The organism is Streptococcus sp. DD12, from assembly GCF_001578885.1.
Lineage (GTDB): Bacteria > Bacillota > Bacilli > Lactobacillales > Streptococcaceae > Streptococcus.
The window spans coordinates 1249170-1306840 of record NZ_KQ969495.1 but is presented as its reverse complement, the minus strand read 5'-3'; the positions used below and the strand labels follow the sequence as shown (position 1 = coordinate 1306840).

Annotated in this window: 52 protein-coding genes, 3 tRNA genes, 2 pseudogenes and 1 other annotated feature (2 of these 58 cut by a window edge); of the genes and pseudogenes, 29 read left to right on the top strand and 28 right to left on the bottom strand. The window is 41.2% G+C overall.

Annotation, left to right across the window (positions count from 1 at the left end; genetic code table 11):
- From ftsH to STRDD12_RS06055, 15 genes are all read right to left on the bottom strand, one after another.
- Positions 1-1634: the 5' portion of an ATP-dependent zinc metalloprotease FtsH gene (gene ftsH, locus STRDD12_RS06120; protein ID WP_066916138.1), read on the bottom strand. Its footprint begins 358 nt before the window's first position; only the first 1634 of its 1992 coding nucleotides appear in the window; it begins with the start codon at positions 1632-1634; the stop codon falls past the left edge of the window.
- 12 nt (positions 1635-1646) lie between these two features.
- Entirely contained in the window at positions 1647-2189 is a 543-nt protein-coding gene (gene hpt / locus STRDD12_RS06115) for a hypoxanthine phosphoribosyltransferase (RefSeq protein WP_066916257.1), read from the bottom strand.
- Between the two features lie 8 nt (positions 2190-2197).
- Positions 2198-3427 (bottom strand): tRNA lysidine(34) synthetase TilS, encoded by a 1230-nt coding sequence (gene tilS / locus STRDD12_RS06110; RefSeq protein ID WP_082753069.1) that lies wholly within the window; start codon positions 3425-3427, stop codon positions 2198-2200.
- A gap of 26 nt (positions 3428-3453) precedes the next feature.
- Positions 3454-4719, bottom strand: a complete 1266-nt coding sequence (locus STRDD12_RS06105) for a serine hydrolase (protein ID WP_066916136.1) — start codon at positions 4717-4719, stop codon at positions 3454-3456.
- Positions 4716-4853, bottom strand: a complete 138-nt coding sequence (locus STRDD12_RS08520) for an SP_0009 family protein (RefSeq protein ID WP_197456653.1) — start codon at positions 4851-4853, stop codon at positions 4716-4718. The genes STRDD12_RS06105 and STRDD12_RS08520 overlap by 4 nt, the downstream gene beginning before the upstream one ends.
- Before the next feature lie 2 nt (positions 4854-4855).
- Positions 4856-5227, bottom strand: coding sequence for an FtsB family cell division protein (locus tag STRDD12_RS06100; RefSeq protein WP_066916134.1), 372 nt, complete (start codon positions 5225-5227; stop codon positions 4856-4858).
- The gene (locus tag STRDD12_RS06095; RefSeq protein WP_066916132.1) at positions 5220-5486 is read right to left on the bottom strand and encodes an RNA-binding S4 domain-containing protein; all 267 of its coding nucleotides are present in this window, start codon (positions 5484-5486) and stop codon (positions 5220-5222) included. The genes STRDD12_RS06100 and STRDD12_RS06095 overlap by 8 nt, the downstream gene beginning before the upstream one ends.
- A gap of 57 nt (positions 5487-5543) precedes the next feature.
- The gene (gene mfd, locus STRDD12_RS06090) at positions 5544-9035 is read right to left on the bottom strand and encodes a transcription-repair coupling factor (RefSeq protein WP_066916130.1); all 3492 of its coding nucleotides are present in this window, start codon (positions 9033-9035) and stop codon (positions 5544-5546) included.
- Positions 9032-9601: an aminoacyl-tRNA hydrolase gene (gene pth, locus STRDD12_RS06085; protein ID WP_066916128.1), complete on the bottom strand. Its 570-nt coding sequence runs from the start codon at positions 9599-9601 to the stop codon at positions 9032-9034. The genes mfd and pth overlap by 4 nt, the downstream gene beginning before the upstream one ends.
- Positions 9602-9685: 84 nt before the next feature.
- Positions 9686-10801, bottom strand: a complete 1116-nt coding sequence (ychF, locus tag STRDD12_RS06080; protein WP_066916127.1) for a redox-regulated ATPase YchF — start codon at positions 10799-10801, stop codon at positions 9686-9688.
- A gap of 133 nt (positions 10802-10934) precedes the next feature.
- Positions 10935-11144: a DUF951 domain-containing protein gene (locus tag STRDD12_RS06075; protein ID WP_066916255.1), complete on the bottom strand. Its 210-nt coding sequence runs from the start codon at positions 11142-11144 to the stop codon at positions 10935-10937.
- Positions 11145-11214: 70 nt separating this feature from the next.
- The gene (gene dnaN / locus STRDD12_RS06070) at positions 11215-12354 is read right to left on the bottom strand and encodes a DNA polymerase III subunit beta (protein WP_066916125.1); all 1140 of its coding nucleotides are present in this window, start codon (positions 12352-12354) and stop codon (positions 11215-11217) included.
- A gap of 162 nt (positions 12355-12516) precedes the next feature.
- Positions 12517-13929, bottom strand: coding sequence for a chromosomal replication initiator protein DnaA (gene dnaA / locus STRDD12_RS06065; RefSeq protein ID WP_066916123.1), 1413 nt, complete (start codon positions 13927-13929; stop codon positions 12517-12519).
- 214 nt (positions 13930-14143) lie between these two features.
- On the bottom strand, positions 14144-14929 hold the full coding sequence (locus STRDD12_RS06060) for a ParB/RepB/Spo0J family partition protein (protein WP_066916121.1): 786 nt from the start codon (positions 14927-14929) through the stop codon (positions 14144-14146).
- An 81-nt stretch (positions 14930-15010) separates the two neighbouring features.
- A complete protein-coding gene (locus STRDD12_RS06055; protein WP_066916119.1) occupies positions 15011-16258 on the bottom strand; it encodes a S1C family serine protease in 1248 nt (415 codons plus the stop codon).
- Between the two features lie 93 nt (positions 16259-16351).
- Here STRDD12_RS06055 and rlmH point away from each other — a divergent pair, with 93 nt between their 5' ends.
- Both rlmH and STRDD12_RS06045 read left to right on the top strand, forming a co-directional pair.
- Positions 16352-16831: a 23S rRNA (pseudouridine(1915)-N(3))-methyltransferase RlmH gene (gene rlmH, locus STRDD12_RS06050; protein WP_066916253.1), complete on the top strand. Its 480-nt coding sequence runs from the start codon at positions 16352-16354 to the stop codon at positions 16829-16831.
- A gap of 11 nt (positions 16832-16842) precedes the next feature.
- Complete coding sequence (locus STRDD12_RS06045) at positions 16843-17547, top strand: YoaK family protein (protein WP_066916117.1); 705 nt, start codon at positions 16843-16845, stop codon at positions 17545-17547.
- An 81-nt stretch (positions 17548-17628) separates the two neighbouring features.
- Here the strand turns inward: STRDD12_RS06045 and STRDD12_RS06040 are convergent.
- A tRNA-Arg gene (locus STRDD12_RS06040) sits at positions 17629-17702 on the bottom strand.
- A gap of 99 nt (positions 17703-17801) precedes the next feature.
- On the opposite strand from STRDD12_RS06040, the gene STRDD12_RS06035 reads away from it, so the two are divergent.
- Both STRDD12_RS06035 and STRDD12_RS06030 read left to right on the top strand, forming a co-directional pair.
- A tRNA-Glu gene (locus STRDD12_RS06035) sits at positions 17802-17873 on the top strand.
- A 5-nt stretch (positions 17874-17878) separates the two neighbouring features.
- Positions 17879-17952 (top strand) — tRNA-Asn (locus tag STRDD12_RS06030).
- 34 nt (positions 17953-17986) lie between these two features.
- Here STRDD12_RS06030 and STRDD12_RS06025 read toward each other — a convergent pair.
- Both STRDD12_RS06025 and STRDD12_RS06020 read right to left on the bottom strand, forming a co-directional pair.
- The gene (locus tag STRDD12_RS06025) at positions 17987-20593 is read right to left on the bottom strand and encodes a YfhO family protein (protein WP_066916251.1); all 2607 of its coding nucleotides are present in this window, start codon (positions 20591-20593) and stop codon (positions 17987-17989) included.
- 17 nt (positions 20594-20610) lie between these two features.
- Positions 20611-22230 (bottom strand): ATP-binding cassette domain-containing protein, encoded by a 1620-nt coding sequence (locus STRDD12_RS06020; RefSeq protein ID WP_066916115.1) that lies wholly within the window; start codon positions 22228-22230, stop codon positions 20611-20613.
- Between the two features lie 122 nt (positions 22231-22352).
- Positions 22353-22574: a binding site (T-box leader), on the top strand.
- An 80-nt stretch (positions 22575-22654) separates the two neighbouring features.
- On the opposite strand from STRDD12_RS06020, the gene trpS reads away from it, so the two are divergent.
- The gene (gene trpS / locus STRDD12_RS06015; RefSeq protein ID WP_066916113.1) at positions 22655-23680 is read left to right on the top strand and encodes a tryptophan--tRNA ligase; all 1026 of its coding nucleotides are present in this window, start codon (positions 22655-22657) and stop codon (positions 23678-23680) included.
- A 165-nt stretch (positions 23681-23845) separates the two neighbouring features.
- Positions 23846-25327 (top strand): IMP dehydrogenase, encoded by a 1482-nt coding sequence (gene guaB, locus STRDD12_RS06010; RefSeq protein WP_066916111.1) that lies wholly within the window; start codon positions 23846-23848, stop codon positions 25325-25327.
- A gap of 26 nt (positions 25328-25353) precedes the next feature.
- Here guaB and recF read toward each other — a convergent pair whose 3' ends face one another.
- Positions 25354-26448: a DNA replication/repair protein RecF gene (recF, locus tag STRDD12_RS06005; protein ID WP_066916109.1), complete on the bottom strand. Its 1095-nt coding sequence runs from the start codon at positions 26446-26448 to the stop codon at positions 25354-25356.
- A gap of 2 nt (positions 26449-26450) precedes the next feature.
- Positions 26451-26819 carry an RNA-binding S4 domain-containing protein gene (locus tag STRDD12_RS06000; protein WP_066916107.1) on the bottom strand — a complete coding sequence of 123 codons (369 nt, stop codon included), beginning with the start codon at positions 26817-26819 and terminating at the stop codon, positions 26451-26453.
- A gap of 127 nt (positions 26820-26946) precedes the next feature.
- On the opposite strand from STRDD12_RS06000, the gene pgsA reads away from it, so the two are divergent.
- The 14 genes and pseudogenes from pgsA (at position 26947) to rpsD (ending at position 40440) form a co-directional block, all read left to right on the top strand.
- The gene (pgsA, locus tag STRDD12_RS05995; RefSeq protein ID WP_066916105.1) at positions 26947-27489 is read left to right on the top strand and encodes a CDP-diacylglycerol--glycerol-3-phosphate 3-phosphatidyltransferase; all 543 of its coding nucleotides are present in this window, start codon (positions 26947-26949) and stop codon (positions 27487-27489) included.
- A gap of 11 nt (positions 27490-27500) precedes the next feature.
- A complete protein-coding gene (locus STRDD12_RS05990) occupies positions 27501-28331 on the top strand; it encodes an energy-coupling factor transporter ATPase (protein ID WP_066916103.1) in 831 nt (276 codons plus the stop codon).
- Complete coding sequence (locus STRDD12_RS05985; RefSeq protein WP_066916101.1) at positions 28307-29149, top strand: energy-coupling factor transporter ATPase; 843 nt, start codon at positions 28307-28309, stop codon at positions 29147-29149. The genes STRDD12_RS05990 and STRDD12_RS05985 overlap by 25 nt, the downstream gene beginning before the upstream one ends.
- Positions 29142-29936 (top strand): energy-coupling factor transporter transmembrane component T family protein, encoded by a 795-nt coding sequence (locus STRDD12_RS05980; protein WP_066916099.1) that lies wholly within the window; start codon positions 29142-29144, stop codon positions 29934-29936. Before STRDD12_RS05985 ends, STRDD12_RS05980 begins: the two co-directional genes overlap by 8 nt.
- A 124-nt stretch (positions 29937-30060) precedes the next feature.
- On the top strand, positions 30061-30594 hold the full coding sequence (locus STRDD12_RS05975) for an aggregation-promoting factor (protein ID WP_066916097.1): 534 nt from the start codon (positions 30061-30063) through the stop codon (positions 30592-30594).
- A 294-nt stretch (positions 30595-30888) separates the two neighbouring features.
- Entirely contained in the window at positions 30889-31419 is a 531-nt protein-coding gene (locus STRDD12_RS05970; RefSeq protein WP_156471448.1) for a transglycosylase SLT domain-containing protein, read from the top strand.
- 244 nt (positions 31420-31663) lie between these two features.
- Entirely contained in the window at positions 31664-32785 is a 1122-nt protein-coding gene (mnmA, locus tag STRDD12_RS05965; RefSeq protein ID WP_066916095.1) for a tRNA 2-thiouridine(34) synthase MnmA, read from the top strand.
- A 17-nt stretch (positions 32786-32802) separates the two neighbouring features.
- A complete protein-coding gene (locus STRDD12_RS05960) occupies positions 32803-33411 on the top strand; it encodes a MarC family protein (protein ID WP_066916093.1) in 609 nt (202 codons plus the stop codon).
- A 150-nt stretch (positions 33412-33561) separates the two neighbouring features.
- On the top strand, positions 33562-35457 hold the full coding sequence (mnmG, locus tag STRDD12_RS05955; RefSeq protein WP_066916091.1) for a tRNA uridine-5-carboxymethylaminomethyl(34) synthesis enzyme MnmG: 1896 nt from the start codon (positions 33562-33564) through the stop codon (positions 35455-35457).
- A 67-nt stretch (positions 35458-35524) separates the two neighbouring features.
- A pseudogene (locus STRDD12_RS05950) lies at positions 35525-37521 on the top strand (DHH family phosphoesterase).
- Positions 37522-37971: pseudogene (gene rplI / locus STRDD12_RS05945) on the top strand (50S ribosomal protein L9); the annotation flags it as partial.
- An 11-nt stretch (positions 37972-37982) separates the two neighbouring features.
- Positions 37983-39353, top strand: coding sequence for a replicative DNA helicase (gene dnaB, locus STRDD12_RS05940; protein ID WP_066916087.1), 1371 nt, complete (start codon positions 37983-37985; stop codon positions 39351-39353).
- Between the two features lie 10 nt (positions 39354-39363).
- On the top strand, positions 39364-39636 hold the full coding sequence (locus STRDD12_RS05935; protein WP_066916085.1) for a Veg family protein: 273 nt from the start codon (positions 39364-39366) through the stop codon (positions 39634-39636).
- A gap of 192 nt (positions 39637-39828) precedes the next feature.
- The gene (rpsD, locus tag STRDD12_RS05930; RefSeq protein WP_066916083.1) at positions 39829-40440 is read left to right on the top strand and encodes a 30S ribosomal protein S4; all 612 of its coding nucleotides are present in this window, start codon (positions 39829-39831) and stop codon (positions 40438-40440) included.
- A gap of 42 nt (positions 40441-40482) precedes the next feature.
- Here rpsD and STRDD12_RS05925 read toward each other — a convergent pair whose 3' ends face one another.
- Positions 40483-41025 carry a TetR/AcrR family transcriptional regulator gene (locus tag STRDD12_RS05925; RefSeq protein WP_066916081.1) on the bottom strand — a complete coding sequence of 181 codons (543 nt, stop codon included), beginning with the start codon at positions 41023-41025 and terminating at the stop codon, positions 40483-40485.
- A gap of 137 nt (positions 41026-41162) precedes the next feature.
- Here STRDD12_RS05925 and STRDD12_RS05920 point away from each other — a divergent pair, with 137 nt between their 5' ends.
- The gene (locus STRDD12_RS05920) at positions 41163-43502 is read left to right on the top strand and encodes a YhgE/Pip domain-containing protein (protein ID WP_066916079.1); all 2340 of its coding nucleotides are present in this window, start codon (positions 41163-41165) and stop codon (positions 43500-43502) included.
- Positions 43503-43623: 121 nt separating this feature from the next.
- On the opposite strand, the gene STRDD12_RS05915 is transcribed toward STRDD12_RS05920, so the two are convergent.
- Complete coding sequence (locus tag STRDD12_RS05915; RefSeq protein ID WP_066916077.1) at positions 43624-44259, bottom strand: DUF421 domain-containing protein; 636 nt, start codon at positions 44257-44259, stop codon at positions 43624-43626.
- Positions 44260-44261: 2 nt separating this feature from the next.
- Positions 44262-44711: a DUF3290 domain-containing protein gene (locus STRDD12_RS05910; protein ID WP_066916075.1), complete on the bottom strand. Its 450-nt coding sequence runs from the start codon at positions 44709-44711 to the stop codon at positions 44262-44264.
- A 368-nt stretch (positions 44712-45079) separates the two neighbouring features.
- Here STRDD12_RS05910 and STRDD12_RS08450 point away from each other — a divergent pair, with 368 nt between their 5' ends.
- Complete coding sequence (locus tag STRDD12_RS08450; RefSeq protein ID WP_231853447.1) at positions 45080-46009, top strand: ribonuclease D; 930 nt, start codon at positions 45080-45082, stop codon at positions 46007-46009.
- Between the two features lie 130 nt (positions 46010-46139).
- Here the strand turns inward: STRDD12_RS08450 and rpmG are convergent, their stop codons facing one another.
- Both rpmG and rpmF read right to left on the bottom strand, forming a co-directional pair.
- On the bottom strand, positions 46140-46289 hold the full coding sequence (gene rpmG, locus STRDD12_RS08105) for a 50S ribosomal protein L33 (RefSeq protein ID WP_082753068.1): 150 nt from the start codon (positions 46287-46289) through the stop codon (positions 46140-46142).
- Positions 46290-46305: 16 nt separating this feature from the next.
- A complete protein-coding gene (rpmF, locus tag STRDD12_RS05900; protein WP_066916073.1) occupies positions 46306-46488 on the bottom strand; it encodes a 50S ribosomal protein L32 in 183 nt (60 codons plus the stop codon).
- A gap of 192 nt (positions 46489-46680) precedes the next feature.
- Between rpmF and hisS the strand changes: the two genes are divergently transcribed.
- From hisS to STRDD12_RS05880, 4 genes are read left to right on the top strand one after another with little or no spacing between them, the layout of a single operon-like run.
- Positions 46681-47970: a histidine--tRNA ligase gene (gene hisS, locus STRDD12_RS05895; protein ID WP_066916071.1), complete on the top strand. Its 1290-nt coding sequence runs from the start codon at positions 46681-46683 to the stop codon at positions 47968-47970.
- A gap of 15 nt (positions 47971-47985) precedes the next feature.
- Positions 47986-49737 carry an aspartate--tRNA ligase gene (aspS, locus tag STRDD12_RS05890; RefSeq protein ID WP_066916069.1) on the top strand — a complete coding sequence of 584 codons (1752 nt, stop codon included), beginning with the start codon at positions 47986-47988 and terminating at the stop codon, positions 49735-49737.
- Entirely contained in the window at positions 49727-50668 is a 942-nt protein-coding gene (locus STRDD12_RS05885; RefSeq protein WP_066916067.1) for a YitT family protein, read from the top strand. Before aspS ends, STRDD12_RS05885 begins: the two co-directional genes overlap by 11 nt.
- A gap of 12 nt (positions 50669-50680) precedes the next feature.
- Positions 50681-51586, top strand: coding sequence for a YitT family protein (locus tag STRDD12_RS05880; RefSeq protein ID WP_066916065.1), 906 nt, complete (start codon positions 50681-50683; stop codon positions 51584-51586).
- A 22-nt stretch (positions 51587-51608) separates the two neighbouring features.
- Here STRDD12_RS05880 and argS read toward each other — a convergent pair whose 3' ends face one another.
- Positions 51609-53300: an arginine--tRNA ligase gene (gene argS, locus STRDD12_RS05875; protein WP_066916063.1), complete on the bottom strand. Its 1692-nt coding sequence runs from the start codon at positions 53298-53300 to the stop codon at positions 51609-51611.
- 144 nt (positions 53301-53444) lie between these two features.
- Between argS and argR the strand changes: the two genes are divergently transcribed.
- The 3 genes from argR to mutS are packed head-to-tail and all read left to right on the top strand — an operon-like array spanning position 53445 to position 56763.
- The gene (argR, locus tag STRDD12_RS05870; protein ID WP_066916061.1) at positions 53445-53885 is read left to right on the top strand and encodes an arginine repressor; all 441 of its coding nucleotides are present in this window, start codon (positions 53445-53447) and stop codon (positions 53883-53885) included.
- The gene (locus STRDD12_RS05865) at positions 53882-54226 is read left to right on the top strand and encodes a YlbF family regulator (protein ID WP_197456652.1); all 345 of its coding nucleotides are present in this window, start codon (positions 53882-53884) and stop codon (positions 54224-54226) included. The genes argR and STRDD12_RS05865 overlap by 4 nt, the downstream gene beginning before the upstream one ends.
- The gene (gene mutS, locus STRDD12_RS05860; RefSeq protein ID WP_066916059.1) at positions 54223-56763 is read left to right on the top strand and encodes a DNA mismatch repair protein MutS; all 2541 of its coding nucleotides are present in this window, start codon (positions 54223-54225) and stop codon (positions 56761-56763) included. The genes STRDD12_RS05865 and mutS overlap by 4 nt, the downstream gene beginning before the upstream one ends.
- A gap of 90 nt (positions 56764-56853) precedes the next feature.
- Here mutS and STRDD12_RS05855 read toward each other — a convergent pair whose 3' ends face one another.
- Both STRDD12_RS05855 and STRDD12_RS05850 read right to left on the bottom strand, forming a co-directional pair.
- Positions 56854-57513 (bottom strand): ABC transporter ATP-binding protein, encoded by a 660-nt coding sequence (locus tag STRDD12_RS05855; RefSeq protein WP_066916057.1) that lies wholly within the window; start codon positions 57511-57513, stop codon positions 56854-56856.
- A gap of 15 nt (positions 57514-57528) precedes the next feature.
- On the bottom strand, positions 57529-57671 hold the 3' portion of the coding sequence (locus STRDD12_RS05850; RefSeq protein ID WP_066916055.1) for an ABC transporter permease. The gene runs 1360 nt beyond the window's last position; only the last 143 of its 1503 coding nucleotides appear in the window; its start codon lies beyond the right edge, outside the window; it ends in the stop codon at positions 57529-57531.

Sequence of the window (57671 nt, the reverse complement as noted above, 5' to 3'; positions counted from 1 at the left end):
CCGTATTCTGTGACCATGCTTCGAGCCATTTGTGTCGCCTGTTCAAAGTCATTTGAAGCGCCTGTTGTCTGAGCATTGAAGATAATCTCTTCAGCCACACGTCCACCCATCAAGCCGGCTAATTGTTCTTTCATATCGTCCTTGGATAAGAGATTTTGATCTTCTTTAGGCAAGGCAATCATATAACCACCAGCACGACCACGTGGAACAATAGTTACTTTATGTACCACACGTGCATTCGAAAGCACTAAACCGACAATTGTATGACCAGCTTCATGATAAGCGACCATCTGACGTTCCTTTTCAGAAACTGTTTTATCTTCTTTAGATGGACCTGCAATAACACGATCTTCCGCTTCATCGACGTCAGAAGCGTCAATCACTTTCTTATTGCGACGTGCAGCAACTAGAGCAGCCTCATTTAAGACATTTTCCAAATCTGCACCAACAAAGCCTGGTGTTTGTTGCGCAACAACTTTCAAATCAACATCACTTGCTAATGGTTTGTTACGGGCATGGACACGTAGGATAGCTTCACGGCCTTTGACATCCGGTCTACCAACCAAGACTTTCCGGTCAAAACGACCTGGACGGAGAAGTGCCGGGTCCAACACATCACTACGGTTAGTGGCCGCAATTACAATAACGCCTTCTGTCCCCTCAAAACCATCCATCTCAATTAAGAGCTGATTGAGGGTTTGTTCGCGTTCATCATTACCGCCACCCATTCCGGTACCACGACGACGACCAACAGCATCAATTTCATCAATAAAAATAATGGACGGGGCCGCTTTTTTAGCATCTTCAAAGAGGGAGCGTACTCGGCTAGCACCTACCCCGACAAACATTTCGACAAAGTCTGAACCTGAGATGCTAAAAAATGGAACGCTCGCTTCACCAGCAACAGCCTTGGCTAAAAGAGTTTTCCCTGTCCCTGGAGGTCCTTCTAAAAGAACACCAGCGGGGATTCGCGCACCTAAAGAACGGTAGCGTTTCGGGTTTTTCAAGAAGTCAACAACTTCTACCAGTTCTTGTTTTTCTTCCTCTGCTCCAGCCACATCCGAAAAGCGTATCTTAATGTCTTTATTTTCTGTGGCTTTAACTTTGTTTCGGCCAAAGTTCATGGCATTCATGCCACCACCACGGGAACCGCTTTGATTCATCATCATCATGAAAAAGACAATGAAAATTACAATCGGTCCAAAACTAATCAAAAGAGACAACCATTGTCCAGATTGACTAGCTTCCTTAACCTTGACTGTGGTTCCAGCTGTTTTCGCAGCATCTTGCAGAGTCTTCATTGAAGCGTCATCTGCGAGGGTCAAAGATGTAAAGCCAGTTACTTTTTGAGAACTTGTCGTTCCCAGTAAAGCAAGTGGCGTACTCGTTGTCTTACGAGTTTGAGCTGTTTTATAGGTCCCAGAAACTTCAATGACACTACCATTTGGTTGGTAGCTAATGGATTTAATATTACCATCTTCAATCTGGTTCACTAATTTGGAATAAGAAATTGACTCTGTTTGGCTTGTATCAGTATTAAAATAAAAATTGAAACCAGCTACTGCGGCAACAATGACAATTAACCAAACAAAGGAATTTCGGAACATCCCACCGTTATTTCCCTTATTATTCATAGATTACACTTTCTATTTTGTATTATAGACTTCTTCTTTTAGGACGCCGACATAGGGAAGATTGCGATAACGTTCATCATAATCTAAACCAAAGCCAACAATAAATTCATTGGGCACATCATAGCACACATAATCTGCATCAATGTCAACCACACGTCCTTCGGGCTTATCAAACAAGGTCGCAATGGTAACTGAATTGGCCTTGCGATATTTGAAGAGGTCACGAAGGTAAAGTAAGGTCCTTCCTGTATCGATAATATCCTCAACAAAAATCACGTCACGACCCTCGATATTGGTATCCACATCCTTAAGGATTTTGACCTCACCAGTGCTTTGTGTTCCAGCGTAGCTAGATACCACCATAAAATCAATCTCAACGTGCGTGTCAATATGTTTAATCAGCTCAGCCATAAAAGGAACAGCACCTTTTAAGACACCAACTAATAAAGGATTTTTCCCTTCATAGTCTTTGGTGAGTTGCTGTCCTAATTTTTGCGTTTCCTTGACGATGTCTTCGTTTGTGTAAAGAACTTTTTTGATGTCTTTTTCCATGATCACCGTGTTCATCTTTCCAATTTGAGTTTTCCCTGTATTATACCACCCTTCGGGCTTTTTCTCAAATATATTCTATCTGAGACAAGTACAGCAAGAATGTGGTTTTCCTGTTCTAAAACCCACGCTTTCTCACGGTCTTCCAGAGAAATCTTTTCATCGATAAATAACCGACGAATTTTTTTAGAAAATGCCCCAAACGAAATAACATCTCCTGGTTGACGATGCCTTATGGTGATTTCTGCTTGACTATATAAGGGCAAGCCCGACATGTCTTTGTCCCCAAAGCTGATCAATACACCATCAAGAAGAAGTTTATGTTGGTATTTTAGCACTCTAGGGCTGAGAGTGCTATCCGTCTGTAGACCGATTTTGCTTATTGTGAAATGACGGGCATCCTTTTTAAGATAATAATCTGATTTCAGAGGATGATTGTATTTTTTTGAGGATCGTAATTGATGGAGGAGGTCTTGGAATTGCGCCCGAGATAACTGCAAATCAGGAAAACTTTGGAGATAGCGTTCTAGTAAGTAAGTTTGAAGAATGGTGTCTTGTGCCTGAAAGTAAGCGAGGTCTCTGGTCCGTGACACATCAATCACGCTATCTAAAAGACGATAAAGTCCGGCAATTTCTTGACTATAGGAAACCAACCAGTCCTTTATGTGAGGATTTTCTCTTTCCCAGTCTGGTAGGAAATGGTGACGCACACGATTGCGAAAATAATCAAACGACTGATTGCTACTATCTTCAAAATGAAAAACAGAAGGTAAATCCTGTTTTGAAAAGGCTAATAAGGGGCGTAAGATATGACCTGGACCAAAAGTTTGCTTGTCCTGGATACCAACCAAATGGCGTAAAATACCACCACGCATCAAACGCATCATAACCGTTTCGGCTTGGTCATCTTTATGATGAGCGGTTACCAGTAAGGTATAGCCGGCATCAGTCATTGTCCTTTTAAAAAAAGCATAGCGAAATTCACGCGCTCTAGCTTCTGAAAACTGTCCCTTGAAGTGACCAACAAAGAAAGCCACCTCCCTCTCTTTTGCCCAATCACGGAGATAAGCTTCTTCTTGGTCTGCTTCTGGGCGTTGGTGGTGATTGACATGGGCAATGCCAAGCGTCACTCCCCACTGTTTTTGGTAACGATAAAGGATATTTAACAGCACCATAGAGTCTTGACCACCTGATACGGCAACCAAAACCTTATCTCCTGCTGCAAAATATCCTTTTTTTGTCATGTGTGAAATAATATCGTGTTCTGTAATCATTTTAAAATAGCATAGACGTCGTCTGCAATAGCGGTAATATCCTCATAGGAGGCATCATCCGTGAAAATCGATAAAATAAAGGGAGAATCTGCATAGACCACTGCCACATCATGTTTGTAGTCATAAGCATCCCCGATTTTATGCGCCACTTGGACGGGGATGTTTTTCGCAATGCGCGTGGTATCAAAGTTTGTATGCGTTAAATCTGCAAGAACAGTTCCCCCTTGGTCATAGAGGGCTTCCATCATCAGTCCCGCTGTTTTCGACGATACCACACGACTCTTCATGTCCCATGTAATAGACAAAGCCTTTAAAGAGTCTTGAAAATCATTGCCAAATTGATCCGTCACGTAGTAGGCTAACATGTTGCTTGCCACATTATCAGAATTAGTTGTGACAGCCGCTACTAGATCATTCAAACTGTAGGTTTTATTGTCTGCTGTTTTGGGTAAATCCCCGCTACCACTGGGATCATAAGCACCGTCAAACTGGTTCACCGCATCAGTGTATTTGTAACCTGTCCCCAATGTCGTTTTGTTCAAATTGATTTCTCTTTGAACATAATACAGAATTGGTAATTTGGAAATACTAGCCGAATACATCTCCGTATCTGCATTTATACCAGCTTCTTTTTGCGTGTCTAGTTGTTTAACATAAATGGAATAATTGCTTTTATTATACTTTTGTAGTAACAGGGCTTGCACTTTTTCCATGCGGTTATCTGTTTGAGATAAGTCACTGCTTCTCACCCACCCTAGGTTTTCAATCTGGCTGAATGTCCCTGCCTGAGTCTGGGCCGTTTTGACAACATGCACCTTACTGTAAGCTGGCACTGTTTTTGCAAGAGGCTGTGACTGTGATGTCAGTGGACTATCATATACGGTCAGGTTAGCCGGGGTCCAGGCCTCGTAATCAACAAGTGTTTCATTTTGAGGAACATCATTGCTGATAGCTTTCTGACTGGCCAAAATGTAAGAGCCAGAAGTTAGTTGGAAAACAGCCTGACCGGCCTCATTGATAAGCAAATCTTGGATAGACAGGGTTTGTCCCTGGCTGACTTGGCCATTTGCCTTGGTCAGGTTACTGTCTTCATAGCTGACAAGAGGTGTCAAAACGAGAGGGTTTTGAGGCACTTGGCTAAAATAAGACAAGACTTCTGCTTGTGCAGAGGCATTGGTTCGCTTTTGTGTGGAATCTGACTGGTAGGTTAAGGTCGGAGCCGACATCATCACCAGCAAAAAGAGGAGAGCAACTTTTTTCATGTCGTCTCCTTTTTCGAATCGTTTGTTGTTGCTGTCAGAGATTGGCGAGCTGCCTGATTTTTTTGAGCTAATTGGTCCAAATGTTCCTCTGACTCTGCTAAAAATTGGGCAATAGTATCAATCAGTTTAGTCATAACTAAGGCAAGAGACTTGGGACAGGATAAATAGATTCACCTGACTTGGAATAATAATACTTGGCCCGTGCGTATTTTTCAACATAAGCCGTATCATTGAGCTGACTTGCCAAGGTTTCCTCCGCTTTTGATTTTGTGAGTAAAGCTGCTTTTTCTTTTTGCAACTTGATAATAGTGGCCTTTTGTTTTTGCAAACTGTTATAGCTGGACACCAACTGGTAGGTCGGTATCATAAATAACAAAATAACAAAAATCATGATGGTCGCAATAAAACGGTGTCTGCGCTGAATATCGGCTTCTTGAGCGACCGACAATTCAGGACTTGCTGGCTGTTTCTTGCGTTTTAGGTTGATGGTGTAAGGTGATTTAGGCATTTTCTTCTACTCTAGTTTCGCTAATAATTTCATACATTTTACCAGCATCTTCTTTTTTTGTACTGTCTTTCATTTCTAAAACGCGTACCGTCAGAAGTTTATTCCCAAAACGGATTTCAACGGTATCGTGAATCTTCAAATCCGTCGAACTTTTAGCCAAAACGCCATTGACTTTTATCCGTCCTTTGTCCGCAACTTCTTTAGCAACTGGGCGGCGCTTGATGATACGAGAAACTTTTAAATATTTGTCTAAACGCATGATGGCTCCCTTCATTTTTGGTCTATTATATCATGTTTTTAACATGTTTGAATATTTCTAGGCGTCTGGGGCTTTTTTGAGGGCCAATAACTCCTTAGCAAAGGTCTGCAAGGCGTCTAAAATGGCTGCATCTGACAGTTTGTAGGTCGTAAAGGTTAAAACGATTTGCCCTTTTTCCTCTGTAATGCCTGTCTTTAGGGAGAGGTTTTGCAGGGCTTTAAAATAATCCTGTGTGTTGAAAAAACGATTTGCCTTAGCGCTAAACGTCACTGTGGTCAGGCGTTCTTTCTTTTCGACCTTTTCAACCAAACAGGCTTGCAGAAGGGCCTTAAGATAACCAATCTCTAAGAGGTAGGCTACCGCATCGGGGTAATCGCCAAAACGATCCATTAATTCATCTTGTAAATCGCTGTAGTCGCCTTCATTGGCAATCGCTTGGACCCGCTTATAAATGTCGATTTTCTGACGTTCATCAGGGATATAATCCTCTGGCAAATAGGCATCAATTCCCAGATGCAATTCTGTCGCAACTGTCAGGTCTGCTACTTGTTTGCCCTGTTTTTTTGCAATGGCTTCTTGAAGCAACTGAGAGTACAACTCAAACCCAACCGAATCAATAAAGCCACTCTGTGAAGCTCCCAAAATATTTCCTGCCCCACGGATGGATAAATCACGCATCGCAACCTTAAATCCCGCCCCCAGTTCGGTGAAGCCTTTAATCGCTTCTAACCGTTTTTCTTGAACCTCCGTCAAGGATTTGTCTGGACGGTACATCAGATAAGCATAGGCAATCCGGTTGCTACGCCCCACGCGCCCCCGTAACTGGTAAAGGGTAGAGAGTCCCATATGGTCAGCATTTTCGATAAAGAGTGTGTTTACATTAGGAATATCAACACCTGTTTCAATAATGGTTGTGGCAACTAAGACATCGTAAACACCATTTAGAAAATCAAACAAGGTATTCTCCAACTGGATTTCACTCATTTGACCATGAATAACGCCGACACTGGCTTCAGGGACTAATTCTCGCAATTCTGAAGCTTTTTGTTCGATGGTATCGACACGGTTATGAACATAAAAAACTTGTCCACCGCGGTTTAATTCCCGTAAAATCCCTTCACGCACAAGCCGGTAATCTGTTTCCAAAACATAGGTTTGTACAGGATACCGATCCGTCGGTGGGGTTTCTATCACTGATAATTCCCTAATTCCCAACATGGACATATGCAGGGTACGTGGGATAGGCGTTGCAGTCAAGGTCAAAACATCCACTTTGGTTCGTAAGGTTTTCAGTTTTTCTTTATGTTTCACGCCAAACCTTTGTTCTTCATCAATAACAATCAAGCCTAAATCTTTAAAGGTGATATCCGAAGACAAGAGGCGATGGGTGCCAATGATAATATCCACACGCCCCTTGGCCAAATCAGTAATCGTCTTTTCCTGCTCAGCTTTGGTTTGAAAACGGCTTAGTACGGCTACCTCAATCGGAAATTCTTCAAAGCGCCGTTTAAAAGAGGTGAAATGTTGTTGGGCCAAAACGGTTGTCGGCACCAAAACAGCCACTTGTTTCCCATCATTTACTGCCTTAAAGGCCGCTCGCATAGCGACTTCTGTTTTACCAAAACCGACATCACCCACCAAAAGACGGTCCATCGGTTTAGCCATTTCCATATCTTTTTTGATTTCGCGGACACTTTGCAACTGGTCAGGTGTTTCAACAAAAGGAAATGCTTCTTCAAAACTCTGTTGGCTGTCATCATCAGCCGAAAAAGCAAAGCCGGATTCTTCTGCACGCTGGGCGTAAAGTTTTAACAAATCATCAGCAATATCTTCAACCTGTTTGGCGACTCGTTGCTTGGTGCGTTGAAAACGACCGTCATTGAGCTTATTGATATGGGGTTCCTTGCCATCAGCAGACACATACTTACTGAGTAGGTCTAATTGTTCAACAGGGATTGAAATTTTATCTGCCTGTTGGTACTGAATGGTCAAATAATCCCGGTGAATACCGTCGACTGCGATGGTTTCCATTCCCAAAAAGCGACCAATCCCATGGATATGATGGACAACATAATCGCCTACTTGTAGTTCGTTATAATTTTTAAGGCGTTCAGCATTGCTGATACTACTAGAACGCACACGGCGTTTCATTTTTTTTCGGAAAATTTCTTGCTCAGTGATGAGCACCAATTTTTCATCTGAAAAATAAAAACCTGAGGACAACTGCCCGTAAGTAATTTGTGCCTGGTGTTTTATAAGCTGATTTGGCTGGACTAGAGGAATGTCTATGTCATAGGACTGCAAACTTTTTTGCAGATTATCCATCTGTTTTGGCGAATCTACCAAAAGCACAAGGGTCGCTTTCATCGTCTCGTAACGGCGAATTTCTTCAACCAAAAGAGGCAACTGGTTGTAAAAGTCCTGCATCCCATATTGGTTAATTTGGTGCATGCTTGTGAAGGTGAGATTGCCCAAACCCTTTTGAAAGTTCGATAAAAACGTTGCCGGCTGATACTGACGAATCGTTCGATAACTCTCCCCAAACAAAAAGGTGTCTGATAAGGTCTTACCTTGTTCTAAACGTTCTGTAATATAATCCGCTACTTCAAGATCAAATTTAGCATTGATTTCAGTCAATCGTTGGAAATCATCCACAATTAGCGGTGTCCCTGCTGGCAGATAGTCTAAAATCCCTACTGTTTTTTCATAGAGGTAGGCCAGCCATTGGCGACTCTCTTCTGGACTTTTGCCGTTTGACAACTGGTCTCTGACTTCTGCGAGGTCTTCTGAAACCTCCTCAAGCTTTGCTAGGGCACCATCTAGGCGCTGGTAAGCCCTTTCTAAATCAGCTAAATCAACTAACACATCGGAAGCCGGCGAAATCGTCACGCTTGACACTGCCTCTAAAGATTTTTGGCTCTCACTGTCAAATGTGCGAATACCATCTAGCTCATCCCCAAAAAACTCCAACCGATAAGGTCTATCTGCTGTCACCGTATAAATGTCAAGAATATCTCCACGTATGCTATATTCTCCAGGTGATAAGACTTGAGGCACGCGCTCATAGCCCATACGAACTAACTGGGCACTCAGGTTTGACAAGTCGTATTCTTTTCCGACACGAAATTGCGCATGGGCACTGGCATAAGCCTCTGGTGTGGGCAATAAGACACGTGTCCCTGCCAAGGTGACCAAGAGAATGCCCTGTGCCGTTTCATTTTGCAAAAAATCTAGACTCTGCACCCGAGACAGGGCTCTATCCAAAGAAGCAAAGATGAACTCTGCTTGAGGCACATCATCTGCGAAAAATTGGTAAACTGTTTCTTCTCCTAAAAGAGACACCAAATCACTAGATAATCGCTCGAGTTCCCCTTGATTGGCGCAGACGACCACCAGTTTACCACCAGTCGTTTGAAAAGCACTAGCAATGGCCAGCGCCTTAGTTGTCCCAGAAACTCCCATCAACAGTTGACGTTTTTGAGAAACCAGTCCTGATTGCCAGCTAGCAATTGCAGTATTTTGTCCAAAGACCTCAATAAGTGTTGTCATAAGCGGTTTAATTCCTCTTGTAATTGCTTAAAGGGTAGTCCTGAAATCCATGCTTGCAAAAGTTTCTGCGCTCTATCAATGGCTAGGTCCACGCTAATGGCATCATCCGTATCAAAACGACCTAGAACATGGTCTACAACTTTCCCTACTTGAGGGCGACCAATCCCAATCTTCAGCCGTAAAAATTCTGATTGCCCCGCTTCCGCTAGGATACTTTTAATCCCATTATGCCCACCAGCTGAGCCTTTTTCACGCAGACGAAGCTTACCTACCGCCATATCCAAATCATCATAAACGACCAAAAGGTCAGCCATGGTTAACCCATAGTAAGCCAAGAGCGCCCTGACAGCCAGACCACTCGCATTCATAAAAGTTGTCGGCTTGACCAATAGAATTTTTTCGCCTTGGCTAAAAACAGTTGCCACATCAGCTTTAAAGGTTGGCTGACTCCGAAAGTTTTCCCCTTGATTTGCTACAAAACGATCGACGACCATAAAACCAACATTGTGCCGTGTTTTTTCGTATTTTTTCCCAGGGTTTCCCAGCCCCACAATCATCTTTGTCATGCCACTTTACCTCCTTGCTTTCATACAGTGCCAGCCACTAGCTTGAAAAAATCTGAAGCGTGTGCTCCAGATTCTTTGTTAGGTTTAAACATTAAAACGGAATTCCATAATGTCGCCATCTTGCACGACATATTCCTTACCTTCTTCACGCAAACGCCCTGCTTCCTTAACAGCTTTTTCACTGCCATAAGTAACCAAATCATCGTATGACATGGTCACAGCGCGGATAAAGCCTTTTTCAAAATCAGAATGGATAATCCCTGCCGCTTGAGGCGCTTTCATGCCACGTTTAAAGGTCCAGGCTCTGACTTCTTTTTCACCAGCTGTAAAGTAAGTCCCTAGCCCCAATAAATGATAAGCGGCGCGTGTTAGCTTGTCCACCCCAGATTCTGTCAGTCCCATAGCTTCTAGAAATTCTTGCTTATCCTCATCGTCGAGCTCAGCAATTTCTTCTTCAGCGCGTGCAGAAATGACGACAACTTCCGCATTTTCCGTTGCTGCAAAATCGCGAATCGCTTGAACATAGTCAATGCTATCTGGGTCTGATACTTTATCTTCATCGACATTAGCAACATACAAGACTGGCTTGGTTGTCAATAAAAATAATTGCTTAACAATAGCTTGTTCTTCCTCAGAGAAATCAACCGTCCGAGCTGATTTGCCATCTTCAAGAACAGGCTTAATTTTTTCTAAGACCTGAAATTCTGCAAGAGAATCTTTGTCTTTTTGCGTTCTTGCCATTTTTTCGACACGCGCATACCGTTTGTTAATGCTCTCTAAGTCAGCCAAAATCAATTCCAAGTTAATGGTATCAATATCAGCGATAGGGTCAACAAAGTCTGATTCACGTCCCTGCTCACGCATGACATTTTCATCGTCAAAGGCACGCACAACATGCACGATTGCATCGACTTCACGGATGTTCGCTAGAAATTTATTTCCTAGACCTTCCCCTTTTGAAGCCCCCTTCACGATTCCAGCGATATCTGTGAATTCAAAAGTTGTCGGAACTGTTTTTTTAGGGGTAATCATTTCCGTCAACTTCTCCAGACGCGCATCTGGAACCTCTACGACACCAACATTAGGTTCGATGGTAGCAAAAGGGTAATTGGCTGCTTCAGCACCCGCCTTAGTGATTGCATTAAAAAGGGTCGATTTGCCGACGTTAGGTAGTCCGACGATACCTGCTGTTAAAGCCATAAAATTTATTCTCCATTTGTTTATTCAGTCCCGTCTATTATAGCAGAAAAGCCTAAAAAAGGCTCGTCTTAGTCAACGAACCCTTTCTCTAAAGCTAGCACCACTTATTGCAACTAGCAGGTGCTAAACTTCCTCACCCTTTTTCTGGTTGCGAGAGGACTTTTTTCATTTTCCGCTCAAAATCATGGCGGCTCATCATGACGACATGGTCGCAATTGCTGCAACGTATCTTGATATCAGCCCCCATGCGCACGATTTCCCAGTGATTGGCTTTTTTTCCTGTCGCTTTAATCGTACAAGCATGCGGTTTTTTCATTTCGACAAAACTGCCCAAATCATAGATTTCCATAGGTTTCCTCATTTCCATCAGATACAGGCTCCATCCTCAAAAATAAGACCATTCGGCACTAATTTTAACCGTTCGTACGCACAGGCGTAATCAATTGAATAAAGTCTTCCTCTTGTCCAGCCGGAACCAAGGTGAAAGGACGTAAAGCCGATAAAAATTTGATGCTGACTTCTTCTGCTTTGAGCGCTTTAAGGGCATCAATCAGATAGCTCGGGTTAAAACTAATGGTCAAATCGGCACCCGTTAAACTTTGGGTATCGATATCTTCATTGACTTTCCCCACTTCTGGAGAATTAACATGGGCACTTACCTGACCTGAAACAATCTCGAGTTTCACAGTTCCATTTTGACTGGCATTAGAAACCAATTGTGCCCTTTGCATGGCATGCAAGAGCGTTTGAGTCTTAAAGACCACCTCAGTTTCAAAAGCATTTGACAACAAACGGTCGGTATCTGGGTAATTGCCTTCCAAAAGACGCGAATAAAAACTGATGTTTTCACTGCGAAAAAGAATTTGGCTCGTAGACAAGAAAACTTCGACATGTTCTATTTGTTCTGTAAAGACAGCTGCAAACTCCCGCAAGGAACGGCTAGGAATAACCACGTCAAAATTGTCAGAGATGTCATCTAGCTCCAATTGACGTTGGCTCAACCGATGGGAATCCGTTGCCACTGCCTTGAAGGTCTTTTGGTCGGACAAGACAAAGTGAACACCCGTCAAAATCGGACGACTTTCTTGGGTGCTTGCAGCAAAGGCTGTTTCGGTAATGACGTCTTTTAAAAGACGCGTTTCCAGAATTAAAGGCTGAGTAGTTGCCATTTCCTGAAGGCGTGGGTATTGGTCGGCATCTTTGCCTTTCAAAGTGATTTCAGATTTGCCACTGGTCAGAACAACTTGCTCTTGTTCAATTTCAGTAAAATTCAAAGTCACATCCGGCAAACTAGATACAACATTGATAAAGAAATTAGCTTCTAAGAGAATGCTTCCGCTTTGTTCCACCAAAAGTCCTGCATCTTCTTGACTAGTAAGAAGTGTATTTTCAATAGAAATTTGTCCATTTGACCCTGTCAGAGTTAGGCTATCTTGTTTAACCTCTAACTTGATCGTCGATAAAATAGGAATAGCATTTTTGGTGCTAATGGCACGTTTTGTGGTATTTAAGGCTTGTAAGAAGAAAGCCTTGTTAATGGAAAATTGAATCATGAGATGTCCTTTGCTTTAGTTTTATATATTATATATAAATAGTAATAGTAGTAGGGGCTGTGTATGGTGAGGAAAAGTAACCAGATGACTTGGCACTCTAAGGAAGAGGCTTGTGGAAAACCTGTGGAAAACTCTGCAAGGCTTTAGCCCTTTATCCACAAGTTAACGGATATTGTCCTTAATCGTGGCTAGCTCGACTTGAAGATTTTCATCAGCGGTCAAGGCCTTTTGGATTTTATGATAGGCATGGAGGACAGTCGAATGGTCACGACCACCAAATTCTTTGCCAATTTTAGGAAGCGAATTATCGGTTAGTTCACGGGCCAGGTACATGGCAATTTGTCGAGCCAAAACGACTGCTTGTGTCCGTTTGGTACCAACAATCTGCTCAAGGCTGACACCATAAAATTGCCCGACTTGTTTTTGGATATCTTTGATTGAAATGACTTTTTTAGCCGCTTGTTCGGATTCCTGTGACCGAATGGCGTTAGCCACTAGGTCAACGGTGATGGTATGGACTTGTTGAACAGAGGCAACCAAACTAATTTTTTTCAAAGCACCCTCAAGATCTCGCACATTGTTGTCAAATTGTCTGGCAATATAGTTGATGGTTTCTTGTGGGAAGTCATAGGGGTAGTCTCTTACCTTACTTGTTAAAATCGCCACGCGCATTTCGTAATTTGGAGGCGTAATTTCTACGGTCAAGCCCCAGTTAAAGCGTGAAACCAGACGTTCTTCCATCCCATTAAGTTCATTAGGATTACGGTCACTGGTTAGCACGATTTGTTTTTCAGTATCATGCAAGGCATTGAAGGTATTAAAGAACTCCTCTTGCATGGTTCCTTTTTTGGCCAACAACTGGATATCGTCAATCAAAAGGACATCCACTTCACGGTACTTCTGTTTGAAGGTCTCCATCGAATTTCGTCCAGTTGTATTTAGACTCATATGTTTAATCATATCATTGATGAAGTCTTCGGAAGTTACATATAAAATGCGTGACTGAGGGTTTTCTTCATGGATAGCATTACCAATAGCGGTAATCAGGTGAGTTTTCCCTAAGCCAGACCCACCATGGATAAACAGAGGGTTGTAAATCTTTCCAGGTGTATTAGCGACAGCTATCGCAGCTGCTACTGCCCACTGGTTTCCCTCTCCTTTAACGAAATTTGAAAATTGGTATTTGGTATTTAAAGTATTGGGGAGAGGGATGCGAGAAGGTGCTACTGCTTGCTGGGCAGATAAATCCTCCTTGTTTTCACGATAGGTTTCTCGTGTAGGTGTACTTTCGTAAGTTTCTTGTTGAGTATACTGCCGTGGGCTATCTTCTCCAAATTCATAGCTAATATGCAACTGTTGTTCAAAGATTTCAAATCCTGCAGTTATCACAATATCTTCAAGGTTTTGTTCCCAGAAAAGGCGCTTCATTTTAGAGGTTAAAAAAATGGTCACGCGGTTTTGGGAAACCTCAACAAGGTGGCTATCACCAACATAAAATTCATAAGTTGTTTGTTTGAGGCGTTCTTTTGAAAGTACTAGGACACGGTTCCAAAAAAGTTGTTCATTTTCGGTCATAAGGCTTCTCCTAGTTAAGTCACTATATTCTAGCATAATTCAAAAAAGTTTTCCACAGCCTCTTGTCTAAAAACTTACCCACAGGCTATAAAAAAATCCACAGCGTGGATAAGAGTTATCCACAACTTGTGGAAAGAGACTAAAAAGCTGGGGATATAAGGTTTTTTGCTTGTGTATTTCCTGTGAAAAATGATGTTGATAGGAAAAGTTTTCCTCAGTCGGATTTAAAACTGTGGATAAGTCTGTCGAATTCTTCTAGGGAATTAAATGAGATAGTCATCTGCCCTTTTCCTTGCTTTTCCTGAAAGTCAATGGTGACAGCTAAGCCTAATTGTTGTTTGAACCACTCCTCCTGAATTTTGATGTCGGGATTTTTTTCTCGAGGTGTCTTTGGGAGCTGAGGGTGGCTGGCTTGTTTAAGAAGCGTTTCGAGTTTGCGCACGCTGAGTGCTTCTGTTAAGATGCGTTCTAGCCAGTAAGCTTGTTCTTTTTTGGAAAGGCCTATGAGAAGACGGCCGTGACCCGCGCTAATTTTTTCTTGGACTAAGGCAGTTTGAATGTCTTTGGGGAGTTGCAAGAGTCGCAAACTATTGGAGACATAGGGTCTTGATTTACCCAAGTCTTTTGCAATACTTTCATGTGTGGCTCCTTCTTGCTTGAGGAGATTTTCAATGGCAAGGGCTTCTTCAATCGGGTTGAGATCCGACCGTTGAATGTTTTCCACAAGCGCCTGAGTGCGACTTTCTTGGTCAGAACTGGACCGAATAATAGCTTTGATGTCAGTCAATCCAGCTAATTGACTGGCTCTTAGCCGCCTTTCGCCAGCAATGAGTTCGTAACCTGAAATCGGCGACTCCCTCACAATGATTGGTTGAATGAGGCCATTTTTACTGATAGAAGTTGACAGGTCGTTCAAAGCCTCTTGGTCAAACTGATGGCGTGGTTGATAGGGGTTGGTATGAATTTGGTCAATTGGAATGATAGCTAAGCGTTCAGACATAAGTTACCTCATTGTGACCTAGATAGGTCAATAAAAAATAGGAATCGAAAGGTTTCGGTTCCTATTATACTCTATTTTAGCTTAACTGCTTGCTGATGTTGATAAATCTGTACTTGATTTTGACAAGGTAATTTCTGTGGTTTTCTTCTCGCCATTTCGGTAGAAGGTCACGGTAATTTTATCGTTAATCGCATGGCTATACAAGGCATTTTGCAGTTCGCTCGTAGATGTGACTTCCTTGTCATCTAATTTTGTAATGACATCGTATTGTTGGAGCTTACCGTCGGCAGGCATATCTGTTTGGACAGATGACACTACGACACCTTTATCGACATCACTAGGGAGGTTGAGTTGTTTTTTGGCACTAGAAGATAAGGTGCTAAGGTCAACCATTGACACGCCTAAGGCAGGACGTTCAATTTTTCCGTTCTTTTCGAGTTGGTTGATAATGGTAACGACATCATTTGAAGGGATAGCAAATCCCATACCTTCGACAGATTCACCAGATGCTGTACCAGTTGTTGAGATTTTACTTGATGTAATCCCGATAACTTGACCTTCAGTGTTAATCAGTGGGCCACCAGAGTTACCTGGGTTGATTGCCGCATCTGTTTGGATAGCATTGGTCGAAATGGTCGAACCGTCTTCGCTAGTCAAGGTTACGGTACGGCTGAGACTAGAGATAATTCCTTTGGTTACTGAGTTTGCGTATTCTGTTCCCAAAGGGCTACCAATAGCAATAGCGTCTTCACCGACCTTGACTTTAGAAGAATCTCCAAAGTCCGCTACAGTAGAGACCTTTTTGCTAGAAATTTTCACGACAGCGATATCGGAATAAGTATCCGCACCCACTAATTCTCCGTCAACTTCACTCCCATCAGCCATTTGAATTTTGATTTCAGAAGCACCGTTGATAACGTGTGTGTTAGTGACGAGGTAGGCTGAATCGCCATCCTTTTTGTAAATAACTCCAGATCCCTCACTGTAAAGTGTCAACCCATCATTATCAGAAGAGGAGGCACTGTTTGTATCATCGTTTCCAAAAATTTGACTGTAGATGCTACCAGAACTAGACGATGAGGCCTGTTGGTAGTTTAAGACAGAAACAACTGAATTTTGGACAGTTTTGATGGCATTTGTTGTTGATGTCGTATTGTTATAAACGGTCTTACTAACTGTTGTTTTTCCTTGAGAAACAGAAATCCCATTAAGGTTTAATGTCAGGTAACTGCCTCCAAGCCCTGCTAAAAAGGCAAGAAAAATAATCAGAAAGGCTGCCAAGAGTTTTTTGACAGTTGTTGCCGAAAAACGTTTCGGTTTGTTATTCATAAAATTCCTCCATACTGACTTGATTTTACTGACGTTCTCTTAATTATAGCTTAATAGCTTATCCCTGTCTTAAAAAATGCTATACTTATGAATATGAAAATCAAATTGATAACAGTTGGTAAACTAAAAGAAACTTATCTCAAATCGGCCGTTGCAGAGTATAGTAAACGACTGGGACGTTTTGCAAAAATAGAAGCCATCTCCTTGGCTGATGAAAAAACACCTGACAGAGCTAGTGATGCCGAAAATCGACAGATTCTAGAAAAAGAGGGGCAACGTATTTTACAAAAGATTGGGGACCGTGATTATGTGATTGCCTTAGCCATCGAAGGAGACATGCTATCATCAGAAAAATTAGCCCAAAAAATCCATCAGCTCACCTTGTCAGGGCAGTCGACCTTGACTTTCATTATCGGTGGAAGTCTAGGCCTATCCCCAGAAGTGAAACGTCGAGCGCAGCTGTTATTGAGCTTTTCGCCGATGACTTTTCCTCACCAGCTCATGCGCGTGATATTACTGGAACAAATCTATCGCGCCTTCATGATTAATGAAGGCAGTCCCTATCATAAGTAAGGATTTTCTGAATGTTGTCATGGCTCACTATTGAAAAAGACTACCGCATCTTTGAAGGCTTTCGAACCGCACTGACCCTAACCTTTGTTAGTGGCTTTATTGATGCTTATACGTATTTGACGCAGGATCATAGTTTTGCGGGTATGCAGACAGGAAATGTCATCTACATGATTGTGCATTTTGCTTCCAATGAGTGGCATCAGGGGCTAGTTTATGTCCTTCCTATTCTTGTTTTTATGTTGGGGCAAGTCTTCATCTATGTCTTACGCAAGATGGGGCGACGTTTTGGCTTTCACTGGCATGTTGTCAGCGGTCAGATACTCTTGCTCTTGTTAATCGTTACAAGTTTTCTTGCTCCCTTTTATCAGAAAGGGCATTTACCGATTATGGTTTTGTCATTCTATGCATCCGTTCAGCTAGAAACCTTTAAAAAGATTCGTGGCATGCCTTATACAGGCATTATGATGACTGGTAATATTCGTGTGTTATCTGCCTTATTATGTCAGTGGCTAGATAGTCGAGATAAGCATTTGTTAGAAAAATCAAGAAATGTCTTCCTCATCATCGTCGCTTTTATGCTAGGAATTGCTGTAGCCACCTATTCTATGCCTTATTTGGGAAGATGGACACTTAGCCTAACGATAATCCCAGTTGCCTTTGTTAATCTGCTTTTGTTAGCAGAACTTTTGACCAAGAGTGAGGAAAAAACTAAGTAAAAACAAAAAGTAATAGGGCAGTATCGGTCAGTTAGCTATTTCTTTAACAACAAAAAAGTCTAGGGTCACCCCTAGACTTTTTGATCCCAGCAGGATTCGAACCTGCGACCGTTCGCTTAGAAGGCGAATGCTCTATCCAGCTGAGCTATGGGACCATCACTTTCATTTTAACAAAAGACACTAAGGGGGTCAATAGCAAAAAATTAGAAAAAAGACTAGACAAACAGATTATTTTCGGTATAATGAAACTACTTGGTCCGTTGGTCAAGGGGTTAAGACACCGCCTTTTCACGGCGGTAACACGGGTTCGAATCCCGTACGGACTATTTTATCCGCCATAGCTCAGTTGGTAGTAGCGCATGACTGTTAATCATGATGTCGTAGGTTCGAGTCCTACTGGCGGAGTTAATAAAAAAAGCAACCTTAGGGTTGCTTTTTTTTAATTGATTGGACTATCTGTTTTCCTAAGTTGCTTTTTAACGGACAGATGCATTAAAAGCCTTAGTGAAAGGTATAAGACAAGGCCCGTTAGAGAAAGAAGGCAACCGGTTTTAAATCCGTTTGGAATAAAGGTTAGGGTAACTGTTCCTGAACCTTTTGGAATAGAAACAGTCATAAATCCTTCTTGAGCTTGGTGAATGGCGACTTTATGGCCATTGACGGTAGCAGACCAGCCTTTGTCATAAGGAATGGTATAAAAGAGGGATGTTTTGTTGTCAGTTGTGAAATGGCTAGTGACTTGATTACCTGAAACAGTGGTATCAACTTTACGATTTGTTAGCGTTGTCATGGCTGTTAGATAATTTGGAATATTTAAGGCGTAGAAGGTTGGTTTTGAATAGCTCACTTCTTGGGTATCTGGAAATTGTAGTGTGACAGATACCTGCGAATTCTGAGAAAAATACCCAATATTAAAGAAGCTAAAGGTGTTGTCAGTTGTGTACTGTTGCACTTGACCATTGACCGCTATTTGTACAGTTGTGTTTGTGCTAGTTCCAAAAGAGAGATTTGGGAGACTTAGGTAAACCTGACGCTCAGCAGGGACATTGACAGTATAGGTGACGGTTGTGTAAATATCATTTACAGGTTTTTTAACTGTTACAAAGCCATTGTTATCAATGACATTGCTACTTTCATGCAAGGTACTTGTCAACCTTGTGAAGTACTGTAAATTTAATCCTGTCAGTTGATTAACTAAGCTAGATTGGTTGTCAAGGGTATTGAGATTGAAAGAAACATCCTGATAAGGCCTATCAGTCATTATCGCCAGGGAATTTGCGTAGTCATTCTGATAGAGATACAGATTATTGCTTTGTTCTTTAAGAGTAAAGCCGAATTTTTCTGGATTTTGCTGGCTGATATTATAGCGAATTCCAAAGAGACTATCCATCAGGAGTGTATTATTTTGATAGCGCAAGTTTAAATTAGTCCCGCTTGATTTAAAACCGAGTAAATCTAAGGTATGGCTAGATTGGGTATTTCGAATAGATGAAAATTGAGAAATCCCGTTGTAGTCAAATTTCATGCTATCATTCCCTGTCTGAGGCAACAGTTTTTCTAGACGAAAGAAATTCGTATTGTCTGCTTTTGCTTTGGTGACGAGCGATTCGGTTTGTGAATAATTTTGAAGATACCCTTCTTTAGAGGGAAAATTCCATTCATTCCCCAAGCCAACGATTTGATAGTAAGTATTAACAGAAATTTCAAATAGTCCAAAGGATAATAACACCAAGTAAAATACCGATTGTTGCAGTTTATGCTGACTGACTCCCCAGAAAGCTAACAGGTATGCAAAGAGGAAGGTAAAACTAATGATAAAATGAAAGGGTTCCAAAAAACTGTAATGACTTGAAAAAAGCCAGGTAGCGAAAAAGCCTAATGAAATGATGCTAAAACTAACTGAAATTTGTAAGTTTTTTATCTTGTCAAGCCTTGTCAATACCTCTGCCGATAATATAATCAACATAAAAGACAGTAGCCAAGAATAACGGTGAAGGAACATATTAGGGGCGTGCATGGCTTGCCAAATCAAGTCAAGAGGCTGTAAATAAAAGCTGGCAACTAATAAGACTATCAAGGCGAAATAGGCTACTCTTACCCGGCGTTTGATAGATGACAAGGTGAAGAAGATAAGTGTCAGAGAGAAAGGAACCAACCCAACATAGATCATTGGAATGGCACCGTACTTCGTTGTGTCGTAAGACGCTACTAAGTTTTTCGCAAAAAGATCGAGGTACCAACTATTTTCAGTTAACAGTTGTGTAAACTGAGAGAATTGTTCACCATGGCTAGACAGGTCAAGGTAACTTGGTAACAACATGATAGAACTTGACAAAGCTGACAAGATAGAGACAAGACCAAATAAGAACAAACGTCTCCAACCTTGTTTCCAGTTCCAAGACATTTGGACAAGAAAATAGAAGAAGAGAAAGATTGCCACCATATAACCAAGGTAGTAATTTTCAATGAATAAGAGGGTTAAGGTGACAAAGTACAGATTGGTTTTCTTCTGCGTGATAAGTTGATGGAGGCCAAGAATAATCAAGGGGAGTATCATGAAGACATCTAGCCACATGTTGATTTCTAATTGGCTGGTCGCAAAACTCATTAGACTATAGGAGGTTGACAGTAAGAGTAAAGCTTTGAAAGGGAGTTTGGGATAAATTTTCTGAAGACTATAGGAAGTTGTTAGACCAATCGTACCAAATTTTAGCAGGGTAATGAGATAAATACCATTTGCCATACTCTCTGCTGTAAAGAAATAGTAAACGAAAGAAAACAAAGAACCAAGATAGTAGCCAATGAGGGCATAAAAGTTAAGCCCAGCGCCACTGGTAAAGGTATAAAAGAGGCTCCCTTCTCCATGTAACATACGGCTGAAAGTAGAGGCGAAAATAGCGTATTGATGAAAAGCATCACTAACCAAGATAGTGGTGTTGCTATTCCAATAGATGCCACGACTGTATAGGACCAGGGCCATAATACCGAATGGGAGTAAAAAACTAATTGTTCTTTGGTAAAGTAAAGGATGCCTTTTAAAAGACATCCTTAGATGATGTAAAATCACTGCCACAGTTCAGCCACCTTTTCTTGAACTTCTGCATTTTCAAGGAATTCATCATAGGTTTCGTCAATACGGTCGATGACACCATTTGAAGAAATGACAACGATATGATTTGCAAGTGTTTGAATAAACTCGTGGTCATGACTAGCAAAGATGATTGACTGATTAAAGCTTTTTAGGCCATCGTTTAAACTAGAAATAGATTCCAAGTCCAAGTGATTGGTCGGGTCATCAAGAACCAGCACATTTGATTTGAGCAACATGAGTTTAGATAACATGACGCGGACTTTTTCCCCACCTGACAACACATTGACAGACTTGTTAACTTCATCGCCAGAAAAGAGCATTCGACCTAGGAAGCCACGCAAGAAAGTATTGTCGTCTTCTTCTTTACTTGCAAATTGGCGTAGCCAGTCTAGAATCGTTTCTCCATTTGCAAAATCCTTTGAATTGTCCTTAGGCAGGTAGGATTGACTTGTAGTGACACCCCATTTGACAGTTCCTTCATATGGAATTTCTCCCATAATGGCACGAATAAGCGCTGTTGTTTGGATATCATTTTGGCCAATAATGGCTGTTTTATCTCCTGGATTAAGAATGAAGCTAATGTTATCTAAAACTTTTTCACCATCGATAGTGACAGATAAGTTTTCAACTGTTAGCAGGTCGTTTCCAATTTCACGCTCGGCTTTAAAATTGATAAAAGGGTACTTACGGCTAGAAGGGACAATTTCTTCTAGCTCGATTTTGTCGAGCATCTTTTTCCGAGAAGTTGCTTGTTTAGATTTTGAGGCGTTAGCTGAAAAGCGGGCGACGAATTCTTGTAATTCTTTTATTTTTTCCTCAGCTTTGGCATTGCGGTCAGCTTGCAATTTGGCAGCCAGCTCAGAAGACTCTTTCCAGAAATCATAATTTCCGACGTAAAGTTTAATTTTTCCAAAATCCAAATCTGCCATATGGGTGCAAACTTTGTTAAGGAAATGGCGGTCGTGAGAAACGACAATGACAGTATTTTCGAAATCAATCAAAAAGTCTTCTAACCAGTTAATTGATTGGATGTCGAGACCGTTGGTTGGCTCATCCAGTAGGAGGACGTCAGGTTGTCCAAAGAGCGCTTTAGCTAAAAGAACCTTAACCTTATCGCCATTTGCTAGCTCACTCATATTTTGGTAGTGGAGGTCTTCAGGGATGTTTAAATTTTGCAAGAGTTGGGCAGCTTCAGTTTCAGCTTCCCAACCGCCCAATTCGGCAAATTGTCCTTCTAACTCAGCTGCTCGAACACCATCCTCTTCTGAAAAATCAGCCTTCATATAGATGGCATCCTTTTCTTTCATGATGTCATAGAGTTCTTGATTTCCCATGATGACGACATCAATCGCACGCTCTTCTTCATAGTCAAAGTGATTTTGTCGCAAAACAGAGAGACGTTCATTAGGTCCTAAAGCGACATGCCCAGTTGAGGGTTCGATGTCGCCAGCAAGAATTTTTAGAAATGTTGATTTTCCAGCTCCATTGGCACCAATAAGCCCATAGGTGTTACCTGGTGTAAACTTAATATTAACCTCGTCAAATAGTTTTCTATCGCTAAAACGTAATGAGATATCTGATACAGTAAGCAAATGAATTACCTCTTTTTTTCTTATAAAATGTGTCACCTTATTCTACAAGAAAAATACAATTTTATCAACGACATAAGGAGATAAAGCAGGTAGATACTTGACGTGAGGTCAGTCCTTATACTATAATCAAAAGTACCAGAAAGAGTAACTATCACTTTTACTTTTAGAGAGCTTGTGGGTGCTGTAAACAAGTAGTAAAGCTAGTGGAATGGGCTGGGTGTTTTGAAGAGGGAAATATCTTCAGGTTTTACACGCCTTATCGTGTTTTCCAACTTGGAATTGAGTGTAAACATTAGTTTACAAATTGAGGTGGCACCGTGTTATAACTATTTGACGCCCTCACACAGATTTTTTCTGTGTGTTTTTTTATCGTTAAAATTAAAAAAAGAAAGGAAAACTCCCTAGAGGAGATAATGGTGAAACTATGTCTAAACCAATCATTTTAACAGGAGACCGTCCTACAGGAAAGTTGCACTTGGGGCACTATGTAGGAAGTTTGAAAAATCGGGTTGCTCTTCAAGCCGAAGGAAAATACGATATGTATGTTTTCTTGGCTGATCAGCAAGCGCTGACCGACCATGCTAAGGAATCTGAAAAGATTGAGGCTTCTATTGGGAATGTTGCGCTTGACTACTTAGCTGCTGGCTTGGACCCTGAAAAAGCAACTATTTTTATCCAAAGTCAGATTCCAGAATTGGCTGAATTGACCATGTACTATATGAATCTAGTATCTGTTTCTCGCTTGGAACGTAATCCAACAGTTAAAACTGAAATTGCACAAAAACAATTTGGAGAAAGTATTCCATCTGGATTCCTAGTTTATCCAGTCTCGCAGGCAGCAGATATTACCGCGTTTAAAGCAAATTATGTCCCTGTTGGTAATGACCAAAAACCAATGATCGAACAGACCCGTGAGATTGTCCGTTCATTTAATCATACCTATCATACGGATGTCTTGGTTGAACCTGAAGGAATTTTTCCTGAAAATGAAGCGGCTGGCCGATTGCCTGGCTTAGACGGCAATGCCAAAATGTCAAAATCGTTAGGAAATGGTATTTATCTTAGTGACGATGCAGATACGGTTCGTAAAAAAGTTATGAGCATGTACACAGATCCAAACCATATTCGTGTTGAAGACCCTGGTCAAATAGAAGGGAACATGGTCTTTCATTATTTAGATATTTTTGGCCGCAAAGAAGATCAAGCGACGATTGCAGAGATGAAAGAACATTACCAAAAAGGAGGACTTGGAGATGTCAAAACCAAGCGTTATCTCCTCGATATTTTGGACCGTGAATTATCACCAATTCGTGAACGTCGCATTGAGTATGCTAAGGACATGGGCGAAGTTTTCCGGATGTTACAAAAAGGTAGTGAAAAGGCTCGTGAAAAGGCAGCTCAGACATTGGACGAAGTGAAATCTGCTATGGGGATTAACTACTTTAAGTAAACTGACTAGCCATAGATTTGATACGATAATTTTAGTCGTCATTTTCTAAGCCTCATTTGACTTTAGTTCGTATCTGGAAACGTGTTGACAAAATAATTTAGAGTGTTATCATAGTTACAATATCTTGGTGCTTTAGCATACCTAATAGAAAAGAGGATTTATTCGATGTCACATTGGAACACTAAGTTTTTGAAAAAAGGGTTCACCTTTGACGATGTATTGCTCATCCCTGCCGAAAGCCATGTCCTTCCTAATGAGGTCAATATGCAGACCAAGTTAGCAGATAATTTGACATTGAATATTCCTATTATTACGGCGGCAATGGACACGGTAACAGATAGCAAAATGGCTATTGCGATTGCTCGAGCAGGTGGTCTCGGCGTGGTACACAAAAATATGTCCATTAAAGATCAAGCTGAAGAAATTCGCAAAGTTAAACGTTCTGAAAATGGCGTTATTATTGATCCTTTCTTTTTAACGCCAGATCATACCATTGAAGAAGCTGAAGAATTGATGCAGCGTTATCGTATCAGTGGTGTTCCTATCGTTGAGACCCTTGAAAATCGCAAATTAGTTGGAATTATCACCAATCGTGATATGCGGTTTATTTCAGACTACAGCCAACCGATTTCCAGCCATATGACAAGCAAAGAATTGGTAACAGCACCAGTTGGGACTGACTTAGAGACGGCTGAACGTATTTTGCATGAGCATCGGATTGAAAAATTACCTTTAGTTGATGAAAATGGTATTTTGTCTGGTTTGATTACAATCAAGGATATTGAGAAAGTTATCGAATTTCCAAATGCTGCCAAGGATGAATTTGGTCGTCTTCTTGTCGCAGGTGCTGTTGGCGTTACCTCAGACACTTTTGAACGAGCAGAGGCCTTATTTGAAGCGGGTGCGGATGCTATCGTTATCGATACTGCACACGGCCACTCTGCAGGTGTTTTACGCAAGATTGCCGAAATTCGAGCTCACTTCCCAGAGCGTACGCTGATTGCTGGTAATATTGCTACTGCAGAAGGTGCACGCGCTTTGTATGAAGCTGGGGTAGATGTGGTGAAAGTTGGAATCGGACCTGGTTCTATCTGTACAACACGTGTTGTAGCTGGTGTCGGTGTCCCACAAATTACAGCAATTTACGATGCTGCAAGTGTTGCTCGTGAATACGGAAAAACGATTATTGCCGATGGTGGAATTAAATATTCAGGGGATATTGTTAAAGCCTTGGCTGCAGGTGGTAATGCAGTAATGCTTGGTTCGATGTTGGCAGGTACTGATGAAGCACCGGGTGAAACGGAAATCTTCCAAGGACGTAAGTTTAAAACTTACCGTGGTATGGGCTCTATTGCGGCTATGAAAAAAGGCTCTAGCGATCGTTATTTCCAAGGATCTATCAATGAGGCCAATAAATTAGTTCCAGAAGGTATTGAAGGCCGTGTGGCTTATAAGGGTGCTGTAGCTGATATGGTTTTCCAAATGATTGGTGGCATTCGCTCTGGTATGGGCTATGTAGGTGCTGCAAATCTTAAGGAGCTACATGATAATGCTCAATTTGTTGAAATGTCAGGGGCTGGTTTGAAAGAAAGCCACCCACATGATGTCCAAATTACAAACGAAGCACCAAACTACTCAGTACATTAATCAAAAAAAGAAGATTGACAACCTTGTCAATCTTCTTTTTTAATACTCCCATGATGAATTGTGAAAACACGGAGGTCCTCTGGTAATTGTGAAAGATGTGAGAGGTGTGTTGTTGTAATAAAGGTTTGAATCTTATCTTTGACACCAGATAGTAAACGAGATTGACGATTGCTGTCAAGCTCACTCATGACATCGTCAAGTAGCAAGAGAGGTGCATTTCCGGTATATTGTTCCATGAGCTCTACCTCTGCTAATTTTAGAGATAAGATTAAACTTCGTTGCTGTCCTTGGCTACCAAAACTAGCATCAGTAGCATTAATAGAAAACAGCAAGTCATCACGATGAGGACCAATACTGGTTGTTTTTCGCAGAATATCACGTTGTTGATTGGCTTGTAAGGCTTGAAGAAAATCATTTTCTAAATTATCTGTTCCAGTCATGTCAAATGAAGCCTTATAGGCAAGCGTCAGGTGTTCTTGTTCTTGTGACAAACGAAAATGCTGTTGGTCTGCCAAGATGGATAACTGCTTTACGAAATCCAATCGGTGTCGGATAACACGTGTTCCATGACTGGCTAGCTGTTGATTGAGGACAGCTAAGAAGGTTGTGTCGACTGAGGTTGCTGTTTTTAGGTAGGCATTTCGTTGCTTTAACACATGGTTGTATTGTGCTATATCATTGAGATAGAGGGGACGCATCTGTCCCAAATCAATATCCATAAATTTTCGCCGTAGACTGGGGCTCCCTTTGACAAGTTGTAAATCCTCTGGCGCAAATAAGACAACGTTTAAATGGCCAATATAATCAGAGAGCTTGGCTTGTTTTAAGTGGTTGACCTTTGTCATTCGTCCCTTTGTTGTCAATTGAATGTCAAGGGGATAATGACTAGAAGAGGTGTGAACCTCACCTGAAACACTCAAAAATTCCTCATTAAATTGGATGAGCTCTTTATCCTTGTGCGTTCGGTGCGTCCGTGTTAAGGCGAGAAAATAAATGGCTTCTAAAAGATTAGTTTTCCCTTGAGCATTGTCACCGATGAAAACATTCAGGTGAGGGGAAAACGTTGTTTCTAGTTCGGAATAGTTGCGAAAATGTTGTAATTTAATAGAAGAAAGCCACATAGTTATCTTCCTGGAAAGCGCACGGCAGTTTTAGGTTTAGTAACTTTTTTCACCTGTTTTTTTTGCTTTTTCGTGGCCGCATTAAGAGCTTTTACACGAGCTTGAATACGTGCTTTTTCTTCTTGTTCGGCTAAGTATTCTTGCTTTTCTGCTTCTGTAGGAGCGATTACAGTAATAGTGATGTCTTGTGAAGGGATAGTAATAATATCACCAATATAAACCTTCTTACGGCGACGTGTTTCAACATGACCATTATAGGTGATAGCTTCATTGGCTATCCATTCTTTTACGGCGCCACCACTTTGGATAACTCCTGTTTTTTTAAGAAGAGCTTGTAGAGGGATGTAGTCTTCAAATAGTACGAATTCCATAGGTATTCCTTTCTTTACTCACGCCATATTATAACATAAGAAAAAAGCTTTTGAAGTTTCAGAAATGTCTTTTAAATTTTGATATAATAGGACACAAGATTTTAGCTTACTATAAGGAGAGAACTTCATGTGGAAAAAAGAAAATATTCCTAACTTATTGACTGTTGGCCGTATTGTCATGATTCCTATTTTTATTTTGGTAACTGCTTTGACGCAGAGCTTATTCTGGCATATTATAGCTGCTCTTATCTTTGCTTTGGCAAGTTTTACAGATTATTTGGATGGTTATTTGGCACGTAAATGGCAGGTTGTAACAAATTTTGGAAAGTTTGCTGATCCATTAGCAGATAAAATGTTAGTGATGTCGGCTTTTATCATGTTAGTTGGTTTAAAATTAGCACCAGCTTGGGTCATTGCTATCATTATTTGCCGTGAGCTAGCTGTTACAGGTCTTCGATTGTTGCTTGTTGAAAATGGTGGGACTGTTCTAGCAGCGGCTATGCCAGGTAAGATCAAGACAGTCACACAGATGCTCGCTATTATTTTGTTATTTTGTCACTTGTCTTTACTGGGCAATATTTTTCTCTATATTGCGCTAGTTTTCACGATTTATTCTGGGTATGACTACTTCAAAGGGGCGAGTTATCTGTTTAAGGACACTTTTCAATAAGGACTAACACCATGATTACATTTAAGGATGTCTCTTTTTCATATGATAAGGATAAAAACGATAAAACCTTGGATAGATTATCGTTTCACGTGAAACCTGGCGAATGGCTTTCAATTGTCGGACATAATGGCAGTGGGAAATCAACGACAGTTCGTTTAATGGATGGTTTATTGGAGGCGGAATCTGGTGACATTATTATTGATGGTGACCGATTAACGATTGACAATGTATGGCAAATTCGGCAAAAGATTGGAATGGTTTTTCAAAATCCAGACAATCAGTTTGTGGGAGCAACAGTAGAAGACGACATCGCTTTTGGACTTGAAAATCAAGGAATTTCTCATGAAGAAATGGTAGAGAAAATCCAACAGGCACTAGAACAAGTTCATATGACAGATTTTAGAAATCGTGAGCCTGCACGACTATCTGGTGGGCAAAAACAGCGTGTGGCTGTTGCAGGCGCCTTAATTCTAGAACCCAAAATTCTTGTGCTAGATGAAGCCACAAGTATGTTAGACCCTGCGGCACGTGCCGAAATTATTGGGCTTATTCAGGAAATTCGTCAAAAACGGGAATTAACAGTTATTTCAGTGACTCATGATTTAGATGAGGTTGCTTTAAGTGACCGGGTTTTAGTCTTGAAAAAAGGTCATCTCGTTATGGAAACAACTCCAAAACAGTTGTTCTCACAGCCTCACGATTTAGATGGCTTTGGCCTAGATCAACCATTTACAATGCAAGTAGTGGCTAGCCTTCGAGAAACTATGCCTGATTGGCCAAGTCATTACCTTACAGCTAAAGAATTGGAGGACTTGCTATGGGAATATCGCTCAACCATGTAGATTATACCTATCAGGAGGGAACTCCTTTTGAAGGGCGTGCTTTGTTTGATGTGACGCTCACCATTCCAAGTGGTTCCTATACAGCCTTTATCGGCCATACAGGCAGTGGTAAATCGACCATTATGCAATTATTAAATGGATTGCATCTTCCAACTGCAGGTAGTATTCAAGTGGATGACTTTCAAATCACGTCCGAGACAAAGTCAAAACAGATTCGTTCGTTACGAAAAAAAGTTGGCTTAGTTTTTCAATTTGCCGAAACGCAGTTATTTGCCGAAACAGTCCTTAAGGATGTTGCTTTTGGACCGCAGAATTTTGGTTTAACCGCTACTGAAGCTGAAAAAATTGCTAAAAACACATTAAGTCAGGTTGGCATTGATGAGACCTTATGGGATAAAAATCCATTTGAATTGTCTGGGGGACAAATGCGCCGTGTAGCTATTGCAGGCATTTTAGCCTTAGAGCCAGAAGTTCTCGTTTTAGATGAGCCAACTGCTGGGTTAGATCCTAAAGGGCGTAAAGAATTAATGCAACTTTTTGATAAGTTACATCAGGCAGGACTTACCATTGTTTTGGTAACGCACCTGATGGATGATGTCGCAAATTTTGCTGACCAGGTTTATGTGATGGAAAAAGGCCATGTGGTTAGTTTTGGGAGTCCTCAGCAGGTATTTCAAGATGTCGCTTTTTTAAAAGAAAAACAACTAGGTGTACCTAAAATTACAGAGTTAGCATATAGACTTCGGGAAAAAGGCTGGCCTATGGAACAACTCCCCATAACCATTGAAGCTTTTAAGGAGCTGATAACACATGAATAAAATGATACTTGGCCGTTATGTTCCAGGTAATTCGGTCATTCACCGATTAGACCCAAGAAGCAAACTGCTGGCGATGTTGGGATTTATAATTATTGTTTTTTGGGCTAATAATCCCCTAACGAATGCGCTACTTTTAACTTTTATTGCCCTTCTTGTGAAATTATCTGGGATTCGCTTGTCATTCTTTCTTGACGGCTTAAAGCCAATGATAGGTTTGATTTTATTTACTACGGCTTTTCAACTATTTTTTACGAGCGGTGGCAAAGATTTTTTTCATTGGGGAATAATTCATATTAGTTCCTATGGTATTAGTCAAGCAGTTCTAGTCTTTATTCGTTTTATCCTGATAATCTTTTTTTCAACCATCTTAACCCTAACAACGACACCCTTGAGTTTATCAGATGCTGTCGAAACATTATTGAAGCCACTGCGCCTTTTTAAGGTTCCGACACATGAAATTGGTCTGATGTTGTCCTTGAGTCTACGATTTGTGCCAACTCTCATGGACGATACCACTCAGATTATGAATGCGCAAAAGGCGCGTGGGGTTGACTTTGGAGAGGGGAATCTGGTCAAAAAAGTGAAATCAATTATTCCAATTCTTATCCCTTTATTTGCCATGAGTTTCAAGCGGGCTGATGCTTTAGCGATAGCTATGGAAGCGCGGGGCTATCAAGGTGGCGATGGGCGGACAAAATTTCGCCAATTGCAGTGGCGAGTGTCGGATAGTATAGCCATTTTTGTGATTGTCCTTCTTGGAATTATCTTAAACTTTGCTAAATCTTAGCTCTGAAAGGGATTGCAGAAATAATAATGAAACAAAACAGTTATAAAAGTAACTGTTTTTATATTGAAATGAAATATTCCTGCTGTAAGATAGGGCCCATATCAAAAAAGGAGGGTATCATTTTATGAATACCAAAACATCAAAAAAGAATTTTTTAAATAAAACATTACTTGCTGGAGCTGTAGCTGGATTTGGATTAGCATTTTCATCACAAGCAAGTGCAGATTCTTATACGGTGCAATCCGGCGATACCTTGTCACAGATTGCGGCTAGTCATCAGACGACTGTTGAAGCTATTGAGAATTTAAATCATATCTCAGCAGCTAACTATATCTATGCTGGACAAGTTTTAGAACTAGGTGACACAAGTCAAGCAACTTCTTCGACAACAACGACGGATTCAACCGCGACAACATCAAGTTCTTCCTTGTCTGCTGCTGATGCTGCAGCTAAAGAAACGATTGCACAGCGTGAATCAAGCGGTAGTTACACAGCTTCAAATGGGCAGTACTATGGCCGTTACCAATTGAGCCTGTCTTATCTGAACGGAGACTTGTCTGCTGAAAACCAAGAGAAGGTTGCTGATGCCTATGTTGCAGGACGCTATGGGTCATGGTCACAAGCTTTAGCCTTCTGGAATGCGAATGGCTGGTATTAAAAAATTCAGAAGGAATTCAGACAATCTTTCCAACCTGACATAAAATTTTTAGTGCTGCAATAAGACGAGATAAGTACATTTTACTCCGATACGACCTTAAAAAAATATAAAACAGAAATGTTTGTCGCTGAATTGTAATAAAAATGTAACAATTCTAGTGTAGGCTAGGTAGTGTTGAAAAAGTTTAAGTGAAAAGTTGTCAGGGAGGAGATTCATGTACAGTAGAAGTGAACGTCACCGAAAAAGAAACGTCTTCATCGTCACCAACATCAAACATTATTAGCACTTGCTTCTATGGGCCTGATGGTAGCCTTTACTAAGGTATCTGTCAATACAGAAGCTGATGTCTTGAAAACTGCTGCAGTTAGTGTTGATTCAACGACACCCTCAAGTTCATCAGAAGCTGTAGTTGAGGAAGTAGCGCAAGACACTCCTGTAGAGGAAGTTGCTCTTGTTGAAGAAGAACCTGTAGCTGAGGAAGTCGCAGCTGAACAACCTGTCGCAACTGAGGAAGTATATACCACAAATACAGAAAGCCAAGTCACAGCAGCAAGTGGGTATAGCTTGACCAATGGCAACACGGCAGGAGAAGTTGGAACGGAAGCAGCGGCACAGATGGCAGCAGCAACAGGTGTTCCTCAGTCAACCTGGGAATATATCATAGCACGTGAATCAAATGGAAATGCTTCGGTAAGTAACGCCTCAGGTGCTTCAGGGCTCTTTCAAACAATGCCAGGATGGGGATCGACTGCTACTGTGCAAGATCAGGTTAATGCAGCGATCAATGCTTATAACAGCCAAGGCTTATCAGCCTGGGGCTTGTAAGCTAATTTCGTAAAACATAAAAGCGCGAAAGTCCAGGATATCCTGGGCTTTTTGCATAGACAATAATTGTCAAATCATGGGAATCATGATATGATATAGCTTGCGTCTGAGACGCATTCAAACTCGACCTTCAAATCGTGATTTGAAAAAGAAATACGACCTTCAAATCGTTATTTCACCTGTCAAGGATTGTTGACGAAAAATTGACAACCTAGACAAAAACGAAAGATGGGAGAATCTCAAAATGACTGATAATTCTAAGACACGTGTTGTCGTTGGAATGAGTGGTGGCGTTGACTCATCTGTCACGGCTCTTTTACTCAAGGAGCAAGGCTATGATGTGATTGGCGTCTTTATGAAGAACTGGGATGATACGGATGAATTTGGTGTCTGTACAGCAACAGAGGATTACAAGGATGTGGCAGCGGTAGCTGACCAGATTGGAATTCCGTATTACTCTGTTAACTTTGAAAAAGAGTACTGGGACCGAGTTTTCGAATATTTTCTAGCAGAATATCGTGCAGGGCGTACACCAAACCCAGATGTGATGTGTAACAAGGAAATCAAGTTTAAGGCTTTCTTAGATTATGCCCTTTCTCTAGGTGCTGACTATGTGGCAACAGGTCACTATGCTCAAGTGCGTCGCGACGAAGACGGGACTGTCCACATGTTGCGAGGACATGACAACAACAAAGACCAGACTTATTTCTTGAGTCAACTCTCGCAAGAGCAACTGCAAAAAGTACTTTTTCCGTTGGGACACTTGGATAAGCCAGAAGTGCGTAAAATCGCTGAAAAAGCTGGGCTTGCAACGGCAAAGAAAAAAGACTCAACGGGTATTTGTTTTATCGGAGAGAAAAACTTCAAGGAGTTTTTGAGCAATTACTTGCCTGCTCAGCCAGGCCGTATGTTGACGGTAGATGGCAAGGATATGGGAGAACATGCGGGTCTCATGTACTATACTATCGGTCAGAGGGGAGGCCTTGGCATCGGTGGTCAGCAAGGTGGAGACAATGCACCTTGGTTTGTGGTCGGTAAAGACCTGTCCCAAAATATCCTCTATGTGGGACAAGGGTTCTATCATGAGGCTTTGATGTCAACTAGCTTGACAGCTAGCCAGATTCACTTTACCCGTGCTATGCCTGAAGAATTCACACTTGAATGCACAGCTAAGTTCCGTTACCGTCAACCGGATAGTAAAGTTACTGTCCATGTGTTTGGTGACAAAGCTGAGGTGATTTTCGATGAACCACAAAGGGCTATTACACCTGGTCAAGCAGTTGTTTTCTACGATGGTGAGGAATGTCTGGGTGGCGGAATGATTGACAATGCTTACAAGGCTGAACAAGTTTGTCAGTATATTTAAAGTAGGAAGATTTTTGTATGTTTTCGGAGTTTCTCCTTAGTTTCATGGCTTTTTTTGCCATCATGAACCCTATTGCCAATTTGCCAACCTATATGGCGTTGGTGGCAGATGACGATAGCAAAATTTCCAAACAGATTGCCTTTAAGAGTCTGTTGATTGCTTTTATCATTATCCTTGTTTTTATCCTTAGTGGCCATCTGATTTTCGAGGTTTTTGGAATAACTATTTCGGCCTTTCGTATTGCAGGCGGTTTGCTGGTAGGGATGATTGGTTTTCACATGATTAATGGTGTCCATTCGCCAACGAATAAGAATTTGTCTTCGATGAGCGATGACCCAACATCAGTGGCTATTTCGCCTTTGGCCATGCCACTTTTTGCAGGACCAGGGACTATTGTCACGGCTATTAACCAATCTCAAGGTGGATTGAGACATCAATTGATTACTCTGGGTGCTTTTCTATTGCTTTGTGTCTTGACTTATGTGATTCTCTTAAGTGCCAAGACGATTTCAAAAGTGCTGGGGAAAAACATGATGAATATCGTTACACGTTTGATGGGCTTGATTTTGGCGACTATCGGGATTGACATGGTCTTGACAGGGGTCAAAGTTGCCTTGAATCTCTAAGTGAGAATGAGTTGACAGTTAGCAAAAATTTGCTAAACTAGTAATCAAGAATAATACAATGAAATGATGGTCAAAGCTCATGGAAATTGTAGGTCTTTTTGGCTTGCATTTTCAAGAGATTTGGCTATTTTTGTGTTTTAAGGAGAGAAAATGACACAAGTATTTACAGAAGACTATGATGTTATCGTCATTGGAGCTGGCCATGCTGGAGTCGAAGCGAGTTTGGCAGCCAGTCGTATGGGCTGTAAGACCCTTTTAGCCACCATTAATCTTGAAATGTTAGCATTTATGCCCTGTAATCCTTCAATCGGTGGTTCAGCTAAAGGGATTGTCGTTCGTGAAATCGACGCTCTAGGCGGTGAGATGGGCCGTAACATTGACAAAACTTACATCCAGATGAAGATGTTAAATACGGGAAAGGGTCCTGCAGTACGAGCCTTACGAGCACAGGCTGATAAAGCTTTGTATGCCCAAACGATGAAACAAACGGTAGAAAAGCAAGAAAATCTAACCTTGCGCCAGTCAATGATTGAAGAAATTTTAGTTGAAGATGGCAAAGTGATAGGTGTTCGGACTGCAACAAATCAGCGTTTTTCTGCTAAAGCGGTCATTGTCACAACGGGAACTGCCTTAAGGGGTGAAATTATTTTAGGGGATTTGAAATATTCATCAGGGCCGAATAACAGTCTGGCCTCTGTTGGATTAGCCGAAAATCTTAAGGAGTTAGGACTAGAAATTGGTCGTTTTAAAACTGGTACTCCTCCTCGAGTCAAGGCTTCATCCATCAACTATGAAGAAACAGAAATTCAGCCAGGTGACAGTCAACCCAACCATTTTTCATTTTTGTCCAAGGATGAAGACTACCTTCAAGACCAAGTTCCTTGTTGGTTGACCTATACCAATGAGGAAAGTCACGATATTATCAAAAATAATTTGGATCGTGCCCCGATGTTTACAGGTATTGTAAAGGGAGTTGGTCCACGTTATTGCCCATCAATAGAAGATAAAATTGTTCGTTTTTCAGATAAAAACCGTCATCAGCTGTTTTTAGAGCCCGAAGGACGTCATACGGAAGAAGTTTATGTTCAGGGGCTATCCACCTCATTACCCGAAGATGTTCAGAAGACCCTGATTCATTCCATCAAAGGATTGGAAAAAGCTGAAATGATGCGGACGGGCTATGCGATAGAATATGATATTGTCCTGCCACATCAGTTGCGTGCAACACTTGAAACGAAAAAAATATCAGGTCTCTTTACAGCAGGTCAGACAAATGGGACATCTGGTTATGAAGAGGCGGCTGGTCAAGGTCTTGTAGCAGGTATCAATGCTGCGCGTAAGGTTAAAGGGGAGGAAGAGTTAATCTTAAAACGCAGTGATGCCTACATTGGTGTCATGATTGATGATTTAGTGACCAAAGGGACTTTGGAGCCTTATCGTTTATTGACTAGCCGTGCAGAATATCGACTGATTTTACGGCACGATAATGCAGATTTGCGTCTAACAGAGATTGGACGACGGGTTGGTCTTGTTGACGATGAACGTTACCAAGCTTTCCAAATTCGTAAAGCACAGATTGACAATGAGTTGACACGCTTAGAAAAAATAAAAATCAAACCAACGAAAGACACGAATAAACGGGTCGAAGCATACGGTTTTAAGCCTTTGACAGATGCATTAACTGCCAAGGAGATGTTACGTCGACCTGAGATGCATTATCAAGATATTGTCAACTTTATCGGTCCAGCAGCGGAAGATTTGGACAGTAAGGTGATCGAACTGATAGAAACAGAAGTGAAATACGAAGGTTACATCAATAAGGCCTTAGATCAAGTGGCTAAGATGAAACGTATGGAAGAAAAACGGATCCCTTCAACGATAGATTGGGATGCCATTGATTCTATTGCAACAGAGGCGCGCCAAAAGTTTAAACAGATAAATCCAGAAACGATTGGACAAGCTAGCCGTATATCAGGTGTCAACCCAGCAGATATTTCTATTTTGATGGTTTATCTGGAAGGCTATAACAAGGCTCGTAAAGGCTAGAGAAATCAGGAAAGCCCTATCCTTTTAGGGCTTTTTATGGTATAATCGGCAGGCAGAGGTTTTATATATGAGAAAAATTCAGTTTACAGCATTTCAGACCTTGTTGCTGGCACTAATCTTTTTTGGCTTGTTAGCCTTAGTCCTGCAAGTTTCCAACTCGAGGGCTTTGCAGTTGCTCTGTATTTTTTGGTTTTAATTGCAATGGTGGCTTTAAACTACTATCAAGGGATGGATAGAGAGTTGACCAAAGAGCAATTATCAGAAACCAAAGAGATGCGACAGCCTGTCGTTGACAAGAAGCAAGCAGATGATTTGGTGTCTCTTTTAGACAAGATGCCAGTGGGTGTCATCCATTTTGAACCTAGCACGGGACATATCGTTTGGTATAATCCTTACGCAGAACTTGTTTTTTCGAACGAAGACGGTTTTTTCAATGCTGAGCTTGTCAAACAAGTGTTAGCAGAGCAAAATGATGGCAATAAAAATCACCGATTGTTTATCGATGATAGAAAATATACCTCCTACCTTGACGACGCTAGTGGTATGTTTTATTTCTTTGATGCTGCGGTAGAAACAACAGATAGTCTATCTAATTTGGATATGAAACCAGTCATCGGTGTCATTTCAATTGACAACTACGATGATGCTTTAGATGGGCGTTCAGACTTAGATGTTACCAGCCTAAATAGCATTATTGTCAGTGCAATATCAAATTTCACAAAACGCTACCACATTTTTTACCGGCGTATAGACACAGACCGTTTTTACTTCTTTACAAATTACGCTGTTCTAAAAAAACTCATTGAGCAGAAATTTCCTGTATTAGAAGAGTTCAAACGCATTACACAAGAAAATCAGTTGCCCCTAACATTGAGTATGGGGATTTCCTATGGGGAATCTCATTTTGATAATATCGGACAAGTGGCTCTTCAAAATCTCAACTTTGCCCTGGTTCGTGGTGGTGACCAGGCCATTGTCAAAGAAGATGTTGAATTTGCTGAGGCCCAATATTTCGGTGGAGGCTCAGCCTCAACCATTAAACGGTCACGGACGCGGACGCGGGCAATGATGACAGCTATTTCTGATAAGATTCGCTCGAGTGATCGTGTATTTGTAGTGGGTCACCGCAATATTGATATGGACGCACTTGGTGCATCTGTTGGTATGCAACTATTTGCAAGTAATGTGATTGATAATGCCTATGTGGTCTATGATGACAGTCAGATGAATCCTGATATTGTACGTGCGATGCTCCGTTTGCGAGAAGATGGAAAAACGCAAATGTTAACCTTAGGACAGGCTAGTTTAGAAATCACACCTAATTCCTTGTTGATTATGGTTGACCATTCTAAAATTAGTTTGACTCTTTCCAAAGAGTTTTATCAGCGCTTTTCAGAGGTTGTTGTCATTGATCACCACCGTAGGGACGAAGACTTCCCAGATAACGCAGCCATTTCCTTTATAGAGAGTGGGGCTAGTTCAGCAAGTGAATTGGTAACGGAATTACTTCAATTTCAAAATGGGAGCAATAGCTTGAGTCGTATGCAGGCCAGTATCTTGATGGCTGGGATGATGCTAGATACGAAGAATTTCACAAGCAGTGTGACCAGCCGAACCTTTGACGTGGCCAGCTACTTACGTTCAAAAGGGAGCGACAGTACGATTATTCAACGAATATTGGCTGTTGATTACGAAGAATACCGGCAAGTCAATGAGCTCATCTTAGCTGGAAAAAAAGTGCTACCTGATGTCGTTGTCGCTGCTGGTGCACAGGGTGTTGTATACTCTAATGTGTTAGCAAGTAAGGCTGCGGATACCATCTTGGCAATGAATGGTATTTCTGCGACATTTGTGGTCGTTTGCTTACCAGATGGCCGTGTGGCGGTTTCTGCCCGCAGTCAAGGTGATATTAATGTTCAACGGATTATGGAGCGTATGGGTGGCGGTGGTCACTTTAATCTGGCAGCTTGTCAGGTAACGGGTAAAACTGTCGCTGAGGTGTCAACCGAATTAATCGCACTAATTAAAGAAAATTTAATCACAGAGGAAGGAAATAACGAATGAAAGTCATTTTTTTTACAAGATGTTAAAGGTAAAGGGAAAAAAGGGGAAATCAAAGAGGTTCCCACTGGTTATGCACAAAACTTTCTGTTGAAAAAAAACTTGGCTAAAGAAGCAACTAGTCAAGCCGTCAATGAGTTAAAAGGTAAACAAAAATCAGAAGAAAAAGCCCAAGCAGCACTTTTAGCTGAGGCTCAATCTCTCAAGGCTGTTTTAGAAGATGAGAAAACTGTCGTGAAGTTTACTGAAAAAGTAGGACCAGACGGCCGAACCTTTGGTTCAATTACAGCCAAGAAAATTGCAGATGAGTTGCAAAAACAATTTGCCATTAAGGTGGATAAACGCCATATCATTCTTGACCATCAAATTCGTGCAGTAGGTAGCGTAGAAGTGCCTGTAAAATTGCATAAGGATGTTCAGGCGACAATTTCGCTCTACATTAACCAAGCCTAAGAGGGTTAGTCATGCCAGAATCACAAGAATTACGATTGCCTCCCAAAGACGAGCTAGCTGAAGCAGCAGTCTTGGGGGCTGTCTTTATTTCCCCTGACAAGCTTATTGATATTCGTGAGTTTGTTGAACCGGAAGATTTTTATAAGTATGCAAACCGTGTGATTTTTAAGGCAATGGTTGATCTTGGTGATGCACGTGAGGCCATTGATGTTACGACAGTGCGCAGTCTTTTGGACAGTCAAGGGGATTTAGCAAACATTGGTGGCATCAGTTACTTGGCTGACTTGGTCGAAAGCGTGCCACATTCTGCCAATGCGGAGTACTACGCCAAAATAGTTGCTGAAAAATCCATGCTTCGAAAGGTAATCCAAAGCCTGACAGACCGTGTCCAAGAAGCTTACGAAGGCAGTCGAACGTCTGATGAAATTATTGCTGCAGCTGAAAAATCTCTGATTGATGTCAGTGAACACAGTAATCGTAGTGGTTTTCGTAAAATTTCAGATGTCTTGCGTATCAATTTTGAAGAGTTAGAAGAACGTGCTCGGCAAACCTCAGATGTCACAGGGGTTTCAACTGGCTACCAGGCTTTAGACCAGATGACAACTGGTTTGCATGAGGAAGAGTTAATCATTTTAGCAGCTCGTCCAGCCGTGGGGAAAACAGCCTTCGCTTTGAATATCGCTCAGAACGTTGGTACGCAAAGTCAAAAGCCGGTTGCTATCTTTTCTCTAGAGATGGGGGCAGAAAGCTTAGTTAATCGTTTGATGGCCTCAGAAGGGATGATTGATGCGCATAACATGCGAACAGGACACCTGACTGATGAGGAATGGAATTCCTACATGATTGCACAGGGAACTTTGGCAAGAGCCCCTATTTACATAGATGATACCGCCGGTATTCGGATTACAGAAATCAGAGCACGTTCCCGTCGACTAGCCCAAGAGGTTGCCGAACAAGGTGGGTTAGGATTGATTGTTATTGACTATTTACAATTGATTCAAGGGACTGGTCGTGAAAATCGCCAGCAAGAAGTTTCTGAAATTTCCCGACAATTAAAAATATTAGCCAAAGATTTAAAAGTTCCAGTTATTGCGCTAAGTCAGTTATCACGTGGTGTAGAGCAACGTCAGGATAAACGGCCTGTGCTATCTGATATTCGTGAATCCGGTTCGATTGAGCAGGATGCAGATATCGTTGCCTTTCTTTATCGTGATGATTACTACGATCGTGAAGATGGCGACCAAAATCAGCCTGATGGTTTTGTGGATAATACCGTCGAAGTCATTATCGAAAAAAACCGTAGCGGAGCGCGTGGAACAGTCAAACTACTTTTCCAGAAAGAATATAATAAATTTTCAAGTATCTCGATGCGAGAGGAATAAGGAGACATAAATGAGTGATGTATTTGCAGATGTTGCAAAAATGAAAAAAATTAAAGATGATGTTAAAGCCCATGAGGGCCAAGAGGTTGAACTGACTTTGGAAAATGGACGAAAACGTCAGCGGAATAAAATTGGAAAACTTATTGAAGTTTATCCATCTTTGTTCATTGTCGAGTTCAATGACCACGTTGGAAAAGACGGTGTTGCGCAATCTTCTTACGTGGAATCTTTCACCTACTCAGATATCTTGACTGAAAAGACTTTGATTCATTACTTTGACTAAAAAGTCTTTACAGTACAACATTTTAATGATAAAATAGAGCTTGTGTGAAATATCAGCAGGAACATATGGAGCTCGTCAACAGGGTATTATTTCTAATAGTAACCTTTGCTGTTTAGGCGAAGATACTCTGCACGAACTAGGATGTTCTAAGTGACTATTTTCCACCCATATTATTTTTAGGAGGACATTTAAATGTCACGTTACACTGGACCATCATGGAAACAATCTCGCCGTTTGGGACTTTCCCTTACAGGAACTGGTAAAGAACTTGCTCGTCGTAACTACGTGCCAGGTCAACATGGACCAAACAACCGCAGCAAACTTTCTGAATACGGTTTGCAATTGGCTGAAAAACAAAAACTACGTTTCACTTACGGTTTAGGTGAAAAACAATTCCGTAACTTGTTTGTTCAAGCAACAAAAATTAAAGGCGGAACACTTGGTTTCAACTTTATGGTACTTTTGGAACAACGTTTGGATAACGTTGTCTACCGTCTTGGATTGGCAACAACGCGTCGTCAAGCACGTCAATTTGTAAACCACGGACACATCCTTGTTGATGGAAAACGTGTTGATATCCCATCATTCCGCGTTGAAGTTGGACAAGTTATCTCAGTTCGTGAAAAATCTGCAAAAGTTCCAGCAATTCTTGAAGCAGTTGAAGCAACTGTTGGACGCCCAGCATTCGTATCATTTGATGCTGAAAAATTAGAAGGTTCATTGACACGTTTGCCAGAACGTGATGAAATCAACCCAGAAATCAATGAAGCACTTATCGTTGAATACTACAACAAAATGCTCTAAGATTTCATTTAAAAAGCTTTGGACACTTGTCCAAAGCTTTTTTTATACATTAATGGTGATATGACTCAATATATAGTCGGTCATGTCTGTTGAGCTTTCTTTTTTTCCTTGAGCTACCCAAGTTTGATAAATGCCAAAATAGGCATGCGAGAGGTAGGTAGAGGTGTAAACTTTTTCAATCGGTGCCATGGGGGTTGTCGACAGTTGCTGTAAACGCTCATCGATAAATAATTTTAGTTTGTTGCGGAGAAAAACATGCATCTCATGAGAGCCATTTTCCAATATAAGGGCAGCAAAAAGCTGATCCTGACTGAGAAAGTCGAAAATTTTTACTAAAGCTTGACGAAAATTTTCAACATCAGTTTCACGGAGTAACTCTTCTAGATAGTTAAAGCGCTCTTCCTGGTAGGACTGAATCATGTCATATTTATCTTGGTAATGAAGATAAAATCCCTGACGTGTCAGACCGGCTTCCTTAGCGAGTTCAGTTGTTGTAATGGCATTAAAGTCTTTTTGAGTTAGTAATTTGACCATAGCAGATTCAATCGCCTGCTTAGTTTTGACAGACCTTGCATTGTATTTCATGAGATAAGCCTTCCTCTTTACACATTGTTAAGTTCTGTCAAATTTGTGAAAATACAGCTTGTATTGCACTTAAATTTGACTATAATAGAACGTATGACTCATTATAACAAGAATTTAGTGAAGAAGGAACTTTAATCATGCTTGAAGAACTCAAGGTTATTTTAAAAAAACCAATGTTATGGATAACAATGTTAGGGATTGCTTTGATTCCAACCATTTACAATGTCCTTTTCTTAGGTTCCTTGTGGAATCCTTACGGAAATATCAAACAGTTGCCCGTAGCTATTGTTAACGAGGATAAATCAGTTACTGCTAATGGTAAAACCTTTGCCATTGGAGAAAATATGGTCTCTAATATGAAGCAATCTAAAGCTTTAGACTATCATTTTGTGTCTGAGAAAAAAGCTGTAAAAGGCTTGGCAGATGGCCGCTATTATATGGTGGTAACCCTACCAAAGGACCTTTCTCAAAATGCTAGTAGTTTGATGACGTCTGAGCCTAAACAGTTGAACATCACTTATCAAACATCTCAGGGACATAGTTTTACGGCATCAAAAATGGTAGATTCGGCGATGACACGTCTCAAAGAGAATCTCTCTAAGAATGTGACACAATCTTATACCAGTGCTGTTTTTAGCAGTATGTCACAATTGCAATCAGGACTCACAAGCTTGTCCAATGGTGCGTCTACGCTAAATGAAGGCTTACAAACTGCTCAATCAGGAAGTCAGACGCTGTCAAGTAATTTGGGAACTCTGGCAAATGGCGGTGTAACCCTATCTAATGGACTGTCAACTTTAGCTACAGGACTCGGTACTTATACTACAGGTGTGGGGACTGCCGCAAATGGTTCAACAACGCTTGTGACTGGTCTTGGACAATACACTTCTGGTGTTTCTTCAGTCGCAAATGGTGCTGCACAGTTAAATCAAAATTCGGCAGCGTTGACGTCTGGTTTGTCTACTTTGTCAAGCAACCTGTCAACCTTAGCGTCAGCAACGAGCTTAACGGATGAACAAAGTCAACAAATCAACAGTTTGATAGCTGGCTTGCCAAGCCTAAATGATAGTATCCAATCGTTAAATACAAGCTTGTCGGCTACCGCAAGTGCTGATATTTCTTCTTACCTAGCGGATATTCAGACACAAGCGACAGCTATTGCAACCGCAGCAGCTACAGACAGGTCAAACTATCTGGCAGCTATGCAAGCCACTACGACCTATCAAGGGTTAACAGCAGAACAACAGGCAGACTTGACCCAATCCCTGTCTAACACACCGTCTAGTGTCGAAACACAGGCAAATGCTATATTGACAGATGTCTCTACGATTGCTACGTCAGTAACAGCCTACCAAACAGCCTTAACACAGGTGCAAACAGGGGTGAGTGCTATTGCAACCGCATCGAATACGGCTCTGCCAGGTGCAAGTAGTGCCTTGACAACTTTGTCAACCGGTTTATCGCAAGCACATGCGGCTAGTCAAGCCCTAACTGCAGGAAGTCAAACGCTTTCAAACGGGTTAAACACTTATACAGCAGGTGTCGCAAATCTATCTACTGGCGCAAATCAATTGCAAGCATCCAATAACACCCTGCTCAGTGGTATGCAAAGTCTTTCTTCTGGCTTGTCAACCTTATCTGCTAACTCAGGTCAACTAAATACAGGTGTTGGAAGTCTAGTTTCAGGGGCGCAACAATTGAGCTCAGGAGCAGAACAATTGGCTACTGGTGGACAGACCTTGTCAACTGGTTTGACGCGTTTGGCGGACGGTTCTGGACAAATGAATAGCGCCCTCGCTCAGGCAGCAAAACAGGTTAACTTAGTCTCAGTTAAGGGTAATAATGCTAAAGCTGTTGCTAGTCCTGTAAAGACAAGTCATAAGGATAAGGATAAAGTGGCTACGAACGGCGTGGGGATGGCACCTTATATGATGTCGGTAGCTCTTATGGTTGCGGCTCTTTCAACTAATATGATTTTCAGTAGTTTGCCATCTGGTAAAATGGTACAGACACGCCGTGAATGGTTATCCCATCGTTTAGCTGTCAACGGAGTTATCGCTGTGATTGCGCCTACAGTACTCTACTTTGCAGTTAGAATGTTAGGATTGGTACCAAACCATGCTGGACTCACTTATCTTGTGACTGTTTTGGCCAGTCTAGTCTTTATGGCCTTGGTAACGGCCCTCATCTCTTGGAATAATCGTATTGGTTCCTTTATGGCATTGATTCTACTCGTCTTACAGCTGGCATCTAGTGGGGGAACCTACCCAGTTGTCCTATCGGCTAAATTTTATCAAACGATCAGCCCTTACTTGCCAATGACCTATTCTGTAGCTGCCTTGAGGGAGACTATTTCTATGAGCGGTCAGGTCAGTCAAGACATTATGCTAATGCTAATTTACCTGGTAGCTTTTATTGCTCTGGGGGCAGGTATTAGTGTGCGCAAGAATAAACAACTTTTGCCAGACAACAGCTGATGGATGAAGAAGTCGGTCATTTATCAGGATATTTTTTCTAGAGGTTGAGGATTGCTTTGGTGCTTATCTCAATATTAAAGATGTTATCATCATCAAAAAAAGGTTCCGTAAGGGACCTTTTTTAGTGTGGGTAAGGGAAGAAGTTAAGTTTTTGATTGACGTATTCTGCTAGGTAAATATTAGCAATTTCTGTATGACCGGCTTTCTGGAGTTCTTGCAGTAGCCAAGCTTCATCTTTGTGGATAAGTTCTAAGACATCGGTATTGAGGCGCCCATTACTAATGATGGGGAATTTCAGATTTTCTGCTCGTCGATCAATGATTGTTAAGCGCCCATTGGGTTCCATGATGGCAGACTTAACTTGCTCAATGCTATTGATACCCTCGGACCGTAGCTGAACCATAAGATGGTCAGCAGAGAGTCCTAACTGCGTGCATTTGGCAACGTCCACCTTACCATTTTTGATAAGAATCGTCGGATCGCCCACGACCATTTTGTGCACGAAACTATTGGAGTTGATCAAAAGTTTGATGATGACGACGATGAGAGACCAGATGAGAAGGACGATAAGAAAAGTCAATAAGGAAATGCTACTATTATAAATCACTCCCCCAATGATTCCCCCTAAGACGTAGTTTTGGATCTGATTGAGAGGGGTGTTAATGGAAAACTCATACTTTCCCAGGATATTGATTTGCAAGATCATAACCAGCATACCAATGCTGAATTTGAGTGCGATGATAAGATAACTATCCATGCTCAGTCTCCTTTTACGATAGTAACAGTATGGTCAATGACGTGTGTGCGCTCTAGGCTGTAGCTATTATTGTCTGCATTGAGATTGATGCGGTAATTCTTTTCATTAAAACGGACAATAATACCTGACGACAGTGAAGTAGCGTTAACATAAACATTTTCTTTTTTAACATGGTTATCTGTGGCAATGCTTTCAATCAATTTCACCAATGTTTGAGATTGGGAAAAGTCTTGTCGATTCTGTAGGTAATCTTGCATCTGGATGCCAAGAAGGACAAAAGTCAAGAGTACCATGCCAATGCTGATGTCTCGCCAACGGGTCCGTAGCCGATTCCGCAGATAGTAGGCACTAGAAGCCGTTAGAATGACTAGGAGAATGATGATAATCACTGAGCGGATCGTAGAAGCCATGGATTGGTGCTGGGTGATGTAACTAATATCGTAAAATTGCATAAGGTCTCCTCTAGCCTGTGATACTTCATTATATCATAGTGAAAATAAGGATAAAAGGGGGATGGATTTCAGAATACTTGCAACTAAAACTTAGGAAAGCTGACACTGAAAATGTAGTAGAGAGTGATAAGCCTTCGGATAAAATAAAAAACGCTTGAATAAGCGTTTTTGTTTTGTTCTCTTATTTTACTTCTGTAAGAGAAAAGTCGAGTGAAACATACTTTTAAGATGTTTTTACAAGGATAAAAATATCTTAAAAGTGGTACAATATTCGAAAATATAAAAAAATTAGAATTTATACTGAGGATTAAAATTAAGTCGTACTAGTTATTATTATTTATATAAAGAGGCTCAGGAGATTATTTTAAATGGAAAAGATGGACAGTGAAATGGCCTACGTGGCTAGAATACATTTAAAGAGAAACAATGATAATGTTAGAAAAGAATTAATTGATTTTTGTTTAAATGGTTCTAAACAGTATCTAGCACTTGGCTGGAGTAGATTAAGTAGTGATATTAAAAAAGATGATTTTCAGGGATACTACAATCGAATAAAAGAAGAGAGGGGTAGAGCAAACTCTGCAATAAATGTTTTTAGAGATACAAAGGCTGATGATCTATTTTGGACACGAGATTTAAATGGAAATTATTGGATTTGTAGGGTAAGGTCACAAGTTGAGGTAGTATGTGATGAGTACTTGGATATTGGAGCAATCATACCTGTAGAGGCTTATAATATTGGAATGCAAGTTCCAGGTCAAATCAAATCTTCTTTCAATAGACCTCTAGGAGGAACAGTTGAAAGAATTCATGATGAAATAATAATAGAATACTCAAAGAAGATTTTCAATCAGATGTCAAAGAGTGAATTTTATAAGGTTATTCCATTTGAGGGCAGTCTTCTAGATAATTTACCAGATTTTGATTTAGAGGAACTTGTTATTTCCTATCTCCAAATAAAAGAAAACTACTATGTTCTATCCAATTCAATTGCAAATAAATCTACTACTATTAAGATCGAGTGTGAAATGATTTCGAGGGATGTTGATAACCCTAGAAAAGCAGTAGTTCAAGTGAAGGGGAGAAAAGCCAAAGAACTTGATGCATTAGAGTTTAAACAATATGTTGAGAAAGGATATATAGTCTATCTATATGCACCACTAGTAATTAATCTAGATCAGCTTAAGAATGTAGTTCGGATAACAGATAAAGACTTATTGGATTTCTATAAGAACAATAAGTCGATTCTTCCAGGATCTATTACTCAATGGGAAGACTTGTTTATTGATGTTATATAATGAATAAGGAGACATCACCTTTAATTTAAAAAGGTAGAGCAAAAGGTAGAGTTTGAGTTGAAATATATTGCAATATGTTGCATTTGACAAAAATAAAAAACGCTTGAATAAGCGTTTTTGTTTTGTTCTCTTATTTTACCTCGGTGAATACGACGTGTTTCCGAAGTTTTGGAGAGTATTTTTTCAATTTCAAGCGATCTGGTGTGTTACGTTTGTTCTTAGAAGTTAGGTACAAGCGTTCGCCAGTTTCTTTGTGTTCAAGAATGATGTTATTACGCATGGTATCTCCCTTCTAATTATTCTGCAGAAGCAGCTTTAGCGATTTTACGTCCTTTGTAATATCCTTTGAGGGATACACGGTGTGAACGTGAGTAGTCACCAGTTGCTTCATCAAATTTCACAGTTGGAGCTGTCAAATTGTAGTGAGTGCGACGTTTATTTTTCTTTGCTTTCGACGTGCGACGTGCAGGTACTGCCATGTCTAAGTCCTCCGATTTTTTTATTTCTTGATTTTCATCAACTTTAGTATGATAGCATACTTTTTTTGTAAAGTAAAGTTACTTGACAAAAAAAGCAGAAAACTTGTCCTAGTAGCTTTCAAATAGCTTAATAAATGGTAAAATAGTACAGGTAAGAAAACTATGGCACAAGCCAGAAGGAACAGGATACGCATGAAATTACAAAAACCTAAAGGGACCCAAGATATTCTCCCTCAAGAGGCGATTAAATGGCAATATCTAGAGAATGTTGCGCGTGAAACATTTTCCCTCTATCACTATGGTGAGATTCGCACGCCTATGTTTGAACATTATGAGGTTATTAGTCGTTCGGTAGGTGATACGACTGACATCGTGACCAAGGAAATGTACGACTTTGAAGACAAGGGTGGGCGCCATATCACCTTACGGCCAGAGGGTACGGCACCGGTCGTACGCGCTTTTGTGGAAAATAAGCTTTATGCTCCAGAGGTGCAAAAACCCGCTAAGCTTTATTATATGGGGCCAATGTTTCGATATGAGCGGCCACAAGCGGGCCGTTTGCGTGAGTTTCACCAAATAGGTGTTGAATGTTTTGGTTCAGCGAATCCTGCGACAGATGTGGAAACCATTGCCATGGCTTATCAGCTGTTTAACAAATTAGGCGTAAAAAATGTGACCTTGCATCTCAACAGTCTGGGGAATGCTGAAAGTCGTGCAGCATACCGGCAGGCCTTGATTGATTACTTGACACCACTCAAGCCAAGTTTATCGGCAGACAGTCAGCGTCGTTTGGCCGAAAATCCCTTGCGTGTCCTAGACTCCAAGGATGCTGCAGATAAAGAAGCAGTCGCTGGTGCCCCTTCAATTTTAGATTATTTAGACCAGGAAAGCGCTGAACATTTTACTGCGGTTCGAAAAATGTTAGAAGCCCTTGAAATCCCTTATGTAATTGATACGAATATGGTGCGTGGTCTGGATTATTACAACCACACCATTTTTGAATTTATTACTGAAGTCGAAAAGACAGAGCTAACCATTTGCGCAGGTGGTCGATATGACAGCTTGGTGTCTTATTTTGATGGCCCAGAAACACCGGGCTTTGGTTTCGGTCTGGGAATGGAACGTCTGCTTTTAGTCATGGAAAAACAAGCGTTATTCCCACCCCTAAAGGCTCCTTTGGATGTTTATATCATCGTGTTAGGCAAAGAGGCCAATGAGAAAGCTTTGGAATTGGTCCAATCCCTTCGTCAACAAGGTTTATCAGTTGAACGAGATTATCTCGATCGTAAAATCAAAGCTCAGTTCAAAACAGCAGATAAGTTTCAAGCGCGTTATGTTATCACGCTTGGAGAGTCCGAAGTGGTAAGCCAACAAGTCGTGGTGACACACAAGGTAGCTAATCAAAAAGTTGAAATTTCAGCAACGCTAAAAGAATTACAAGAAGACTTTACAGGCGTTGTAAATCTTAATCAAGCCAAATAAAGAATAGGTGGAAAAATGAAACGAAGCATGTACGCTGGTGATGTTAGAGAAAATCAAATTGGTCAGACCTTGACCCTAAAAGGTTGGGTAGCTCGTCGCCGTAATCTTGGTGGACTGATCTTTATTGATTTACGAGACCGTCAAGGTTTAGTGCAACTAGTTGTCAACCCTGAAGAAGTGTCCAGCGATGTCGTGGACCTTGCGGAAAGCTTGCGAAGTGAGTATGTGATAGAGGTGACAGGTCGGGTTGAAGCCCGTCAACAAGCAAATGATAAGTTGGCCACTGGTGCGATTGAACTGCATGTGGAAGCTTTGTCCATTCTCAATGAGGCCAAGACCACACCGTTTGAAATCAAAGACGCTATCGAAGTTAGCGACGATACGCGGTTACGCTACCGTTACTTAGACTTGCGTCGTCCAGAAATGTTGGAAACGTTTAAACTACGTGCTAAGGTTACCCACACCATTCGAAACTATCTGGATAATTTGAACTTTATTGATGTTGAGACACCAATTTTGACCAAATCAACTCCGGAAGGGGCGCGTGATTACTTGGTACCAAGTCGTGTCAATAAAGGAAGTTTTTACGCATTACCGCAAAGCCCGCAAATCACGAAGCAGTTGCTCATGAACGCAGGTTTTGATCGGTATTATCAAATTGTTAAGTGTTTCCGTGATGAGGATTTACGGGGGGATCGTCAGCCTGAATTTACACAAGTCGACCTTGAGACCTCCTTCTTATCTGACCAAGAGATTCAGGATATTACAGAAGGCTTGATTGCTAAGGTTATGAAGGAGACTAAGGGGATTGATGTAACCCTGCCTTTCCCTCGTATGGACTATGCGGATGCCATGGAAAATTATGGTAGCGACAAGCCTGATACGCGCTTTGAGATGCTCTTAAAGGATGTCACTCCACTTGTAAAGGATTCTGGTTTTAAAGTTTTCGCTCAAGCAGAAGCTGTTAAGGCGATCGTAGTCAATGGTGGTGCCAGCCATTATTCTCGTAAAGCTATCGATCAGTTGACAGAAGTCGCGAAGCAATATGGGGCAAAAGGGTTAGCTTGGCTAAAGTTACAGGATGGAAAGTTGACAGGACCAATTGCTAAATTCCTAGCAGAGATTGAAGCTGAATTGACAGATGGTTTACAACTAACTGAAGATGACTTGATTCTTTTTGTAGCGGATAGCCGTGCGATTGCCAATGAAACCTTGGGAGCTTTGCGAACACGTATTGCCAAGGAAATGGATATGATTGACAGCAGTCAATTTAACTACCTCTGGGTTGTCAACTGGCCTATGTTTGAATGGTCTGAAGAAGAGGGGCGTTATATGAGTGCGCACCATCCCTTCACCTTGCCTTATCCTGAAACAGCTGCTGAGCTTGAGGGAGATTTAACGAAGGTTCGTGCGATTGCCTATGATATTGTCTTAAATGGTTACGAGCTTGGTGGTGGTAGCTTGCGGATAAATACGCGCGACCTGCAAGAACGTATGTTTACAGCACTTGGCTTTAGTCAGGAAGCTGCTCAAAACCAGTTTGGTTTTCTTTTGGAAGCTCTGGATTATGGTTTTCCACCACATGGTGGTTTGGCGATTGGCTTGGATCGGTTTGTCATGCTACTAGCAGGTAAGGAAAATATCCGAGAGGTCATTGCCTTTCCTAAGAATAATAAAGCGACTGATCCGATGACACAAGCACCGAGTCAGGTTTCACAATCACAATTAGATGAATTGGATTTAACCTTACAAGAAAATGGTAAATAAAGCTCCTTTAAAAAAACGATTCAAGTACAATGTAGAACAGCAAGCAAAAAAAGCTGGGATTTTAAAAGCCGTCCGAAGTATTTCACGTGAAAAATATGCGGAACGCATCTCTGCTTCTCTTTTGTATGGTTTGCTTTCTAGTATTGCCGTCAATTTCTTTTTTCAACCTGGTCATGTCTACTCAAGTGGTGCAACAGGTTTGGCACAAGTCCTGTCAGCTGTCAGTGCGCGTTTTCTGGGTGTCACTATCCCTGTTTCTGTCACTTTCTATGCGATTAATATTCCCTTAATTTTCCTTGCGTGGAAACAAATTGGGCATCGGTTTACTATTTTTACTTTTATTACTGTAACATTTAGTTCCCTGTTTATTCAGGTCATTCCTGTTGTTCGCTTGACTCCGGATCCTTTAATCAATGCTATTTTTGGTGGCTTGGTCATGGGGATTGGTATTGGTTATGCACTGAGAAATAATGTTTCCAGCGGTGGTACAGATATCGTGAGTTTGACGGTCAGAAAGAAAACGGGTCGCGATGTTGGTAGTATTTCTTTGATGGTAAATGGTTTTATCATGATTTTTGCGGGGCTGATTTTTGGTTGGCGCTATGCCCTGTATTCGATGGTGACCATTTTTGTCTCCAGTCGGGTCACAGATGCGCTTTATACAAAGCAAAAGAAGCTCCAGGCTATGATTATTACCACTCAGCCCAAACGAGTTGTCAAGATGTTGCATAAAAAATTACATCATGGGGTGACACAAATTGATGATGTTAGTGGTACCTATACAGGGGAAAAGAAAACGATTTTAATTGCTGTCATCACGAGGTATGAATACAACGATTTCAAATACTATATGAGAAAGGCAGATCCTAACGCTTTTATTTCAATATCTGAAAATGTCAAAATCATTGGACGTTTTAAAGAAGACTCATAAAAAGGAGGCACTATGAAAAGAGAAGGACAGGCACGTCTCGCTCTAGACCTAGTTCTAATCGCTTTGGGTGTTGCGATTTACAGCTTTGGTTTTGTGTACTTTAATATGGCTAACCATCTGGCAGAAGGTGGTATTTCTGGGGTTACCCTGATAACGCACGCCCTTTTCAACATAAACCCAGCCTATATGTCTTTAATCTTGAATGTCCCTTTATTTTGGTTGGGTCGTCGTATTTTTGGGAATAAAGCTTTGGGCCTAACCATTTACGGTACCTTGTTGCTTTCTTTCTTTGTATGGCTCTGGCAAAAAATTCCGCTACAAATTGATGTCAGTCATGATATGCTCATTGCTGCCCTGCTGGCTGGTGTTTTCGCTGGTTTTGGTAGTGGGTTGGTTTTTCGTCACGGTGGTACAACTGGTGGCGGAGATATTATTGGCCGTGTTATTGAAGAAAAAACCAGTCGCCCCCTAGGTCAAAATCTCTTTATTTTTGACAGTATTGTCTTGCTGTGCTCCTTGTCCTATATCGGAATTCGTCAAATGGTTTACACCTTGATTGCTAGCTTTGTATATTCGCAAATCATGCCTTTGATTTTACGTGGGGGATATGCGGCTAAAGGGATGTTTATCATCACAGACTTTCCTGTTGCGGTCGCCCAGGCTATTTCAGAAAATCTAGAACGGGGAGCGACATTTATCAATAGTGAAGGAGCTTACACCCAGACACCCAAACGGATGGTTTACGTGATTGTAAACCCAAGGGAGGTAGCTGAAGTGAAGCATCTCCTTACTGAGATTGACCCACATGCCTTTATCTCAATTGTAGATGTCGATGAAATCATTGGAGAAGGCTTTACTTGGGATGTTAAGCGTGTCAATAAAAGAAATAAGCTCTTTACTAGTAATAAAAAAAATTAGGAGATACCTCCTAATTTTTTTATTACATTTCATCTGGGGCCTGAACACCTAAAAGGGCAAGGGCTTCTTTGATGACTGTAGCAGTGGCGAAAGCTAAAGCTAAACGTCCAGATTTTTGGTCATCTTCATTTAGAATTCGAGTTTGAGCATAGTATTTATTGAAACTTTGAGCCAAACGGATAGCGTATTTAGCCATAATGGAAGGCTCATACTGGTCTGCAGCACGTTCGATGATTTTGGGGAAGTTTTGAAGTTGTTTAGTCAATTCCCAAGCTTGCTCACCATCTGGAACAGTTGTTAAGTCAGAGCTAGGCACATAGTTAGCCTTGCGTAAAATCGATTGAATCCGAGCATGCGTGTATTGGACATAGGGACCTGTTTCTCCTTCAAAGGAGACCATAGCCTCTAAATCGAAATCGTAGCCATTTTTTCTGTCTGTTTTTAAGTCATAAAACTTGATGGCACCAACACCGACTTGACGAGCAATATCTTCTTTGTTCTTTAAATCAGGATTTTTTGCGTCAATCTGCTGTAAAGCACGTTCGATGGCTTCTGTAATCGTTGGCTCCAGCAAGATAACGTTTCCTTTACGGGTTGAGAGTTTTTTCCCGTTTTTAGTAACCAGTCCAAAGGCAACCTGTTGGACGTCATCAGACCAGGAGTAACCCATCTCAGTAAGAACAGCTTTGAGCTGTCTAAAGTGGCCTTCTTGCTCGCCACCAACCACATAGAGTGCCTTGTCAAAATGATAAGTATTCTTGCGGTAAAGAGCAGCGGCTAAGTCTCGGGTAATATAGAGTGTTGCGCCGTCTGATTTTTTAATCAAGGCAGGAGGGGTAATGCCATAACTTTCTAAATTGACAACCTGAGCCCCTTCGGATTCTTGAAGGAGTCCCTTTTCTTCTAAAAGCGCGACGACTGCATCCATCTTGTCATTATAGAAAGCCTCGCCGTTGTAGCTATCAAAGGTAACATCGAGAATTTGGTAGATGCGGTTGAATTCTTCTAAACTTTCATCACGGAACCATTGCCAGAGTTGTAAAGCTTCAGCATCGCCATTTTCAAGTTTGCGGAACCACTGTCGTGCTTCTTCATCTATTCGAGGGTCTTCTTTCGCCTCTGCATTGACACGAACGTAAAGTTTCGCTAGCTCGGTGATAGGGTTCGCTTTGACCGTAGCTTCATCGCCCCATTTTTTGTAAGCAACGATGAGCAGTCCAAACTGTTTCCCCCAGTCACCTAGGTGATTAATCTTTACAGTTGTGTAACCCAATTTTTGAAAAAGAAGGGATAAGCTATCACCGATGACCGTTGAGCGAAGGTGCCCAATAGAAAAGGGCTTAGCGATGTTGGGGCTTGACATGTCGATGACAACGGATTTGTCCTTGCCGATGGCTTGTTGGCCGTAATGGTCTTTCTCAGTGATAACGGTCTCTAAAACCTGTTTGGTAATGCTAGACTTATCAAGGAAGAAATTAAGGTATGGCCCTACCGCCTCAACTTTTTCAAAGCCTGTGTTATCGATTGTTTCTGCTAATTCCTGAGCAATGGCTTGGGGTGCCTTACGGAAAGTTCTTGCCAAGGTAAAAGTTGGAAAGGCGAAATCACCAAGTTCACTTTTCTTAGGGGTCTCGATGAGCTCGTATATCGTTTCTTCATCTAGAGGGTCAATAATTTTATCGAGCGCTTGTGCGATGTATCGTTTATTATCCATGGGCTCTCCTTTTAACTTCTGGTTTGTGCACTCTATTTTACCATAAAATCAGGTCTTCTATGACCTGAGGAGGGGAAAACTTAAAAAAATTACTTTTTTGTTATAATAAAAATTGATTACAATGAAATATTTAAAGAGGTTTTTATGAAAAAAGCTGAACGTCGTGATAAAATTCAACGCTTAATCGCTAGTCGCCCTGTTCGTACACAAGAGGAAATTAAAGAACATTTGAGCTCTGAAGGAATTGAAGTGACCCAAGCGACGCTTTCACGAGATTTGCGAGCTATTGGACTTTTGAAGACGCGAGATGATGAAGGAAGACATTATTATACGGTTTCGCAGACAGAATCCACTGGTCTGAGCACGCAGGCTGCCCCTTATGTTAAAACAGTCGACCGAGCACAGTTTTCTTTGGTTATCCATACACCGCTTGGGGAAGCTGATTTGCTGGCGAATTTAATCGATGGTCTCAAACACGAAGATATTCTTGGAACAATCGCAGGCGCTGACACGCTTTTGGTTATTTGTCGCAACGAAAAAACGGCAATGATTTTAGAAAAAGATTTGAAAGCCTTCCTTCAATGATGCAATGGGAGGAAGAAACAGACAAACTGGCTGCCTTGCTTAAAAATCACTCATCTGTTCAAGCATTTCTTGAAGTGAAGACTCGCTTGGAAAAATTACCAGAGCTCCAAGATAAGGTCGGAGAGATGAAAGACCACCAACAAGAAGCTGTTTTCTTTAATAAGATAGAAAAAGAGCAGGCTTACTTGCAGGCAGATGAGGAAGCCATCCGTTTACAGGATGATTTATCTCAACTCCCTGTTGTTGTGGAATACCGACAAAAGATGCAGGATGCGAGTGATTTACTATACCATGTGACAAAGGCGATAGAAGAAGGGATAAACAAGGGAGATAACCTATGACAAAAAAGAAATTATCTCCAGGCATGCAACAGTATCTGGATATAAAAGAAAACTATCCAGATGCTTTTTTGCTGTTTCGAATGGGAGATTTTTACGAGCTTTTTTATGATGATGCGATAAAAGCGGCGCAAATTCTCGAGTTAACCCTAACGAGTCGGAATAAAAACGCAGATGATCCGATTGCCATGGCTGGTGTTCCTTACCACTCAGCTCAGCAATATATCGATATTTTAGTGGATCAAGGCTATAAGGTTGCCATTGCGGAGCAGATGGAAGATCCCAAAAAATCTGTTGGGGTTGTCAAACGTGAGGTAGTTCAGGTGATAACACCAGGAACAGCTGTTGACAGTCAGACGCAATCGGCAGGGAATAACTTCTTGGTCGCTATTGATAGTGACGGGGAGACCTTTGGTTTAGCCTATATGGATTTATCAACAGGGGAGTTTTTTGCCACACAGTTAACAGATTTTACTCAAATCACGAATGAAATTCAAAATCTCAAAGCTAAAGAAGTTGTTGTCGGTTTTGAGTTGACGCTAGACCAAGAGGATATCTTGTGTAGTCAACTTAATTTACTGATTTCCAAACAAGACCAAGCAGTTCTAGACACAGATCTCATCTCGGAAGACTGTATATCAGAAATTGAACAAAGCGTTGCTGGTAAGTTGCTCGGTTATGTTCAAGTAACCCAAAAACGGCAATTAAGCCATTTACAAGCTGTCAAGCATTATGCGATTAGAGATTACCTGCAGATGACGTATGCTAGCAAACGGAGTCTAGATTTGCTGGAAAATGCACGAACTGGTAAGAAATTCGGGAGTCTGTATTGGTTATTGGACGAAACCAAAACGGCTATGGGAACTCGTTTGCTCAGACAGTGGATTGACAGACCCTTGCTTCATAAAGCTGCTATTTTACAACGCCAAAATGCTGTAACAGCGCTGATTGATAACTTTTTTGAACGTGTAGACTTGACAGAAAGTTTAAAAGGGGTTTACGACATTGAACGCTTAGCGAGTCGTATTTCTTTTGGAAAGGCTAGCCCTAAGGACTTGCTGCAACTGGGTCAAACTTTACAGAAGGTACCCCAGATTAAAGAAAGGTTGCGTCAGTTTAACAACCAAGAACTTGACACGCTTGAGTCGGCTATCGATGCCCTGCCTAGTCTAGCTTATATGATTATGGAATCGATTGATCCTGATGCCCCAGCGACCATTACAGAAGGCGGGATAATCAAATCTGGCTTTGACGAGCAATTAGACCGTTATCGGACAGTCATGCGAGATGGTCAATCTTGGATTTTAGACCTAGAAGCCCGCGAGCGAGAACAATCTGGGATTGCTAATCTAAAGATTGATTACAACCGTAAAGATGGGTACTATTTTCATGTAACCAATTCCCAGTTGGATAAAGTCCCAGATTATTTTTTCCGTAAGGCGACCTTGAAGAATTCGGAACGGTTTGGAACGACTGATCTGGCCAAAATCGAGGGTGAAATGCTAGAAGCCAGGGAAAAATCAGCAAATCTTGAGTACGATATCTTTTTAAGTATTCGTCAAAAAGTTGAGTCTTTCATCAAGGATTTGCAAGTCCTTGCTCGCCATCTAGCAACAGTTGACGTTTTACAGAGTTTGGCAGTCGTTTCTGAAAATCAGCACTATCACAAACCACAATTCAATGACCACCATGAAATTGCCATCGTAGAAGGACGGCATCCTGTTGTTGAAAAAGTCTTCTCTGGCAGTGCTTACGTTCCTAATTCGATTACGCTGACTAGTGATATTTGGCTTCAACTGATTACAGGGCCGAACATGAGTGGGAAATCAACCTATATGCGTCAACTCGCTCTCATTGTCATCTTGGCTCAACTGGGTTGCTATGTGCCTGCAAAGAGCGCAGATTTACCAGTATTTGATGCTATCTTTACCCGTATTGGGGCTGCAGATGATTTGATTTCAGGTCAGTCTACCTTCATGCTTGAGATGATGGAGGCGAATGCTGCGATGGAGCTTGCTACAGAAAACTCTTTGATATTGTTTGATGAGCTGGGTCGTGGGACTGCAACCTATGATGGTATGGCTTTAGCACAAGCCATTATTGAACATATTCATGACCATATCGGAGCCAAAACCCTTTTTGCAACGCACTACCATGAGTTGACATCCCTGTCAACAAACTTGACACACTTAGAGAATGTTCATGTGGCAACCCTAGAGCAAGACGGTCAAGTGACATTCTTGCACCAAATTTCATCAGGACCAGCAGATAAGTCTTATGGTATCCATGTTGCGAAAATTGCGGGATTACCAACGCCTTTACTGCAAAGAGCAGCGACCATATTAGATCGGTTAGAAAATCAGGAAGTTTCCTTGCCGGTAGAATCTAGCCGTCCAACCCCTCAACAAACGTCACTTTTTGAATCAGAGGAAGTTTCAGTCATCGACAAACTTCGTGATTTAGATTTAAACACGATGACACCCATGGAGGCCATGACGGCTTTGTATGAATTAAAAAAAGAACTCACTGAAGAAATTTAGCTCGAAAAAAACGCCTAAGCAAGTTGCTTAGGCGTTTCTGGTGCTTATCTCTGCTTAGAGGGGATGACTAAATAGAGAAGGGAGATGTTGTTAGGCAATTTTCGTAAAGTTGCGTTTTTTGAGTTCAAAGGTGACATCGCTAGCTTGTGCAACTTCTCTTTCATGCGTAACAATAATCACCGTTTTATCTTGCTCATGGGCAATTTTCTGGAAAATCTTAATGATATCTTGTGTCGTTTCTTCATCGAGGTTACCAGTAGGTTCATCAGCAATGATAATGTCAGCTCCACTAGCCAGAGCTCGCACGATAGCAACACGCTGTTGTTGGCCACCAGAGAGCTTAAGAACTGGCTTATCAAGCAAGGATTCATCTAGCCCAACGTCTGCAAACAAAGCAGTGATTTTCTCGGGGTCAACTTGCCTTCCGGTGATATCTAGTGCCACTTGGATATTTTGTCTTGCTGTCATATAGGTTAAGAGGTTGTATGCTTGGAAAATCGTGGAAACACTGCGTTTACGGTAGGAAACCAAACCACCTTTTTGGATGGGTTGCCCATTGAGTTGGATATTTCCAGATTTCGGCGTGTCTAAACCAGCTAGTAAGGATAAGAAAGTGGTTTTCCCGCTTCCAGATTGCCCTAAAATCGAGTAAACCTTACCTTTTTCAAAGCTAAGTGAGACATCTTTAAAGAGATAATCATCAGGATTATTTGTATACCAGTAGCTGATGTTATGCGTTGTTAATGTCATAGGCTTACCTTCTTTCTAATTGGATGAGAGGATGTCTTTTGGTTTCATGCGAATGATGCCAATGCTAGCTAGAACGGTTGAAGCAAGTGAAATCAAAAGTGCGATACCACCCAGTTTAGCGATACTAGCTGGTGTTTGTTTGATGTTTAGTGAGTTAA

Excerpts from the sequence above, each read along its gene's own strand:
- tilS (WP_082753069.1), bottom strand. The coding sequence starts at position 3,427 with ATGACAAAAAAAGGATATTTTGCAGCAGGAGATAAGGTTTTGGTTGCC.
- STRDD12_RS06105 (WP_066916136.1), bottom strand. The coding sequence starts at position 4,719 with ATGAAAAAAGTTGCTCTCCTCTTTTTGCTGGTGATGATGTCGGCTCCG.
- STRDD12_RS08520 (WP_197456653.1), bottom strand. The coding sequence starts at position 4,853 with ATGACTAAACTGATTGATACTATTGCCCAATTTTTAGCAGAGTCAGAG.
- STRDD12_RS06100 (WP_066916134.1), bottom strand. The coding sequence starts at position 5,227 with ATGCCTAAATCACCTTACACCATCAACCTAAAACGCAAGAAACAGCCA.
- STRDD12_RS06095 (WP_066916132.1), bottom strand. The coding sequence starts at position 5,486 with ATGCGTTTAGACAAATATTTAAAAGTTTCTCGTATCATCAAGCGCCGC.
- mfd (WP_066916130.1), bottom strand. The coding sequence starts at position 9,035 with ATGACAACACTTATTGAGGTCTTTGGACAAAATACTGCAATTGCTAGC.
- pth (WP_066916128.1), bottom strand. The coding sequence starts at position 9,601 with ATGACAAAGATGATTGTGGGGCTGGGAAACCCTGGGAAAAAATACGAA.
- ychF (WP_066916127.1), bottom strand. The coding sequence starts at position 10,801 with ATGGCTTTAACAGCAGGTATCGTCGGACTACCTAACGTCGGCAAATCG.
- dnaN (WP_066916125.1), bottom strand. The coding sequence starts at position 12,354 with ATGATTCAATTTTCCATTAACAAGGCTTTCTTCTTACAAGCCTTAAAT.
- dnaA (WP_066916123.1), bottom strand. The coding sequence starts at position 13,929 with ATGACCGAAAATGAACAACTTTTTTGGAACCGTGTCCTAGTACTTTCA.
- STRDD12_RS06060 (WP_066916121.1), bottom strand. The coding sequence starts at position 14,929 with ATGTCTGAACGCTTAGCTATCATTCCAATTGACCAAATTCATACCAAC.
- STRDD12_RS06055 (WP_066916119.1), bottom strand. The coding sequence starts at position 16,258 with ATGAATAACAAACCGAAACGTTTTTCGGCAACAACTGTCAAAAAACTC.
- rlmH (WP_066916253.1), top strand. The coding sequence starts at position 16,352 with ATGAAAATCAAATTGATAACAGTTGGTAAACTAAAAGAAACTTATCTC.
- STRDD12_RS06045 (WP_066916117.1), top strand. The coding sequence starts at position 16,843 with ATGTTGTCATGGCTCACTATTGAAAAAGACTACCGCATCTTTGAAGGC.
- STRDD12_RS06025 (WP_066916251.1), bottom strand. The coding sequence starts at position 20,593 with ATGTCTTTTAAAAGGCATCCTTTACTTTACCAAAGAACAATTAGTTTT.
- trpS (WP_066916113.1), top strand. The coding sequence starts at position 22,655 with ATGTCTAAACCAATCATTTTAACAGGAGACCGTCCTACAGGAAAGTTG.
- guaB (WP_066916111.1), top strand. The coding sequence starts at position 23,846 with ATGTCACATTGGAACACTAAGTTTTTGAAAAAAGGGTTCACCTTTGAC.
- recF (WP_066916109.1), bottom strand. The coding sequence starts at position 26,448 with ATGTGGCTTTCTTCTATTAAATTACAACATTTTCGCAACTATTCCGAA.
- STRDD12_RS06000 (WP_066916107.1), bottom strand. The coding sequence starts at position 26,819 with ATGGAATTCGTACTATTTGAAGACTACATCCCTCTACAAGCTCTTCTT.
- pgsA (WP_066916105.1), top strand. The coding sequence starts at position 26,947 with ATGTGGAAAAAAGAAAATATTCCTAACTTATTGACTGTTGGCCGTATT.
- STRDD12_RS05990 (WP_066916103.1), top strand. The coding sequence starts at position 27,501 with ATGATTACATTTAAGGATGTCTCTTTTTCATATGATAAGGATAAAAAC.
- STRDD12_RS05985 (WP_066916101.1), top strand. The coding sequence starts at position 28,307 with ATGGGAATATCGCTCAACCATGTAGATTATACCTATCAGGAGGGAACT.
- STRDD12_RS05980 (WP_066916099.1), top strand. The coding sequence starts at position 29,142 with ATGAATAAAATGATACTTGGCCGTTATGTTCCAGGTAATTCGGTCATT.
- STRDD12_RS05975 (WP_066916097.1), top strand. The coding sequence starts at position 30,061 with ATGAATACCAAAACATCAAAAAAGAATTTTTTAAATAAAACATTACTT.
- STRDD12_RS05970 (WP_156471448.1), top strand. The coding sequence starts at position 30,889 with ATGGGCCTGATGGTAGCCTTTACTAAGGTATCTGTCAATACAGAAGCT.
- mnmA (WP_066916095.1), top strand. The coding sequence starts at position 31,664 with ATGACTGATAATTCTAAGACACGTGTTGTCGTTGGAATGAGTGGTGGC.
- STRDD12_RS05960 (WP_066916093.1), top strand. The coding sequence starts at position 32,803 with ATGTTTTCGGAGTTTCTCCTTAGTTTCATGGCTTTTTTTGCCATCATG.
- mnmG (WP_066916091.1), top strand. The coding sequence starts at position 33,562 with ATGACACAAGTATTTACAGAAGACTATGATGTTATCGTCATTGGAGCT.
- dnaB (WP_066916087.1), top strand. The coding sequence starts at position 37,983 with ATGCCAGAATCACAAGAATTACGATTGCCTCCCAAAGACGAGCTAGCT.
- STRDD12_RS05935 (WP_066916085.1), top strand. The coding sequence starts at position 39,364 with ATGAGTGATGTATTTGCAGATGTTGCAAAAATGAAAAAAATTAAAGAT.
- rpsD (WP_066916083.1), top strand. The coding sequence starts at position 39,829 with ATGTCACGTTACACTGGACCATCATGGAAACAATCTCGCCGTTTGGGA.
- STRDD12_RS05925 (WP_066916081.1), bottom strand. The coding sequence starts at position 41,025 with ATGAAATACAATGCAAGGTCTGTCAAAACTAAGCAGGCGATTGAATCT.
- STRDD12_RS05920 (WP_066916079.1), top strand. The coding sequence starts at position 41,163 with ATGCTTGAAGAACTCAAGGTTATTTTAAAAAAACCAATGTTATGGATA.
- STRDD12_RS05915 (WP_066916077.1), bottom strand. The coding sequence starts at position 44,259 with ATGGATAGTTATCTTATCATCGCACTCAAATTCAGCATTGGTATGCTG.
- STRDD12_RS05910 (WP_066916075.1), bottom strand. The coding sequence starts at position 44,711 with ATGCAATTTTACGATATTAGTTACATCACCCAGCACCAATCCATGGCT.
- STRDD12_RS08450 (WP_231853447.1), top strand. The coding sequence starts at position 45,080 with ATGGAAAAGATGGACAGTGAAATGGCCTACGTGGCTAGAATACATTTA.
- rpmG (WP_082753068.1), bottom strand. The coding sequence starts at position 46,289 with ATGCGTAATAACATCATTCTTGAACACAAAGAAACTGGCGAACGCTTG.
- rpmF (WP_066916073.1), bottom strand. The coding sequence starts at position 46,488 with ATGGCAGTACCTGCACGTCGCACGTCGAAAGCAAAGAAAAATAAACGT.
- hisS (WP_066916071.1), top strand. The coding sequence starts at position 46,681 with ATGAAATTACAAAAACCTAAAGGGACCCAAGATATTCTCCCTCAAGAG.
- aspS (WP_066916069.1), top strand. The coding sequence starts at position 47,986 with ATGAAACGAAGCATGTACGCTGGTGATGTTAGAGAAAATCAAATTGGT.
- STRDD12_RS05885 (WP_066916067.1), top strand. The coding sequence starts at position 49,727 with ATGGTAAATAAAGCTCCTTTAAAAAAACGATTCAAGTACAATGTAGAA.
- STRDD12_RS05880 (WP_066916065.1), top strand. The coding sequence starts at position 50,681 with ATGAAAAGAGAAGGACAGGCACGTCTCGCTCTAGACCTAGTTCTAATC.
- argS (WP_066916063.1), bottom strand. The coding sequence starts at position 53,300 with ATGGATAATAAACGATACATCGCACAAGCGCTCGATAAAATTATTGAC.
- argR (WP_066916061.1), top strand. The coding sequence starts at position 53,445 with ATGAAAAAAGCTGAACGTCGTGATAAAATTCAACGCTTAATCGCTAGT.
- STRDD12_RS05865 (WP_197456652.1), top strand. The coding sequence starts at position 53,882 with ATGATGCAATGGGAGGAAGAAACAGACAAACTGGCTGCCTTGCTTAAA.
- mutS (WP_066916059.1), top strand. The coding sequence starts at position 54,223 with ATGACAAAAAAGAAATTATCTCCAGGCATGCAACAGTATCTGGATATA.
- STRDD12_RS05855 (WP_066916057.1), bottom strand. The coding sequence starts at position 57,513 with ATGACATTAACAACGCATAACATCAGCTACTGGTATACAAATAATCCT.